The sequence below is a fragment of the Mucilaginibacter sp. P2_A5 genome (genome assembly GCF_056404995.1).
Genome location: NZ_JBFUCY010000002.1, coordinates 57,672 through 115,342, shown reverse-complemented (window position 1 = coordinate 115,342; position 57,671 = coordinate 57,672). Strand labels below are relative to the sequence as shown.

Annotated in this window: 56 protein-coding genes and 1 pseudogene (2 of these 57 cut by a window edge); 18 read left to right on the top strand and 39 right to left on the bottom strand. The window is 42.9% G+C overall.

The window, feature by feature from the left end; all coding sequences use genetic code 11:
• Positions 1-382, top strand: the 3' end of a protein-coding gene (locus tag AC1DXF_RS02175) for a class I SAM-dependent rRNA methyltransferase (protein ID WP_477445654.1). 806 nt of this gene lie to the left of the window's left edge; 382 of the gene's 1,188 nt are visible here — the last part of the coding sequence; its start codon lies beyond the left edge, outside the window; it ends in the stop codon at positions 380-382.
• An 80-nt stretch (positions 383-462) separates the two neighbouring features.
• On the opposite strand, the gene AC1DXF_RS02170 is transcribed toward AC1DXF_RS02175, so the two are convergent.
• The 4 genes from AC1DXF_RS02170 to AC1DXF_RS02155 all read right to left on the bottom strand — a co-directional run bounded on the left by AC1DXF_RS02170 (position 463) and on the right by AC1DXF_RS02155 (position 3,870).
• Complete coding sequence (locus AC1DXF_RS02170) at positions 463-1,239, bottom strand: TerC family protein (protein ID WP_477445652.1); 777 nt, start codon at positions 1,237-1,239, stop codon at positions 463-465.
• An 84-nt stretch (positions 1,240-1,323) separates the two neighbouring features.
• A complete protein-coding gene (locus tag AC1DXF_RS02165) occupies positions 1,324-2,769 on the bottom strand; it encodes a DUF4097 family beta strand repeat-containing protein (protein ID WP_477445650.1) in 1,446 nt (481 codons plus the stop codon).
• On the bottom strand, positions 2,750-3,313 hold the full coding sequence (locus AC1DXF_RS02160) for a hypothetical protein (protein ID WP_477445648.1): 564 nt from the start codon (positions 3,311-3,313) through the stop codon (positions 2,750-2,752). The genes AC1DXF_RS02165 and AC1DXF_RS02160 overlap by 20 nt, the downstream gene beginning before the upstream one ends.
• Positions 3,310-3,870, bottom strand: coding sequence for an RNA polymerase sigma factor (locus AC1DXF_RS02155; RefSeq protein ID WP_477445646.1), 561 nt, complete (start codon positions 3,868-3,870; stop codon positions 3,310-3,312). The genes AC1DXF_RS02160 and AC1DXF_RS02155 overlap by 4 nt, the downstream gene beginning before the upstream one ends.
• A gap of 656 nt (positions 3,871-4,526) precedes the next feature.
• Between AC1DXF_RS02155 and AC1DXF_RS02150 the strand changes: the two genes are divergently transcribed.
• The gene (locus AC1DXF_RS02150; RefSeq protein WP_477445644.1) at positions 4,527-4,703 is read left to right on the top strand and encodes a hypothetical protein; all 177 of its coding nucleotides are present in this window, start codon (positions 4,527-4,529) and stop codon (positions 4,701-4,703) included.
• A gap of 295 nt (positions 4,704-4,998) precedes the next feature.
• Here AC1DXF_RS02150 and AC1DXF_RS02145 read toward each other — a convergent pair whose 3' ends face one another.
• The gene (locus AC1DXF_RS02145) at positions 4,999-5,490 is read right to left on the bottom strand and encodes a DEAD/DEAH box helicase (protein ID WP_477446070.1); all 492 of its coding nucleotides are present in this window, start codon (positions 5,488-5,490) and stop codon (positions 4,999-5,001) included.
• A 63-nt stretch (positions 5,491-5,553) separates the two neighbouring features.
• Positions 5,554-6,141: pseudogene (locus AC1DXF_RS02140) on the bottom strand (DEAD/DEAH box helicase); the annotation flags it as partial.
• A 942-nt stretch (positions 6,142-7,083) separates the two neighbouring features.
• Between AC1DXF_RS02140 and AC1DXF_RS02135 the strand changes: the two are divergent.
• Entirely contained in the window at positions 7,084-8,661 is a 1,578-nt protein-coding gene (locus AC1DXF_RS02135) for an alpha-amylase family glycosyl hydrolase (RefSeq protein WP_477445642.1), read from the top strand.
• A 252-nt stretch (positions 8,662-8,913) separates the two neighbouring features.
• Entirely contained in the window at positions 8,914-9,375 is a 462-nt protein-coding gene (locus tag AC1DXF_RS02130; RefSeq protein ID WP_477445640.1) for a MaoC family dehydratase, read from the top strand.
• Positions 9,376-9,576: 201 nt separating this feature from the next.
• Here AC1DXF_RS02130 and AC1DXF_RS02125 read toward each other — a convergent pair whose 3' ends face one another.
• The 6 genes from AC1DXF_RS02125 to AC1DXF_RS02100 form a co-directional block, all read right to left on the bottom strand.
• Positions 9,577-10,062, bottom strand: a complete 486-nt coding sequence (locus tag AC1DXF_RS02125) for a cupin domain-containing protein (protein ID WP_477445639.1) — start codon at positions 10,060-10,062, stop codon at positions 9,577-9,579.
• A 22-nt stretch (positions 10,063-10,084) separates the two neighbouring features.
• On the bottom strand, positions 10,085-10,240 hold the full coding sequence (locus AC1DXF_RS02120) for a hypothetical protein (protein ID WP_477445637.1): 156 nt from the start codon (positions 10,238-10,240) through the stop codon (positions 10,085-10,087).
• Between the two features lie 64 nt (positions 10,241-10,304).
• Positions 10,305-12,884 carry a DUF4132 domain-containing protein gene (locus AC1DXF_RS02115; protein WP_477445635.1) on the bottom strand — a complete coding sequence of 860 codons (2,580 nt, stop codon included), beginning with the start codon at positions 12,882-12,884 and terminating at the stop codon, positions 10,305-10,307.
• A 2-nt stretch (positions 12,885-12,886) separates the two neighbouring features.
• Positions 12,887-13,285 carry a hypothetical protein gene (locus AC1DXF_RS02110; RefSeq protein WP_477445633.1) on the bottom strand — a complete coding sequence of 133 codons (399 nt, stop codon included), beginning with the start codon at positions 13,283-13,285 and terminating at the stop codon, positions 12,887-12,889.
• Positions 13,286-13,408: 123 nt separating this feature from the next.
• A complete protein-coding gene (locus tag AC1DXF_RS02105; protein ID WP_477445631.1) occupies positions 13,409-14,119 on the bottom strand; it encodes a LytR/AlgR family response regulator transcription factor in 711 nt (236 codons plus the stop codon).
• Positions 14,116-15,135 carry a sensor histidine kinase gene (locus AC1DXF_RS02100; RefSeq protein ID WP_477445629.1) on the bottom strand — a complete coding sequence of 340 codons (1,020 nt, stop codon included), beginning with the start codon at positions 15,133-15,135 and terminating at the stop codon, positions 14,116-14,118. Before AC1DXF_RS02100 ends, AC1DXF_RS02105 begins: the two co-directional genes overlap by 4 nt.
• A gap of 217 nt (positions 15,136-15,352) precedes the next feature.
• On the opposite strand from AC1DXF_RS02100, the gene AC1DXF_RS02095 reads away from it, so the two are divergent.
• On the top strand, positions 15,353-16,462 hold the full coding sequence (locus tag AC1DXF_RS02095) for a DUF2911 domain-containing protein (protein WP_477445627.1): 1,110 nt from the start codon (positions 15,353-15,355) through the stop codon (positions 16,460-16,462).
• 447 nt (positions 16,463-16,909) lie between these two features.
• Here the strand turns inward: AC1DXF_RS02095 and AC1DXF_RS02090 are convergent, their stop codons facing one another.
• The 4 genes from AC1DXF_RS02090 to AC1DXF_RS02075 all read right to left on the bottom strand — a co-directional run bounded on the left by AC1DXF_RS02090 (position 16,910) and on the right by AC1DXF_RS02075 (position 21,163).
• Complete coding sequence (locus AC1DXF_RS02090) at positions 16,910-17,143, bottom strand: hypothetical protein (protein ID WP_477445625.1); 234 nt, start codon at positions 17,141-17,143, stop codon at positions 16,910-16,912.
• 279 nt (positions 17,144-17,422) lie between these two features.
• Positions 17,423-18,175, bottom strand: coding sequence for a hypothetical protein (locus AC1DXF_RS02085; protein WP_477445623.1), 753 nt, complete (start codon positions 18,173-18,175; stop codon positions 17,423-17,425).
• 461 nt (positions 18,176-18,636) lie between these two features.
• Entirely contained in the window at positions 18,637-19,350 is a 714-nt protein-coding gene (locus tag AC1DXF_RS02080) for a DUF4397 domain-containing protein (protein WP_477445621.1), read from the bottom strand.
• A 154-nt stretch (positions 19,351-19,504) separates the two neighbouring features.
• Positions 19,505-21,163: a glutamine--tRNA ligase/YqeY domain fusion protein gene (locus AC1DXF_RS02075; protein WP_477445619.1), complete on the bottom strand. Its 1,659-nt coding sequence runs from the start codon at positions 21,161-21,163 to the stop codon at positions 19,505-19,507.
• A 242-nt stretch (positions 21,164-21,405) separates the two neighbouring features.
• Between AC1DXF_RS02075 and AC1DXF_RS02070 the strand changes: the two genes are divergently transcribed.
• Complete coding sequence (locus AC1DXF_RS02070; protein WP_477445617.1) at positions 21,406-21,765, top strand: TM2 domain-containing protein; 360 nt, start codon at positions 21,406-21,408, stop codon at positions 21,763-21,765.
• A 67-nt stretch (positions 21,766-21,832) separates the two neighbouring features.
• Here AC1DXF_RS02070 and AC1DXF_RS02065 read toward each other — a convergent pair whose 3' ends face one another.
• Positions 21,833-23,659, bottom strand: a complete 1,827-nt coding sequence (locus tag AC1DXF_RS02065; protein ID WP_477445615.1) for an IPT/TIG domain-containing protein — start codon at positions 23,657-23,659, stop codon at positions 21,833-21,835.
• Between the two features lie 138 nt (positions 23,660-23,797).
• On the opposite strand from AC1DXF_RS02065, the gene AC1DXF_RS02060 reads away from it, so the two are divergent.
• The 4 genes from AC1DXF_RS02060 (at position 23,798) to AC1DXF_RS02045 (ending at position 26,606) form a co-directional block, all read left to right on the top strand.
• Positions 23,798-24,895, top strand: a complete 1,098-nt coding sequence (locus AC1DXF_RS02060) for a Nif3-like dinuclear metal center hexameric protein (protein ID WP_477445613.1) — start codon at positions 23,798-23,800, stop codon at positions 24,893-24,895.
• The gene (locus tag AC1DXF_RS02055; RefSeq protein ID WP_477445611.1) at positions 24,895-25,638 is read left to right on the top strand and encodes a zinc ribbon domain-containing protein; all 744 of its coding nucleotides are present in this window, start codon (positions 24,895-24,897) and stop codon (positions 25,636-25,638) included. The genes AC1DXF_RS02060 and AC1DXF_RS02055 overlap by 1 nt, the downstream gene beginning before the upstream one ends.
• A 115-nt stretch (positions 25,639-25,753) precedes the next feature.
• On the top strand, positions 25,754-26,227 hold the full coding sequence (locus AC1DXF_RS02050) for a hypothetical protein (RefSeq protein ID WP_477445609.1): 474 nt from the start codon (positions 25,754-25,756) through the stop codon (positions 26,225-26,227).
• 4 nt (positions 26,228-26,231) lie between these two features.
• Positions 26,232-26,606 carry a ribosomal maturation YjgA family protein gene (locus AC1DXF_RS02045; RefSeq protein WP_477445607.1) on the top strand — a complete coding sequence of 125 codons (375 nt, stop codon included), beginning with the start codon at positions 26,232-26,234 and terminating at the stop codon, positions 26,604-26,606.
• 1 nt (position 26,607) lies between these two features.
• Here the strand turns inward: AC1DXF_RS02045 and AC1DXF_RS02040 are convergent, their stop codons facing one another.
• The 9 genes from AC1DXF_RS02040 to rsfS all read right to left on the bottom strand — a co-directional run bounded on the left by AC1DXF_RS02040 (position 26,608) and on the right by rsfS (position 34,614).
• Positions 26,608-27,678 carry a PA0069 family radical SAM protein gene (locus AC1DXF_RS02040; protein ID WP_477445605.1) on the bottom strand — a complete coding sequence of 357 codons (1,071 nt, stop codon included), beginning with the start codon at positions 27,676-27,678 and terminating at the stop codon, positions 26,608-26,610.
• Between the two features lie 29 nt (positions 27,679-27,707).
• Positions 27,708-28,352 carry a response regulator gene (locus AC1DXF_RS02035; protein WP_477445603.1) on the bottom strand — a complete coding sequence of 215 codons (645 nt, stop codon included), beginning with the start codon at positions 28,350-28,352 and terminating at the stop codon, positions 27,708-27,710.
• Positions 28,318-29,148: a sensor histidine kinase gene (locus tag AC1DXF_RS02030; RefSeq protein WP_477445601.1), complete on the bottom strand. Its 831-nt coding sequence runs from the start codon at positions 29,146-29,148 to the stop codon at positions 28,318-28,320. Before AC1DXF_RS02030 ends, AC1DXF_RS02035 begins: the two co-directional genes overlap by 35 nt.
• Positions 29,149-29,282: 134 nt before the next feature.
• Positions 29,283-29,555 carry a hypothetical protein gene (locus tag AC1DXF_RS02025; RefSeq protein WP_477445599.1) on the bottom strand — a complete coding sequence of 91 codons (273 nt, stop codon included), beginning with the start codon at positions 29,553-29,555 and terminating at the stop codon, positions 29,283-29,285.
• 422 nt (positions 29,556-29,977) lie between these two features.
• Entirely contained in the window at positions 29,978-30,457 is a 480-nt protein-coding gene (locus AC1DXF_RS02020) for a hypothetical protein (protein WP_477445597.1), read from the bottom strand.
• Positions 30,458-30,763: 306 nt separating this feature from the next.
• The gene (locus tag AC1DXF_RS02015; RefSeq protein ID WP_477445595.1) at positions 30,764-31,117 is read right to left on the bottom strand and encodes a hypothetical protein; all 354 of its coding nucleotides are present in this window, start codon (positions 31,115-31,117) and stop codon (positions 30,764-30,766) included.
• 230 nt (positions 31,118-31,347) lie between these two features.
• On the bottom strand, positions 31,348-31,998 hold the full coding sequence (locus AC1DXF_RS02010) for a LutC/YkgG family protein (protein ID WP_477445593.1): 651 nt from the start codon (positions 31,996-31,998) through the stop codon (positions 31,348-31,350).
• Between the two features lie 55 nt (positions 31,999-32,053).
• Positions 32,054-34,150 (bottom strand): ATP-dependent zinc metalloprotease FtsH, encoded by a 2,097-nt coding sequence (gene ftsH, locus AC1DXF_RS02005; protein WP_477445591.1) that lies wholly within the window; start codon positions 34,148-34,150, stop codon positions 32,054-32,056.
• An 89-nt stretch (positions 34,151-34,239) separates the two neighbouring features.
• A complete protein-coding gene (gene rsfS / locus AC1DXF_RS02000; RefSeq protein WP_477445589.1) occupies positions 34,240-34,614 on the bottom strand; it encodes a ribosome silencing factor in 375 nt (124 codons plus the stop codon).
• A gap of 47 nt (positions 34,615-34,661) precedes the next feature.
• Between rsfS and AC1DXF_RS01995 the strand changes: the two genes are divergently transcribed.
• From AC1DXF_RS01995 to pfkA, 4 genes are all read left to right on the top strand, one after another.
• A complete protein-coding gene (locus AC1DXF_RS01995; RefSeq protein ID WP_477445587.1) occupies positions 34,662-35,435 on the top strand; it encodes a biotin--[acetyl-CoA-carboxylase] ligase in 774 nt (257 codons plus the stop codon).
• Positions 35,436-35,438: 3 nt separating this feature from the next.
• Entirely contained in the window at positions 35,439-35,891 is a 453-nt protein-coding gene (locus tag AC1DXF_RS01990; protein ID WP_477445585.1) for a protein-disulfide reductase DsbD domain-containing protein, read from the top strand.
• A 22-nt stretch (positions 35,892-35,913) separates the two neighbouring features.
• A complete protein-coding gene (locus AC1DXF_RS01985; protein WP_477445583.1) occupies positions 35,914-37,659 on the top strand; it encodes a protein-disulfide reductase DsbD family protein in 1,746 nt (581 codons plus the stop codon).
• A 146-nt stretch (positions 37,660-37,805) separates the two neighbouring features.
• A complete protein-coding gene (gene pfkA, locus AC1DXF_RS01980; RefSeq protein WP_090652205.1) occupies positions 37,806-38,783 on the top strand; it encodes a 6-phosphofructokinase in 978 nt (325 codons plus the stop codon).
• A 125-nt stretch (positions 38,784-38,908) separates the two neighbouring features.
• Here the strand turns inward: pfkA and ku are convergent, their stop codons facing one another.
• A complete protein-coding gene (ku, locus tag AC1DXF_RS01975; RefSeq protein WP_477445581.1) occupies positions 38,909-39,676 on the bottom strand; it encodes a non-homologous end joining protein Ku in 768 nt (255 codons plus the stop codon).
• 141 nt (positions 39,677-39,817) lie between these two features.
• On the bottom strand, positions 39,818-42,445 hold the full coding sequence (cphA, locus tag AC1DXF_RS01970) for a cyanophycin synthetase (protein WP_477445579.1): 2,628 nt from the start codon (positions 42,443-42,445) through the stop codon (positions 39,818-39,820).
• Between the two features lie 273 nt (positions 42,446-42,718).
• On the opposite strand from cphA, the gene AC1DXF_RS01965 reads away from it, so the two are divergent.
• Together AC1DXF_RS01965 and AC1DXF_RS01960 are read left to right on the top strand one after the other, a co-directional pair.
• Positions 42,719-43,639, top strand: coding sequence for a cyanophycinase (locus tag AC1DXF_RS01965; protein ID WP_477445577.1), 921 nt, complete (start codon positions 42,719-42,721; stop codon positions 43,637-43,639).
• A 113-nt stretch (positions 43,640-43,752) separates the two neighbouring features.
• Positions 43,753-44,595: an isoaspartyl peptidase/L-asparaginase gene (locus AC1DXF_RS01960; RefSeq protein WP_477445575.1), complete on the top strand. Its 843-nt coding sequence runs from the start codon at positions 43,753-43,755 to the stop codon at positions 44,593-44,595.
• A gap of 12 nt (positions 44,596-44,607) precedes the next feature.
• Here the strand turns inward: AC1DXF_RS01960 and AC1DXF_RS01955 are convergent, their stop codons facing one another.
• Positions 44,608-44,964 carry a bleomycin resistance protein gene (locus tag AC1DXF_RS01955; protein ID WP_477445573.1) on the bottom strand — a complete coding sequence of 119 codons (357 nt, stop codon included), beginning with the start codon at positions 44,962-44,964 and terminating at the stop codon, positions 44,608-44,610.
• Positions 44,965-44,983: 19 nt separating this feature from the next.
• A complete protein-coding gene (locus AC1DXF_RS01950; RefSeq protein ID WP_477445571.1) occupies positions 44,984-45,532 on the bottom strand; it encodes an RNA ligase 1 family protein in 549 nt (182 codons plus the stop codon).
• A 241-nt stretch (positions 45,533-45,773) separates the two neighbouring features.
• Between AC1DXF_RS01950 and AC1DXF_RS01945 the strand changes: the two genes are divergently transcribed.
• Positions 45,774-47,342: a M28 family metallopeptidase gene (locus AC1DXF_RS01945; RefSeq protein ID WP_477445569.1), complete on the top strand. Its 1,569-nt coding sequence runs from the start codon at positions 45,774-45,776 to the stop codon at positions 47,340-47,342.
• Positions 47,343-47,491: 149 nt separating this feature from the next.
• Here the strand turns inward: AC1DXF_RS01945 and AC1DXF_RS01940 are convergent, their stop codons facing one another.
• The 7 genes from AC1DXF_RS01940 to AC1DXF_RS01910 form a co-directional block, all read right to left on the bottom strand.
• On the bottom strand, positions 47,492-47,731 hold the full coding sequence (locus AC1DXF_RS01940) for a hypothetical protein (protein ID WP_477445567.1): 240 nt from the start codon (positions 47,729-47,731) through the stop codon (positions 47,492-47,494).
• Positions 47,732-49,179: 1,448 nt separating this feature from the next.
• Positions 49,180-49,419, bottom strand: a complete 240-nt coding sequence (locus tag AC1DXF_RS01935) for a hypothetical protein (RefSeq protein WP_477445565.1) — start codon at positions 49,417-49,419, stop codon at positions 49,180-49,182.
• A gap of 36 nt (positions 49,420-49,455) precedes the next feature.
• Positions 49,456-49,755 (bottom strand): hypothetical protein, encoded by a 300-nt coding sequence (locus AC1DXF_RS01930; protein ID WP_477445563.1) that lies wholly within the window; start codon positions 49,753-49,755, stop codon positions 49,456-49,458.
• Positions 49,756-49,832: 77 nt separating this feature from the next.
• Positions 49,833-50,195 carry a hypothetical protein gene (locus AC1DXF_RS01925; protein WP_477445561.1) on the bottom strand — a complete coding sequence of 121 codons (363 nt, stop codon included), beginning with the start codon at positions 50,193-50,195 and terminating at the stop codon, positions 49,833-49,835.
• A 62-nt stretch (positions 50,196-50,257) separates the two neighbouring features.
• Positions 50,258-53,404 (bottom strand): DEAD/DEAH box helicase, encoded by a 3,147-nt coding sequence (locus tag AC1DXF_RS01920; protein ID WP_477445559.1) that lies wholly within the window; start codon positions 53,402-53,404, stop codon positions 50,258-50,260.
• Position 53,405: 1 nt separating this feature from the next.
• Complete coding sequence (locus AC1DXF_RS01915; RefSeq protein ID WP_477445557.1) at positions 53,406-53,789, bottom strand: (deoxy)nucleoside triphosphate pyrophosphohydrolase; 384 nt, start codon at positions 53,787-53,789, stop codon at positions 53,406-53,408.
• 58 nt (positions 53,790-53,847) lie between these two features.
• Positions 53,848-55,671, bottom strand: coding sequence for an AAA family ATPase (locus tag AC1DXF_RS01910; protein WP_477445555.1), 1,824 nt, complete (start codon positions 55,669-55,671; stop codon positions 53,848-53,850).
• Positions 55,672-56,041: 370 nt separating this feature from the next.
• On the opposite strand from AC1DXF_RS01910, the gene AC1DXF_RS01905 reads away from it, so the two are divergent.
• Positions 56,042-56,515, top strand: a complete 474-nt coding sequence (locus AC1DXF_RS01905) for a hypothetical protein (RefSeq protein ID WP_477445553.1) — start codon at positions 56,042-56,044, stop codon at positions 56,513-56,515.
• On the opposite strand, the gene AC1DXF_RS01900 is transcribed toward AC1DXF_RS01905, so the two are convergent.
• Both AC1DXF_RS01900 and AC1DXF_RS01895 read right to left on the bottom strand, forming a co-directional pair.
• The gene (locus tag AC1DXF_RS01900) at positions 56,505-56,663 is read right to left on the bottom strand and encodes a hypothetical protein (RefSeq protein ID WP_477445551.1); all 159 of its coding nucleotides are present in this window, start codon (positions 56,661-56,663) and stop codon (positions 56,505-56,507) included. The genes AC1DXF_RS01905 and AC1DXF_RS01900 overlap by 11 nt on opposite strands.
• Before the next feature lie 315 nt (positions 56,664-56,978).
• Positions 56,979-57,671: the final stretch of a UDP-N-acetylmuramoyl-tripeptide--D-alanyl-D-alanine ligase gene (locus AC1DXF_RS01895; protein WP_477445549.1), read on the bottom strand. 816 nt of this gene lie beyond the right edge of the window; the window shows 693 of its 1,509 coding nt (coding positions 817-1,509); its start codon lies beyond the right edge, outside the window; it ends in the stop codon at positions 56,979-56,981.

Sequence of the window (57,671 nt, the reverse complement as noted above, 5' to 3'; positions counted from 1 at the left end):
AGATAAACATACCGCCATTAAATCCGACGTTAATACCCAACTCCGTAAATTCAGGGACGATGGTGAAAAGTTTGACCTTATCGTGCTCGATCCACCTAAATACGCGCCATCGCGCTCAGCCCTAACAAGAGCTTCCCGCGCTTACAAAGACCTGAACCGGTTGGGTATGCTTTTGCTGAACAAAGGTGGCCTGCTTGCCACTTACTCCTGCTCGGGCGCTATGGATATGGAAACTTTTAAACAGGTAATAGCCTGGGCGGCTTTAGATGCCGGTAAGCAGGTGCAATTTATATACCAGTTCCATCAGCCGGAAGACCATCCGGTAAGGGCTTCTTTCCCTGAAGGAGAGTATTTGAAGGGGTTGTTGTGCAGGGTGTTTTGAAGGAGAATCAAGAGTTAAGAGTCAGGAATCAAGACAGAAGAAAAAACTCGTTTTGCTGTGCCCCGAAGATGATCATATATCTATTTCTTGATTCTTGCCTCTTGTTTCTTGACTCTATTCCCTTTCATTTTTAAATTCAACAACTCTACCAAAACCGAAAACGCCATGGCGAAGTAGATGTATCCTTTGGGAATGTGCTGCTCAAAGGCCTCGGCCAATAGCGATACGCCTATCAGCAGTAAAAAAGATAGCGCCAGCATTTTAACCGTGGGGTGTTTGTTTACAAAGCCCGATACGCTGTTTGATGCCCACATCATAATGCCTACGGCAATGATAACCGCCAGGATCATGATCTCGACATGGCTGGCCATACCTACGGCGGTTATTACAGAATCTAAAGAGAAAACAATATCCAGCAACATGATCTGGATAATGGTAGCCACAAAGCCCTGCGGTTTTACTGTCTCGCTGTTTTCGTCTTCGCCTTCAATTTTATGGTGAATTTCGGCGGTGCTTTTATAAATCAGGAACAGGCCGCCGATGATCAGGATCAGGTCGCGGCCGGATATGGCCAGTTTTTCTGCCCATCCAGGGTCGGTAATATTAAATAGGTGGCTCAGGTTAAACAGGGGCGCCGTAAGTGTCATCACCCAGCTGATGGATAGCAACAACAGGATCCGGGTAATCATGGCCATGCCTAAACCAACCCGGCGGCCTTTGCTTTGCTGTTTTGCGGGCAGTTTATCTGATAAAATGGAGATGAACACAATGTTATCGATACCCAAAACAATCTCTAAAACGGTAAGTGTAAGCAGCGAGATCCACGTTTCGGCCTGGGCAAATATTGATAAATCCATAGGTGCGCAATGTGATTAAGCTCAAAAATAACAAAACCCCTGCTTTTTAGGGCAAGGGCTTGTGTAAAAGGATGAATTTATCGCTTAATCAAAGTTTACACTTCCGAAGGTTGAATTGATGGTGATGGTTTTATCCGAACCGCCTTTGCCAAAATGGCCTTTATAGTTTTTGGTGGGGTTAAAACCACGTTCACCATCGGCAGGGCTTTTGCTGGTAAGGCTTACATCGTGGTTGCCATAATTAAAGCTGCCGTAGCGCACGGTTACGTCAAAATCGGCGCTTTGGCTGTCGCCCAGGCCAAGTTTTATACTGGAGTATGACGACCGTACAGAAAGATCTTTCAGGTTTTTGTCTACATCTTCAATACTAATACCGCCGCCAAACTTAACATTGATGTTACCCGATGTTTTGATGCGGCCAATTTTTGCCGAGCTGTAGCTCAGGTTAGCATTAAGCTTATCGCAATCGCCCAGGCTCAGGCTGCCGTAAGCTACGTCAAGGTTGCTGCCACTTAGGTTTCCAATGGTGGCATTCCCGTATTTTACCCTGATCTGGTTACCGGTGTTGCTTAGTGCTTTGGCTACCAGGCTGCCGTAGGAATTGCTGATGATAAGTTTCCCGCCAAGATCGGGCAGGTCAGTAGCACCATATTTATTGTTGATGGTGAGCGGGTTTTTTGCAGGCATATAAACTGTATAGTTTATTTCCATTGACCGTACCGAATTACCACTTCTGAACAGGCCACCCCATGAGCTGTTGTTGTCATTATTGGAATTTATTGAGGTTTTAAAGTAAACCCCGTTGCCATCCTTACTATCCTGGATATTTACGTTATCCAGCATTTTTTGCGCTTTATCGGCATCATTGGTGGTCACTTTTATCTGTACATCAACCTTTACCTCGTTTTTAGCCCAGGTGTTTACCGTTATTTTGCCAAATTTATTGTCGATATTAATCACATCGTTGGCATCAACACTGTAGCTTTTGCTGTAGTTTTTTGTTTTTACAACCTCGTCGCCGGTTTGCACTTTGTTATCGTCGTCGCCATCAACGTTGAAATTAAAGTTGAAATTTTTGTCAAAATCTTTAAAGCCATAGGCTATCATCGGGGCTATATGGGTATCAAATTTATAAGCGAAGTTTAGCATGCTGTCGTTAAACTTATAGGCAAAACCTTTTAAGCTATCAAACTTGAAAGTTTTATCATACCCCTTAAAGCTTTTGCTAAAATGCTTCATGTTCTGCTTCATGGTTTTGTTGAACTTTTGCCTGTTAAGCGAGTTCATTTTTGCCTGCAGATCGTGCATTTTTGCCTGCAGATCTTTCATTTTTTGCTGATAATCCTTCGAATCCATATCCGAATCATCGTCGCTGTCGTCATCATCAGCCGATTGGGCTACTTTAGGTGCTACGGCCGGTTTTGCAGGTTTAGCTGGTTTTGTGGGTTTTTGTTGCGCAAAGCCAATGTTGCCTATGGCCAATAAAACCATCAGCGTAAACAGGAAAGGTTTAAATATTTTTGATTTCATCTTGTTGATCTTTATTAGTCTCGTTATACTGCTCTATTACATTTAATTGCTGACTAAGCACATCGGTTTGTATTTGCAAGTTCCGGATCATTGCACGTAAAACACGTTCCTGGTTAGGGCTTGTGGCTAAATCGCTATTTAGTTTTTTATAGGTCGAATCCATTTTGGCAATCTCGGCAGTAAACTCTTTAAACAACTGCGGATCACCTTTTGATGCTGTTTTAAGCTGGGTAAGCTGCGTTTTAACCATTGACGCATAATGCACCTGTTGTTTGGCATACTCGGGGTTAATGGCGGCCAGGTCAACGGTTTTTGGGCCTTTTTGGCTTTGGATATAAGCCGCGAAACCTATCCCCATTACCACGATGATAGAGGCCGCCATTTTTAGCACGAAAGTGAGTGAGAAAGTTTTGGCTTCGCGCTTTTTTGGCGCATCCAGCGTATCTAAACGCGCCTCTATTTTACTCCACAGATCTGCCGATGGCTCAATCTCGTCAAATTCCTCGTGATTATTTTTCATGAAATCTTCAAATCGCTTGCTCATGACACTTTTCCTCTTCCTTTTAAAATTTCCATTAATTTTCTTTTAGCTCTCAAAAACTGCGTTCTTGATGTGTTTTCAGATATATTCAATATTTGTCCTATTTCTTCATGATCGTAACCTTCCAGCAGGTAAAGGGATAATACAAGCCGGTAACCATCCGGTAATTGTTTCATAGCCTCTTTAACCAGCGCTACCTGGTATTGCACGTCGTCTTCATCCTCAGGCTCTTCATCGGCGATATTTTCCAGGTGATCGCCCTCTATTTCAATAAGCTCCAGCTTCCGTTTACGCAGCAGATTTATTGACCTGTTTACCACTATTTGTTTGAGCCAAAGCCCAAAGGTAGTTTCCTGCCTAAAATCCTTCAGCTTGTTAAAAGCATCAAGGAAAGCTTCCTGCAAAACATCCTCGGCCTCGCCAATATTGCCCACTATCCTAAAGGCGACGTTCAACATCGCTTTGGCATACAGGCGATAGAGCTCATAGGAAGCTTTCTTGCTCCCTTGCTTGCACTCCAGCACCAGTGTGTAATGTTTATCTACAAATATTGCTTCCAATTGCGTTAAGCTTCAGGTTAATAGACGCAAGCTATTTTACAACGTTGCACGGCGGCATAAATAATTTGTTGTTGTGCCAATTAACTACCTTAAGGCCTTCGCCGTTTTAGACGTGAAGATAATTTTATCATCGGTTGCAGTTTATCCGGACTTGTATTGGGCAAAATATGGAATTTAATTTGAAACGGAATCCTGTCATCAAATCTAAAGTCCGGAAAATCTAATGACAAGTGTACCAAACCCCGACACGAATGCCTCTTAGCAGATCGTAAAGTTTTTATACAAGATTATGCAGGATAGGATTGTAGATAAAGAATTAACAACAGGTTTCGCCCCCCTAAAGGTTTATTTATATATTAGTTTCATATTAAGCGCAACATGATTATACCAGAAATTATTCCCATAAACAGAATGGAAGATTACCACACCCACTACCTGGGGCAGGTTGATGACGGAAGACTTTTTGGGCATATGAAACATTTGTACTTTCTCAGCCGCGTGGTTCGTTTAACGATAATGACTGGCGCAAATACCGACATGAGTATGTAATTGTACATACCTTTGACGCAAAGGGCAACCACCTGGCTACCAAACATTGGTTTGCTGGTTCCACAGCCGAGTGCGATTGTGACCAGATAGCTCAAAAACTCGATACCATGGTTAATGAGCTTGGGAGGGTTGAATTTAAAGATATCTGTGTAAAACCATTTAAGACTGTAATTGAAAACATTGAATTTGGCCTTGTTGTGAATGAGGAAAACGAAAGCATTGATCTTGAGCCAAGTTCGACCATTTCTTTTCAGGAACCATGGGATGGCGAATATTACACGTAGTTAAAAATTAAATACATTTAACTTAATTGCCTTGCAATAGGGATAGGAGCGAATACCGGCCAATGTGGCTAAGGCTTGTGCAGTATAAGCGGAGAGCCCGGGCCGAAGGCATTGCCCTAATTTATCTTTTAGACGCAAAAACACAATCCTATCAATAAATTCATGAAAAAAATTTATGATTGGTACTCCAAATCCCTAAATGAATACCTGCGTAGCCGATTGTAAGGCTTTTATACAGGATCACAGGGATAGGATGTTAAACAAAAAGTTAAACTGATATCGGCCAAATTAAACCCTAACTAAATAAAAACGCTATATCTTCCTTGTTCAGTTTCTTCACAAATCCGCTGTCTTCATTGATGAGGTCATCGGCCAGGGTTTTCTTTTTTTGCTGTAGCAATAGTATTTTTTCCTCTACAGTGTCCTTACAGATCATTTTGTAGGCGAAAATTTTACGGGTTTGGCCAATGCGATGTGTGCGGTCGATAGCTTGCTGCTCAGTTGCCGGGTTCCACCACGGGTCAACTAAATAAACATAATCTGCAGCAGTAAGGTTAAGCCCTACACCGCCTGCCTTTAGCGAGATCAGGAACACCTTAATACTTTCATCCTCCTGGAAACGCTTTACCTCGTCTTTGCGCTTAGCGCCAGGGGTACTGCCATCCAGGTAACAATAAGGCAAGCCGGCCGCTTTAAGCTCTTTACTTATTAAATTCAGCATCTCGGTAAATTGCGAAAACACCAGTAGTTTATGGCCACCGGAATTTTCCTGGATCTCGCGCATCAGTTCTTCTGTTTTTACAGATTCATTATCCGGGTATGTTTCATCTTTTAATAAGGTCGGGTGATCGCAGATCTGGCGGAGCCGGAGCGGGCCTTCCAATACATATATGCCGGATTTGCCCATGCCTTCTTCATCAATTTTTTTGAGCAGCATGTTGCGGTAATAGTTCTTATACTCGTCGTACATAGCCCGTTGCGCTTTGCTCATGCTGCACCATAATATGGTTTCGGTTTTATCGGGCAAATCGGGTGCTACCTGCTCTTTGGTACGCCTCAGCATAAACGGATAAACCATACGGCGTAGTTGCTCGGCCTTTTGCTTATCGGCAAACTTATCTATAGGGCCTGCAAATTCACGTTTAAAGAACTCGCGGTTGCCTAAAAACCCGGGATTGATAAAATTAAACTGCGCAAATAAATCGTGCGTGTTGTTTTGCACAGGCGTACCGCTAAGTATTAATTTATTTTTGGCGCTCAGTATCTGCAGCGATTTGGTAACCTGTGCATCAGGGTTTTTAATGGCCTGGCTTTCGTCTAAGATGATATAGTGCCAGTTAAATTTCGATAGGTGTTCTACATCTATCCTTACCACGCCGTAGGTAGTTAAAACGATATCAAACTGCTCAAAGTGGCTATCGTCAAAGCTGCGCAGGTTGCCGTAATAAGTATGATATTTTAAAGTATTTCTGTGTCATGGTTGCATTCAACGACGTCGGATTTGGTTAAGTTGGTTATTTTTTCGCGCAAAGACGAATGACGCTAAGGGAAATAAGTCAATCCCTTTGCTTCTTACCGTTTTGTGAGGATTTACAAACATTCGCTTGAACGAAATCTACCACCCACCCGGCCTGGCTTTATTTATTGATTATAAGGATGTTATGAAATATAAATTTTCAAACCCCTCTTTCCGGCGAAGCCGAAGAGAGGGTGGCGGGCGCAGCCTCGCCGGGTGAGTCTTCGCCGCCACGCGATACGCATCGCCGCGCCTTCATTAAGAGCATAAAGCATTTATAAATCAAATTTAAACAGCTTTTAAGATATTTGAAAACGATCTCTCTGGTTGAATGTACGGTGGAAACCGGATTGACAAACAATCATAAAACCCCAAATACGAAGTAATGATGATATTGGCTTAATTCAAAATTCCCCCTAAAATAAAAGTCCCCTTGCACTCGCTGCTTGGGGACTTTAAACCTAAACCTTATCACTATTTGCAGGCAAGAACGCCCGCAAAGCATATTAACGTTTAAATTTTCAAAAATGGTATACGTACCCCGGTCTAATTGACATAAAAATGATAATTCTTAGCAGTTTAATTTTTAATAAATTAATTCTCAGTGGGTTACGTTTTTGCACATTTTATCAGCGCCAACTTTACAGGCGGTTATGGGTTACTACCGGGTAATTTCGACAAAAGGCGCGGGTCAAGCATGTATAAACCGGCTAATAATGGCCTATATTAGCCAACCAAAATATATAAACCCGCCGCCACGACCATAAATGCAATTTTTTAAGATAAGATGTGCTATTTTATATGCTATTTATTCATTGTATATTGGTACATGTTTCTGTTGTTTTACATGCCAGTTATAACACCATGAAAATAAAAATATTCGTCGCTTTTGCGGGCTTGCTGTGTCTCGCCTTATCCTCATTTGCGTCTCCGGGCAAACAAAAGGGCGATGACGACGAGATCATCTATCATATTTTTGAGCGCAGCTTTTTCGACAGCAATGGCGATAATCATGGCGACCTGAACGGCATCCGCCAAAAGCTGGATTATTTACAGGAGTTGGGGGTAACATCCATTTTATGCACACCGCTTTATGAATCCATTTATTATCACAATTACTTCGCTATCGATTTTAAAAAGATCGACCCCAGGTATGGCACACTTCAGGATTATTTGGCTTTGATAAAAGAACTGCACAAACGGGGCATGAAGTTTTATATGGATATGGAAACCCAGTATGTTACCGAAGATTCTGAATGGTGGAAGGAGGCCTTTGGTAACCCGAAATCGCCATATTCCGATTATATTTTGTGGGATGACAAAGAGAATAAAAAGCCATCGACTATAGTATACAACCTCACCGAACTAAAGGGCTATGATGGGGTAACTCATAAAATTACCACGGCCAATTTAAATAGCCAAAAATCAAAGGAATACAATTACCAGCTTTTTAGCTACTGGATGGACCCGAATAAGGATGGCAGGTTTGACGACGGCGTTGATGGTTTCCGTTTAGATCATATGATGGATAACCTGGATAACAAAGGAACATTGCCCCATTTGTTCGATACCTTCTGGAACCCGCTGTTAACCAAACTGCGGGCTATTAATCCTCAAATAAAAATTGTGGCCGAGCAGGCCAACTGGTTTGGTTTAGGATTGGATTACCTGCAAAAAGGAGGGGTCGACCGCGTGTTTGGCTTACGGCTGGCTTTTGCCATCCGCCTGTTCAGGAAAGATTTATTGATGGCCAACGTCGATTCGACCCTGGCCATGCTGCCGCCAGGCAAAGAACAGGTGGTTTTTGTTGAGAACCATGACGTACCGCGCTTTGCATCCGAAGTAAAAGGCAACCTGGCCAAGCTAAAAGTGGGCTGCGCCCTTAACCTGCTGATGGGCGGCGTGCCAGCCATTTATTACGGGCAGGAGTTGGGCATGACCGGCAGCAGCGCCAAATTTGGCGCTACCGATGCCAACGAAATTCCCGAACGGCAAGCCTTTGAATGGTATGCATCAGGCCAGGGCAAGGGAATGGCCTATTGGTATAAACAAACCGGCCCTTATAAAGACCAGTTTAACGATGATAAACCTAACGATGGCATATCGTTGGAAGAAGAACGGAAAGATCCCAACTCATTGTTTAATTACTACAAAGCGATGATCAGCCTGCGTAAATCAAACATGGCAATTACCAAAGGCAGCTATAAAACATTGATTAATAATAACGACCAGGTTTTTTCGTTCATCAGGCAGTTTGGAGATAAGGCGGTAATTGTGGTAGTTAATTTATCTGATAAAGAGCAGGCCGCAACCGTAGACGCGCCTTATGCCGAAGGTAAAAAGACAGGGGAATTTATAGGGAAAGATATTGCCAAAGCTATTGATGGAAAGATGCCTGTAACCCTCCCGGCATATGGTATTTCGGCCTGGACAGTGGAGTAGTGTTCAAATCCCCAAAAACGCTAAGTCGTTCATAGTCAATGTAAATGGTGTTCCGTCGCTCAAAAATGAAAATCGCTAAAGTGCTGACTGTCAGCACAAATAGTGTTCCAGGGCGCTCCGCATGTTCCAGTGTTCCGGTGGAACGCTAATAACGTTGTTTTTAAAAACGATTGCCCTTACAGGAGATATGAAAACCAGGATTGTTAAATTTTTGTAACTTCGCCAACTTTTAATCCAATAAACTGACCATCAATGTTAACCATCAATAACTTCGCGGAATTTGAAGCGCAAATAGGGAACGAGCTTGGCGTTTCGTCATGGTACAAAATTACCCAGGAACAAATCAACAAATTTGCCGATGCTACATTAGACCACCAATGGATCCACACCGATCCGGAAAGGGCCAAAACCGAAAGCCAGTTTGGTACAACTATAGCCCATGGCTACCTTACCTTATCGCTTGTGCCTTATTTATGGAAGGAAATTGTGAAGGTTGAAAACCTGAAGATGGAGATTAACTACGGCATTGAAAACTTCCGCTTTGGGCAGGCCGTACTGGTTGATTCGGAAGTGCGGTTAAAAGTAAAGCTTGGCGGCCTGTTAAACCTGCGCGGCCCCATTAAAGCCACCATGATAACCACGCTGGAAATTAAAGATCAAAAGAAACCGGCCTTTACCGGCGAGATAGTTTTTGTTTACCACTTTAACGCATAAATTAAGTTGATTTGTGTGGCAGCGTTTAAGTCATCCAAATAAATAGATTACCACCCTGCTTGGTAAAATCTGGCGAACTTCTGAACGGAAAATGACATTCAAAAATAAAAAGTGTCATGGGTAGGAACGAAGCATCTATTCGCGAACTTTTCTATCGATCATGCATTGCTGATACATCCTTCGTGTCTCACCCTGTCACCTCTAACGGCAAAGCCTAGCTATCAGGGCCGCATACTGTGGATAGCCCTGGCATAGCGCGTCCTTTTCGCCCATTTCAAATTCGCTAAAATCAAATCCCGGTGCAACGGCGCAACTTGCCAGGCAAAACCCATGTTTGGATGGGATTTCGGCCGCGAACCATAAACCGGCCGGGATCACTACAGATAGGTTGCCGGTTTCAAGGTCAGAAAGTTCGATGCTTTGGAGTAGCCCCGCGTTGTCAGGTACATGGATCTGTAATGGCGATCCCTTATGAAAATACCAGATCTCGTCGGACTTTAGCCTGTGGAAACCCGAATAATCATTTCCCTCCAACAGGTAATAAATAGACGTGATGGCCTGTTTTAACTTGGAGTTGTTTGTAGCAGTTACACCAATTTTCGAACGAAAAACTTCTTTATAAAAACCGCCCTCGGGATGGGGTTGCAGGTTTAGTTTATTGATCCAGTATGCGGCGTTATTTTCCATAGTACTACCTATTGTTTTGGCACTAAATATCAGAAAAAACCGCCATATCTTCCAGTGTTCCAAAACCGCCATGCATCACCAGCAATACCCGCTTACCGCTGGTGCCTGCCACTTCGTAGCATATCCGGGCGTCGCCAATAGCAAGGTATTGGCCTGATTGATGATCAAATGCTTTCATGTATTTTTTAACAACAGTTTTTAAGGATGGTTTGTAATGATAAACGTGAAGCCTTGATAACTTCTTACCGGTGTTCAATTTGACGGGTAATGGTATCGTCTTTAATTTTATCATCATCGGCCAGTAAAAAAGCTTTGCTGATAATAACCGAAAGGCCATTATCGCCCTCGAAGGGTAAAAATACATTTTCGGTTATGTTTTTTTGAGTACGGTCCGGCACTATACACAGGTACTGATCATTAGGTTCCATCAAAATATTGGTACTGCCCAGGTGTATTTTATACGTTCTTTTCTTCCCGGTAACCACCAGGAATTTGTCTTTAATTTCGGCTACTTTAGCTATTTTTAAGCGTGGTAACAGGCGCGTTAAAATCTCCTTCCGGTTTTTGGCCACCTCGGTCAAATCGCCAAAGGAGTAAGCCTGCCAATAATCTCGATAGGCGGGTAAACCGCCATTATCGCGCCAGTTAGGGTCATTGCCTACGCTGGCGACACCAACAAACAGGTCGACATCGCGCATCACCTCAGAAAATATCACAACAGGAATGTCAATTAAAACAACAGGTTCGCTTGTTTGGGTTGATGTAAATCTTACCTGGTCTGTGGCTACGTAATTAAAAATTCCCATGCCACTCACCGCATTTTCGCCATCAACAGCGTTGGTCCAATATTCGGCTACAAGGTTAAAAGCAGGTAATTTGATACTTGCGGTTCCATTGGCACCATTATCAAACTGGCCTTGTATGGTATATTGCCAGCCGCGCACGCTTGCCAGCGAGCTAAATTGATGTTGCTTAAGTAAATGGCCTGCCATGCGGTTGCTGTAGGTGCGCGTATTAATTTCGGCATCGGTAAGCAGGTAAATTTCCCTAAAAGCTTGTTTAATTGGCTGCTGAATTTGTTTCTCCATCAAAAAAGCCCGCCACGCCCTCACGTTATTAACGGTTGATGTTGCAGGGTGCCATAGCATCACGCTTTTTACATCTGCCACATCCAGTACTTGTTGCTGCTGGTTTATCCAGTTTCCGTCAATCCAATAAGCGTCAGTCAGGCCAGCGGTGGTTTCAAACGTCCAGATCAGTTTGCGGCATAAATAGGCCACAAGGCCATGGTTAAAGTAATAGGTTTCAAAATGCGCCCATGACATTTTGCGGCCCTGTTTAAAACTTCCGTCGAGCCTGTCGCGCTGGATGCTTAAATTAGTTTCAACCTGTTTGGCTGTAAGCTTTAATTCCTTTAACTCCTCCGCGTGTTTTTCTTTAACAGCCGATGGCTCAGTTTTCTGGATGGTACCGTCGGTCTTTTGCCAGCTGATATTTACTTTACCAACCTTTTCTATTTTTAATATGGCCTTAAATCCGCCTATGTCAAACGTTCGCTGGTCATTGGCCAATTCAAAATCATCAACGGCCAGGTCTTCTATATCGCCCACCGGGATGCCCCTTTCTTCGGCGGCTTGCTGCAGGTATTTTTCAATTAGGCTTAAAGTGCTGTTCAGTTTTATGCGGATCTTAAGCCGCGATAGGTGCCCTATTCCCTCCAGTCCCTCTGTTTTATACAAGGCAAACAAACACGCGTTGCCAATGGATGTAGATGTTTGCCCGTGGCCCGGAATTTTACGGTAGGCCCTGTTGGCCAGCAGCGCTATGCGGTTAATTAGCTGGGTGTCATTTAAACGGGCGCAAATCCATACCAGGCCCTTAAAGCATTCGGTGGCAGGCGCCGATATCCATTCATACGTGATATAGTTATAGGGCTGCACGCGTATTTCCCGCTCTTTAAGATTGATTAAATGATCCAGCCAGGGCATAAATGTTTGTTTAAACTTATCCAAACCAAGCTGGTCAATAATGGCTTTGCCCTCATCAATATATTTTTTGGATGGTTTGGCACCACCAGCTCTTTTACCCATTGCAAAAAGCTGGTACCACAGCGCTTTTTCATTGGTGGGTAATAAAGCGACAGCCCTGTTTACTATGGCTGGAAAATCATCGTCGCCAGGGAAAAGAACCGGCTGTGCCGTTTCGCTGTTTTCGGGCGGGGATAATATTAGGTTAATTTGTTCTTTAAGCTTTGAGGCTTCTATCTCTGTACAAAAGTCTTTTTCTTTATCCAGTTTGCGAAGCAATACCATGAGCACTGTATGTAGTTTTTTGGGTAAAGGCCCTCCCTCGAATTTTTTTTGAAGCTGGTTTAATATGCTCTTTAACGGAACTTTTACGAAGCCATTCTTTTTGCTGTATAAGATAGCGGTGTTGATCATGAGCTCAAAGTCATCATCGTCCATATCAATCCTGGTTTTAAACAAGTGGCCTAAAAACGCGCGGCAGATATCTAACTTTTGATACTTGCTATCGCCCATCGAGTAGCTGGAGTGGTTGTTGTAAAAGCTATGTATCTTTTTAACCATGTAAATGATAAAAGAAACTTTTTGCTTGCCGGTAAGTTGCAGAACGTTATTGTTAAAAGTTGCCGATTCTGTTGCTTTAAAACTCCACCACCATTTGCTTTCGCCAAATTCATCCCAGGTGGCATCAATAAGGTGGTCAAAAAGCTTCCGGTCGGGTTTATCTTCCACCGGCGCGGGGTTTGCCGAAGGCTTATCTTTAGCCAAAAGCTGTTTCAGGAAATCGGCTATGCCCATGATCAGCCTCCTACAAGTGGTGTTAGTTTTACAAAGCTAACCGTACTGTCTTTAGTAACTATCACCTCCTCATCCAGCAATTCGGCCTGTTTGTTATCAATCAGTACAAAAAAGCCGTTTTTTTGAAAAGCATCAAGCGCGGTATAAAGCTGTTTCTCGGCATCTACTTTTTTTGCCGGTTTTACCTTGAACCCGTTTAAAGCAATTTCGGCATCATTAGGCTGAACCAGGCCTTTAAAAACCAGGGGCATGCGTTTATTGTAATCTTCAACCTCGGCATAAACCCGGGCCTCAATAATATCTTTAACGGTTAACCGCTCTGCAGATACGGCTATGCTTATCTCGTTCAGGATCTTTCCGCCAAAAGTTTCGTCGGTTATTTTAAGGCTTATGGTGCTCATTTCGGGTTGTTTTTTAAACAATTGAATTTATGCGTTTCGATTTGGAATCCAATGATATATTTTAATTATTTGATGAATTAAGTAGAAGCTAAAAGCAGAATGTGCAAAGCCTAAAGGCGCACTTTAAAATATCCGCTGCTGTATCACCCCCATAAAGGCATCTTTAAATTTCTCGCTGATGGGGATTTGTTTGCCGGCTATGTAAATGTGGTTGTCCATTATTTTGTTAAGCTGGCGGGTGTTTACAATATAGGAGTTGTGCACGCGTACAAATGGCGGCGAAAGCTGCTCGTCGATATCTTTTATGCGGCGGTATATAAGCAGCTGTTCGGTACTGGTTACCAGGCGCACGTACTCCTTTTGCCCTTCAAAATATTGAATATCATCCAGTAAAATCTTGCGCAGTTCCTTGCCCGATTTTACAAAAAAGTATTCGTTGCCTACTGCCGGCATCATTTTTTCGTTGGTTTGTGTTTTTGTAAAATAAGCTTCAATTTTTAATTGGGCGGCCAAAAAACGTTCAAGCGTTATGGGCTTCAATAAATAGTCGATGGTTTGGAAGGTATAACTTTCGGCAGCGTACTGCGAGTAGGCGGTGGTAAAAACAATTTTGGTATCTTTTGATAGCAGGCCGGCCAGCTCCATACCGGTAAGTTGAGGCATGTTGATATCCAGGAAAATAAAATCGGCCTTTTGTTCCTTTAAAAAGGCCATGGCTTCCAGTGCATCGTAGCATTTGGCCAGCAGCGCCCATTTGGTATACTGGCCAACCATCATTTCCAGCAGCTTAACCGCGTTTGGTTCATCGTCGATAATTATGCAGCTTAAATTCATGCTAATGGAATTTTTAAAAAGGCTGTAAACATTTCTTCGCTATCGCTAATGGTCAGCTCAAACTTATCGCCATAAAGCAGCGCAAGCCGTTTACGCAAATTTTGGATCCCGAAGCCGCCTGCGGCATCCGCTGATTTTTGATTAAAAATACGGTTTTTGGTTTCAAACGTCAGGTAACGGTTCTGTTGCACCAGCGCCAGTTCAATTTTATTGTCGATACTGGCTTTATCAATGCCGTGCTTAAAAATATTCTCAACAAAGGTCATGAGTAGCATAGGCGGTATTTGCAGGTGCGGGCTGCAATCCTGTATAAAATTGATGTCTATTTCGTGCCTGATCCTGATTTTTTCCAGCGCGATGTAATTCTCCAAAAACTGGATCTCGGTATTGACGGATACTTCGTCTTTTGGGCTTTCATCCACAAAATAGCGCATAATGTTGGATAGCTGCTCTACCAGTTTGGCGGTGCGTGGCGAATCGACATAAGCCTCGTAATAAATATTATTGAGGGTATTGAACAGGAAATGCGGCTGCACCTGCGATTTAAGCAGGTTTAACTCGGCCTGGCTTTTTTGCACCAGTATTTTTTCTGATTGTTGCTTAATTTCGAAATAAGCCAGCGCTATCCTGAAAATAAAGCTGAGCAGATAGGTCATGAACCCGGCCACCACAAAATTAAGTATCATGCTAAAAGTCATTTTTTCGGGGCGGCTGGCAAAAAACGTATTGTACGAGTACATGATTAAATAGCCACGCGCCACGCCGCCGATAACCAGTAACAGCACCACATAAATTACATACTGTACCCGGCGGCCTTTTTCATAAAAACGGGGGTACAAAAATTTAATGTTGCCGTAAATAACCAGCAGGTAAAAAGCCATGCTGATGATAGTAAAAACGCTGGCATGTTTAAAGCCATCAACCGGCAGTATCGAAAAAAAGATGATAAAAAACACCGCTATCCATATCACCCATTGCAGGCGTGTAAGCGTGGGCATGTTTTTAATGAAATTCATTTTTAAATGTACAAAGCTTTTTGCTTCGGGCAGATGGTTTTCAACCAAAAGGGCCGATTATTCAACCGTTATAAGCTTGGCCGGTATTACTGCCATTGAGATTATTGGCACAAGCATTAAAAATAATGCGGCAAGGGTTGAAATCATTTCCCCTTGTTGTTAATAAAACCAAGCTTTATTCATTCAATTTTTCAACCACACCTTTAAAGCTTTTACAATGAAAAAATTACTGATTGCCGCCCTGGTGGCGGTTATTTCCCAGCTCGGTTTTGCCAGGCTTGCCCAGGCGCAGCTTACATCAACACCAAGCGGTGGTAATAAAAAAGCGTCTGTTACCGAAATGATAGGCATTACCGATGTAACCATTAACTACAGCCGCCCACATGTGAACAAGCGAGACGGACATATTTGGGGCGAACTTGTTTACAACGGTTATGCCGACCTGGGTTTTGGCACATCAAAAGCGGCGCCATGGCGGGCCGGGGCCAACGAAAATACCACCATCGAATTTTCTACCGATGTAAAAGTTGAAGGCCAGCCCTTGGCCGCCGGTAAGTATGGCTTTTTTATTGCCTACGGCGCTGACGAAAGCACCTTGATTTTTTCAAAAAACGCCACTTCGTGGGGCAGCTTTTTTTATAACCCTGCCGAGGATGCCTTGCGCGTAAAAGTGAAACCAGTGCCTGCAGCCAATAGTGAAGAATGGCTTAAATATGAATTTACCGGCCAAACCGCTACCAGTGCCGTAGTACAATTGCAATGGGAAAAAATGATTATTCCGTTTAAAATTGATGTAGACCTGCCTGCTACTCAACTTGCCATATTCAGGAAAGAGCTACGCACCGATAAGGGATTTAGCTGGCAAAGCTGGGAACAGGCAGCTGCATTTTGCGCTCAAAACAAAACCAACCTGGAAGAAGGCCTGCTATGGGCCGATACCGCAACCAGCGTAAACTTTGGCGGTAACCAGGTTTTCCAGGCCTGGAAAACAAAAGCCAGCATTCTTGAAGCTTTAGGCCGTGGCGCCGAGGCCACAGCTACCGTTAAAAAAGCATTGCCCTACGCCAATATGAACGAGCTTTACTTTTATGGTAAAAGCCTGATAGCCGAGAAAAAAGGCGAAGAGGCCCTGGAAGTATTTAAGCTGGATTACCAAAAACACCCCGACGATTTTTTAACCAATACCGGCATGGCCCGCGGATACATGGCCGTTGGCGATAACAAAAAGGCCCTGCCCTATGCCCTTAAAGCCCAAAAACAGGTAGTTGGCAAAATAAATAAAGATACTATTGATAAAATGGTAGCAACTTTGCAGGCGGCGAAGTAGGTTGTCAGAATCAGAATTTTCAGGATTTGAGAATTGGCAGAATGTATTGTAAATGGTATTCCTGAATTTGCGGAAATGTTTTTACTCAGCCGATTCCTAAATCTGAACAGGTAAAGTCCCCTTATATAAAATGCGAAAGCCCGGATGATATTGCCGGGTTTTCTGGCTTATAATTTTGTCTGTGGTCAGCCTGTTATCACCGCACCACTTTCGGTTGACTTACGGAAGCCCATGTGTTATATTGAGTTTGCAATTAAACTACAACTTTGGCTGGTGCGGTGATAACACCGACCAGAAGCTAAAACGCCATGCTAAGTAATAAATATGCAAATCCCGGATTTTCGTTTCATCCGGGATTTTGTATTTTTAAACGGAGTAAAAGAGTAATACAAGAGCATTGCGGTTAACAACAAGCATTGTTGATTGTCCTAAAGGCATGGCGTATACTTAGCATATGGGCGCACAAGCCAGGAGGCTTGCGGCAGCGGGGCAGCCGGGGGAAAAAATCGCTTGCGGTAGCATGGTGCTTTGGCTGGTGCGGTGATAACACCGACCAGAAGCTAAATAGTTGATATCTGCCAGCGTTTTCAGGTTTCCATCCATGGCATAGCCAATGTTCACCTGGGCTCCATATTTGTCTTTTACCTTGCGCCATTTAAAGAGATTTCTGATTATCCTCATAATTTATCTGTTCTTGACTTCGTAATTGATCATTTGAAAATGAATTGTGATTGACCGATTATATATAAAATTACATTTTTTTTGTTTTTTTTCAGCCTGTCATCGATGTTATCCTGTGCTTCCGATGTGATTCAGCGTGTGATCGGATGTCATCACCGCACCACTTTCGGTTGGCTCACGTAAGCCCCTGTATTATATTGAGTTTGCAACTGAAGCATATTTAAACTACAAACTTTGGCGGGCGCCGTGATAATGCCAGCCAGAAGCTTACATTACCCTTTATGGATGTTTCATTATCAGTTCATGGAAGTTGAGCCATTTGCGCCAGGCCCATTGTATTTGTTGCGCTTTTTTGGTAGCGCTGTCTTCCACGTTCTCAAACAACTGTACAAAAACCACGTCGTTGGCCAATTCTTTTATTATAAAGGCGCCCTTAAAGCTCAACAATCTTTCTTTTGGCACCAAATGATAAAACTCTTCCCCAAACCACATTTTCCAGCACGCCAACAATTCGGTACTGCTTATCATGTCGCTTCTGCCGGGGTTACCTGATGTATCAAATACTTTTTTCCCAAAATCGTCTCTTGTATAAGGCAGGCCTTTTGAAAGAGATAGCGGTATCCTGTTTACTAAATAATGAGTTTCAGATACTTCAGATTGTTGTGTTTCGTATTTATGATCATAAAGGTAAGCGCATGAAAAACCCTTTCTTGCAATTATATTCTCTACTTCGTCATTTGAAGGGTTAAAAACATCCTTGTGCTGAGCAATAGAAAAATGTTGGTACGGCTTTTTCACGGCTTGTACATGGGTTGTCATAAATGAATTTTCATCAAATGAAATAAAAAAAAACGTTTCACTTGAGCTGAGGCCTTCAATTACTTTTTTGTGTGTTTTTTCGTCCCAATCCGTCACATTTTGTTTACAGGCAAACCTTTCCGGCCTATAGTGTAAGTATTTATTTATCATCCTGATATGAAATTTCCCGTCCAGCGAAAACTCCTTAAAATTCAGGGACAATTCTATGAGCATTTTATTTTTGTCTGTTTGACTATGGCGCCTAAATTGAATAGGGTGCTTGTATAACATTAACCACCTATATACCAAGTCTTCCTTTAGTTTATACCAATATGCTTTCAAATTATTCATTAGTGAAAAATCCTTAAAATTCAGCAATAATCCTACTGTCATTTTATTTTAATGATTAGGGTATTTTTTTAGCCTGATAACACCAACCAGAAACTAAAAAATGGTATTCCTGAGTTTATGGGCATGTTTTTATCCTGCTAATTCTCAAATTCTGATTCAGATAAATGAGTATCGCCTCCTTATATAAAAACGCGAAGCCCGGATGAAAACTAACATCCAGGCTTTGGCATGATGTGGGTATAGGTTAGGAACAAGTTTTGAGCGTTGAGTTCTAAGTCGAATTATATTTTTTTTGACTTAGGACCCAAGACTTTTTGGCTAAAGACATATCTGTTAACATGCTATTAATAATAATATACATTCTCCTGCGCATGAGCGGTCAGCTTTTTTGAATCGGTAGCTGCCGAGAGGCCCTGCACCCATATGGTGTTGAGCGTTTTGTTTTTGATTTGTACATCGGTTAGGGTATACAACACCGTAGCTGTACCGGCCTTATGGATTTCGAAGGTGTAGGTATTGCCGCCGGTAACGGTAACAAAAGGGCTGTATTGTTTGTAGCTTTTTGCCGAAGCCAGGGTAGCGCCCGCTTTAACGACCAGGTCAAGCGCCTGGTTATCGGGGCTCAGGTTAACAAAGCGTACGCCAGCCTTACCTTCGGCAGGCATACCTACCGAATCGGGAATGACAAGGATGCCGGGTGTGCTTACCACGTTGGCCAGAAATACCGAGTAAAGTTTATCGGCCTTGAAAGTCGCGGTATCGCTGATAATTTTTTGATTGCTGGCCCCTACGTAAAATGTAATGGTGCGCTTGCCGGTGTAGGCGTTAATATAATCGAGGCTCTCGCCGCTCTTGATGAAAAAATTATTGGCCCGGTTTTGGTCAAGAAAAAAATCAACCGGTTGGGCATCGGGCGAAGCGTTGATTGCCGAAACCAAAGCTACTTTAGGCGCGATGTATTGGTGGTTATCGTCGTCTTTAAGACAAGATGTTAAAGAAACCGCAAGCAAACATATCATCCCGATCATGCCTGCCCTTTGTGTAAAAATTTGCTTCATAGTAATGGTTAGTAAATATATATAAAACCATTACGGATGTTTTTTTGCAAACGCTACAACAGGGTGTACATTTGAAATGTAAGATTGAGGTAAAAGCGAAAAGTACGCCCTCCCTTTAACCTTTCGCCTTTAACCTTTCACCTCAACCTTTTTCCTATTTCTTCACCCATCCATCCTTCAAGGTTACTGTTCTGTTAAAGATCAGCTTATCGTTGGTTGAATATTTATCCAGCGTAAAATATCCTTTGCGCATGAACTGTACCGGAGTGCCGGGGATGGCATTGGCCAGGTCGGGTTCGATGTAGGCGGTTGGGATAATATGCAGGCTGTTTGGGTTGATGTAATCCTTAAAGTCGCCCTCTTCGCTTTGTGGGTCTTCTACCTGGAAAAGGCGGTCGTACAGCCTTACTTCGGCGGTTTTGGCGTGTGGTATGCTCACCCAGTGGATAGTGCCCTTTACGTTGATGCCACTGGTATCGTTACCCGATTTCGATTCGGGCAGGTAGCTGCAATGAATTTCGGTTACGTTGCCATCGGCATCCTTCACAAAGTCGTCGCAACGGATGATGTAGGCGTTTTTAAGCCTCACCATAAGCCCAACACCCAGGCGGAAGAATTTTTTAGGCGGCACTTCCATAAAGTCCTCACGCTCTATCCAAAGTTCGCGGCTAAACGGAAACTCGCGGCTGCCGTCGCCATCTTCGGCTTCGGGATTGTTTTCGCCGTGCATGGTCTCCACCTCACCTTCGGGATAGTTGGTTAGGATGCATTTTATAGGGTCGAGCACGGCCATGCGGCGCCATGCGGTTTTGTTAAGGTCTTCGCGGATACAAAATTCCAACAGGCCAACATCTATCATGTTCTCGCGTTTGGCTACACCAATACGTTCGCAAAACTCGCGGATGCTGGCAGGTGTGTATCCCCTGCGGCGCAAGCCGCTGATAGTAGGCATGCGCGGGTCGTCCCAGCCGTCAACATGATTTTCAACCACCAGTTGCAGCAGCTTGCGCTTGCTCATAACGGTATAGTTGAGGTTAAGGCGGGCAAATTCGTATTGTTTAGACGGGAAGATCCCCAATTGCTCAATAAACCAATCGTACAGCGCGCGGTGTGGTATAAACTCCAGGGTGCAGATAGAATGCGTAATCTTTTCAATCGCATCTGATTGGCCGTGGGCAAAATCATACATCGGATATATACACCAGGCATCGCCGGTACGATGATGGTGGGCATGTTTAATGCGGTACATCAATGGGTCGCGCAGGTGCATGTTGGGTGCAGCCAGGTCAACCTTGGCACGCAGTACTTTAGCGCCATCGGGGTATTTGCCGGCTTTCATATCGGCAAACAACTCTAAATTTTCCTCAACAGAGCGGCTGCGGTACTGGTTGGGTACGCCGGGCTCGGTAGGGGTGCCTTTTTGTATGGCAATTTCTTCGGCGGTGCTATCGTCAACATAAGCCAGGTTGGCTTTAATAAGCGTTACCGCAAACTCATATAGCTGGTCGAAATAATCGGAAGCGTACAGTTCTTCCGCCCATTCAAAGCCGAGCCATTTAACATCTTCTTTAATACTGTCCACGTATTCCACATCCTCTTTAACGGGGTTGGTATCATCAAAACGCAGGTTGGTTTTGCCGTTGTATTTTTGGGCCAATCCAAAGTTTAGGCAAATAGATTTGGCGTGGCCAATATGCAGGTAACCATTGGGCTCGGGCGGGAAACGGGTTAGTACGCGACCGCCGTGCTTGCCGCTGGCTATATCTTCTTCAACAATTTCTTCTATAAAGTTCAGTGATCTTTCTTCGCTCATGAGGGCAAAAATAATAAAAAAAAGCCCCCTCCGTCCCCTAAAGGGGGAACTTAAATAAAATACGAATGGAAGGAAATATCGAATAATGAATTTAGAATATCCAATGCCGTTTTTTTCCTTATTTATTCGACATTGAATATTCAGTGTTCGATATTAAATCAGCCCCAGATTAGAACAGCCCATTGTTTTTAGCAGAAAAATATTAAATTTGGAAAACCACTAACATCAAACCGACACAAAACATGAACATGCAGGGCAACTACATGACCTTTCAGGATATGACTCCCGAAGAAATGGCCTTTTTACAGCAAGCTACCGCCAATCTTACAGAAAGTCAGGTAAAATATTTTTATATGGTTTACTCCAGTAAAAGAAAGAATGCACAGGAAATACTCATATTTACGCTGCTTGGTTTTATAGTGGTTGCAGGAGTACAGCGTTTTGCTTTGGGACAAATAGGAATGGGTTTGCTTTACCTTTTTACCGGTGGATTTTGCCTGATAGGAACAATTGTAGACCTGGTGAACAATAAATCGCTTGTATTAAAGTATAATAAAGAAATGGCTTATGATAGCCACCGGATGGCGTTGATGACGCTGTAACCCTTTCTATACTAAATACTGTTGCCAGTATTTTTCAATTGATGTTACTCCTTGAAAAATTCAGCCCTCAAAGTATTGTTATCGTGACTTTTCGTATCCTGCTTGAAGCTTTATCCGCGATATAAATGTACTTGCCCGAAGCATCCACAGCTATAGCGTATGGATCAAAAAAGGTAGCAAAATCACCGCTTCCGTCAACTTCGAAATTTGGCGATGACCTGGAGTTGCGCGTAAGTGTTGATACAACACCCTCTTTGGTAATAATTCGGATTCGCCAGCTGCCGGCGTCGATAACGTAAACATTACCAGCAGCATCTACCGCAACTCCCTCAGGCCCATCAAAAGACGCATTTTTTGCATTGCCATTATCTGAGCCTTCTGTACCATTACCTGCAAATGTACTTACTAAACCTTGAGGAGTAATTTTCCGTACTACGTTATTGATGGCATCACCTACGTACACATTCCCTGTACGGTCGGTCGCAAGGCCATTGATTCCATTAAATGACGCGCTTATGCCCAATCCATCTTTATACCCTGGTGAGTCACCACCTGCAAATGCTGCTGCTTTTTTATCGGGCGTTATTTTTAGAATCAAGGTTGGCGGAGATCCGGGTACCGCTTCGGCCGGTGCAGAAAAATAAACATTTCCCTTAATATCGACCGTTACACCAACAGGCGAATATACTCCTGTGTATATTGTAGATACGGTTGCATCAGGCGTTATTTTCCTTATACTTTTGTTAAATGAATCTGCAACATAAATGTTTCCGTAGGTATCAGCAGCAATATTTTGGGGCGAAAAAAATGCGGCGGCGGCTCCTTTGCCATCGCGGAAAGATCGGGAGCCACCAGCAAATGTGCTGAGCAATCCATCGACATTTATTACCTTTATATTGTCTTGCTCTGTGTTGCTTACAAAAACATTTCCTAAACTATCGATAGCGATACCGCGAGGAGCCTTCAAAAAAGCGGTAGGATTACCCATTGCATCTACACCTGCTATAGTAGTTACAAATGCTTGCCTGGATAATAAGTAACTAAACATTGGCCCTTTCACCGTTACTCCGTTAACTACTATCTTTACCAATCCTGAACCTGCAGATCGGGGTACGGCAAACAAAATCTCGTTATCAGTGACGCTTAGCACATCTGCATATTTTTCGTTAACGTATACTTTTACAGCACGGATGTCAGTCCCAAAGTTAACTCCGACAATTTTTATTCCAGAATTATAGGCCCCGCTATATTCACTCAGCTTTGTTATAACAGGCACACCGCGTATGGTAAACGATGGCCCGATGGCGGTAACACCATTTACAATGACAGTAAGGTTACCAGTGGTTGCACCTACCGGCACGGTTACCGTTAAGCTGGTTGATATTGCAGTGCTCACAATACTTGCTTTACCATTAAAATAAACGTGGTTATTTCCTGGTATTGCACTAAACCCCGTGCCAGTAATAACTACCGATGCCCCGACTGACCCTTCGTTGATACTTAAAGTAGCTATAGTTAAAATCGCTTTAGGCAATATATATTTAAATATCGGGCCGGTTGCTGTAAATCCATTAACAATTACTGAAATCGGCCCCGTGCCGGCATCTTGAGGAACTTTTGCAACAAGCTTGGTTGCTGTGGCACTTATTATTTCGGCCGGGTGATTATTGAACTTAACTATATTATCGGCTATCTTGTTTTGGAAGTTTTCGCCTGTGATGGTTATTGGAGTATTATAAGTGCCCGAATCGATATTAACGGCTTTTATTACCGGGTTGGTAATTTGGGGGATATCTGGATCCGAAGTCTTTTTGGAGCATGATGTAATTCCGATACTTATAAAAACTCCAACCAAAAGATAAATAGCGGTTATATTAGAAAAGCACTTTGTCATTAATTATAGTTATAGCGGGATATTTTTCTAAAATAGATAAATAAATTCATATCGCCCCAAAATAGGTGTTAGCAATCTAACTTTTGAAAATAGACCCTTTAACCAAGATTATTTTAATAAATTAGCATATCAATTTATATGAAACTATCCGCTCTAACCACCTATCTTGAAAGCCTTGCGCCGCTGGTTTACCAGGAAGATTATGACAACGCTGGCCTTATTGTAGGCAACCCCGATCAGGAAATATCCCAGGCGCTGCTTTCATTAGATTGCACCGAAGCCGTTGTTGATGAAGCCATTGCCACCGGCTGCCAGGTAATTATATCCCATCATCCCATAGTTTTCAGGGGGCTAAAAAAATTCAACAGCAAAACTTATGTGGAGCGCGTGGTAGAAAAAGCTATTCGCAAGGGCATAGCCCTGTACGCCATTCATACCAACCTTGATAATGTGATGCATGGGGTTAACAGTCGTATCTGCGATACTCTTGGCCTTAAAAACTGCCGGATACTGTTGCCCAAGCATAACCTGATCAAGAAGCTGGTTACTTTTGTACCCCACAGCCATGCCGATGCCGTGCGCGAGGCTTTGTTTGCAGCCGGGGCCGGTAATATTGGCAACTATAGTGAGGTAAGCTTTAATGCCGAAGGGACCGGAACATTTAAAGGGAACGAACTAACCGTACCTCATGTAGGCGAACCGGGCAAGCGTCACCGCGAAAGCGAAGTTTGTATTCAAACCGTTTATCCCGCCAACCTGGAAAGTAAAATAATAATGGCGCTGATATTGGCCCACCCGTACGAAGAAGTTGCTTATGACCTGTATAGCTTAACCAATCAAAACCAGCAGGTGGGATCGGGCATGATTGGCGAATTGGAAGTGCCGGTTAACCAGGAATCGTTCCTGTTTCATGTAAAAGATAAAATGCGCACGCATGTGATAAGACATACCGCTTTTACTCATAAACCTATCAAAAAAGTGGCTGTTTGCGGAGGCTCGGGGGGCTTTTTGCTGAAGCATGCCATAGCCGCCGGGGCCGACATTTTCATCACCTCCGACTACAAGTATCACGAGTTTTTTGACGCCGAAGGAAAGATAGTGATTGCCGATATCGGACACTTTGAGAGTGAACAATTTACGGTGCAATTATTGTATGAAATAATTAGAAAAAAATTCCCTATCTTTGCCGTCCGTTTAACAGAAGTAAATACAAACCCCGTCAAATATTTTATTTAATGGAACAAACCGTAGAACAGAAGCTTAAAGCTTTATACGAACTCCAAACCATCCACACCAAAATTGACAGAATACGCCAGGTACGTGGCGAACTGCCAATGGAAGTTGCCGATCTGGAAGATGATGTTGCAGGCCTTGAAACCCGCATACAGAAAATCAAATATGAGCTGGATGATGTAGAGGATGAGATTGTAACCCGCAAAAACCTGATCAAAGATGCTCAGGCCAATATCAAAAAATACGAAGGGCAGCTTAACGAAGTTAAGAACAACCGCGAGTATGACGCCATATCAAAAGAAATTGAGATACAGGGATTAGACATACAGGTGAGCGAAAAGAAAATAAGGGAATACGGCTTTGAGATAGCATCAAAAACCCAGGTTTATGAAAAAGCCCTTGCTGATCTTGAAGCGCGTAAAAACGACTTAGAGGCCAAAAAAGACGAATTAGGCGTTATTACTGCTGAAACAGAAAAAGAAGAAAACGATCTGGTAGCCCAGGCCGAAAAAGCTATTCCAACCATCGACGAACGTTTATTAACGGCTTATACCCGTTTGCGTCAAAATGCAAAAAATGGCTTAGCTGTAGTAACCATTCAGCGCGATTCATGCTCTGGTTGTTTTAACCAGATCCCGCCTCAACGCCAGTCTGATATCCGTCAGCGCAAAAAGATCATCGTTTGCGAGCATTGCGGCCGTATCCTGGTTGATGAGCAAATGGCTTTAGAAGCCGAAACTGTATAAGCAACCACTTATAAAATTAATATAAAAGGCATCTTCAGGATGCCTTTTTTGTTGGCGGTTTTCTCTGCTATTAAATCATCGGCTTGCTATCTTTACGGTATTAGTAAATTTCAATATGACTATCCCTCTTACCTTTCGATCTGTTCTTGCAGTAAGTTTTTTCCTAAGCTTTATGTTTGTGGTGCTGATGTGGCGAAACGCTAAGAAGAAGGAAGATTATGACCACCTTAGGGGTAAAATAACATATCTTAATCAAAAGCTTGGCAACCTTCCTTATAGAGATGTTGGCTTGTACCGTTATCTTACAATAGATAATTACCAATATCCCTTTGAAATTTATACAGATGAGCAAAGTGCCCGGGTGGATAGTTTGAAAACGGGAGATATGGTCGATGTGTATTTTTATCAAACAGGTGATACAGAAAAGATTCATTTAAATAGATTTCTGCAATTTATCGACAAGGATGATAAACCTTATTTTAAACGGGGAAACCTAATAATTGGCCTTGGCATTGCTTCTATAGCCATGCTAATAGCGCTCTGCGTAGCGTGTTATGTTTTTTATAAACGGGGAAAAATGGCTTATTGAAATTATGCGAAGATCAAGACTCCTTTATTTTACACTCATCATAGCTACCATAATTACAGGCCTGCTTTCCCGCCATTTTAAAAGCGTGCCGCTGTTTATTGGCGATATTCTTTGGGCTACAATGGTCTACTTTATCATTCGCTTCTTGTTTATTAACAGGCCTGAGAGGGTCGTAGTTATAGCCGGTTTATTGTTTTGCTTCGCGATAGAGTTTAGCCAGCTTTATAAAGCACCGTGGATTAACGATTTAAGGCACACGCTATTGGGCGGGCTTGTTTTAGGCCAGGGCTTTCTATGGAGCGATTTATTGTGTTATATTGCAGGTGTAGGGATAGGCGGTGCTTTAGACTTTTACGTGCTAAAAAAAGATCCAAAGTAGTTCAAAACATGCTCGTTTGCTTCCCTTTCATCGGTACAAACAAGCTATAATCATACTCCGGCATTTCCCGTCCATCCAAAAAACGGTTACAGGCCATTCTGAACATCTGGTGGATAGATTCGGCTACCTTTCCCTCGCCGCTCATGCGCCTGCCAAAGTCGCTGTCGTTCAGATTGCCGTCGTGGCATGAGCGGATCATGTTCAAAACCTTTTCTGCCCGGTTAGGGAAGGCCTTATGGATCCAGTCGCTAAATATTTCGGCGATACTGCCATTAAGCCTCACTATAGTAAACCCGGCTGCCAATGCTCCCCTATCGGCAGCGGCCTTAATAATATTTGGCACCTCGTTACTGTTTAAGCCCGGGATAATTGGCGCGGCCATTACCCGCACCGGGATACCCTTTTCTGACAGTTTTTGAACCACGGCCAGCCGTCCTGTAGCGGTTACCGTTCTTGGCTCCAGTTTTTGGCGCAGCTGCTCATTAAGGGAGGTGATAGATACGTTTACATGTACCAGGTTCATGGCCGCCAGTTCGGTTAAAATATCAAGGTCGCGCAGTACCAGGTTGTTTTTGGTGATGATGGCTACCGGGTTTTTATATTTCAGGAAAACCTCCAGCAACCGCCTTGTAATTTGCAAATCACGTTCAATAGGTTGGTAACAATCGGTATTGCCCGATAGCAGGATGCATACCGGCTTGTAATTTTTTTTGTTAAAATATTGCTCAAGCAGCTCAGGGGCATTACGTTTTACAATAATCTTGCGTTCAAAATCAAGGCCGGCGCTAAAGCCGTAGTATTCGTGTGTATTGCGCGCATAGCAGTAAATACAACCATGTTCGCAGCCCTGGTAAGGGTTTATCGAATACATGTGGCTTAAATCGGGGCTATTTGATTCGCTTACAATCTTTTTTGGGGTTTCTTCAAAAAGCTGTGTGGCACTATTTTCAAGCAGTGGCTCGTCAAGCCCCTCAATATGTTCGGCTACATATTTGTTTTTTAAAAATTTGTTGTGGGTATTAACCTGTGCCCCTCTGCCCTTAAAAAAATCGGGGTTATCCTCATGCGCCATAAGGCAAATTTGCTAATTAATTTAGCAAATTACAAATCTATCAGCTTGTTTTTTATGCTGTATAAAACCAACCCTACGCGGCTTTTTATCTGGAGCTTTTCAAAAAGGTGATCACGAAAACTATCAACAGTACGCACGCTGATATTCATCGTATCTGCAATTTCCTTGTAGGTAAGCTCGGTGCTTGTAAGGCGCAGGAATTCAATTTCCCGGGGGTTTAGCTGTACCTGTGCTTCCTTATCGATATTAAAATTATTTAACAGGTGCCGGGTAACAAAATCGGGATAAAAAAGCTCGCCTTCGCTTACTTTGCTCAGCGCACGTTCAAATTCATCCGGCTCGGCATCTTTCAGCAGGTAGCCTTTTACGCCGGCCCTCACCATTAATAACACCTTCTCGGCATCTTCAAACATGGATAAGATAATAATGCGAACAGACGGATGATACCTGCGAAGCCATTGCGCGGTAGATATGCCATCCATTACGGGCATATTAATATCAAGCAAAATAATATCGGGGACAAGGCCGGTAGCAATACTTTCCATTAATTCCTGACCGTGCGCGGCTTCAAAAAGCACATTATAGCCGCCAAAGCTATCAATTAGCGCCGCAATACCGCTCCTAAAAAGGCGGTGATCATCAACGAGGGCTATTTGAATGGGTTTCGTTAGCATAATTTTCTTCAACCAGGGGATCGAGCGACAGCTTAATAGTACAGCCTTTTTTGAGCGAGCTGCTTATAACAGCCTCTGCGCCAATTAAACCCGCCCTATTTTTCATGTTACGCAATCCCGATCCGCTCTTATCAGTCAGCAATTCGGGTTGGAAACCAGCGCCATCATCTTCGATGGTCAAATTAAACATTTGTGCATTATAATACAAGCCGATTTTAATGTTTGCTGCATCCGCGTGTTTCAATACATTATTTAGCGCTTCCTGGAATATCCTGAACAATACCAGTTCGCGCTGTTCGCCAAGTGTATACATTTCGCCCTCAACGGTTAGGTCCATGTTAATAAGGCCGCTTTTATTTATCCTTGCCGCTTCCAGTTCAAGCGTTTTTACCAGGCCCAATGAACTGATATGTTCAAAGCTTAAGCTTTTTGAAAGGTTGCGTAAATCGGTAATAGTTTGTGCTATAAGCTCGCGGCTGTCGGTTAACTTTATCTTTTGTTCGCCGGTAAGTTTATTGGCCAGCAGGCCCATGTTAAGCTTCACAAACGATAATACCTGTGTAATGTTATCATGCATTTCGCGGCTTACGTAGTTCAGCGTTTCTTCCTGAATCTCGATGCGGGTTTTTAGCAGCTCCTGTTTAAATGACGATTTCAACTCGGCTTTTTCCATCGCGTTTTTATTTTGTTTTTTTTGAAACATCAATAAAAAACCGACCATGAAAAAACCAAGCAACAGCAATAACGCTGTACCGGCTATAATTATAAGGATAACTTCTTCGTCTTTGAAAAGCATAAAAAGGCAGTAGTTAAAGGAGGATTGAGCAATAGTCTTTAATTTCCCGACTGCTCAATTGCAAGGATAAGAAAATAGCGGCTATTTTCATACTATATATAGCTCAAAAGTCCTACGAAAAAGACTTACGACATTTACGGGTTAGTTTTCATTTCTGGCCGTTGTAAAGATAGCTTGGTTGCTTTAGAAGAACAGAAAAAGGCATATAATAACAAAGTATAAAGCATCAAATTAGCCAGGCCAAGTATAACGCGGGTTAATACAAGAAATGAGTAATTGTTTTTGTACGCCATGAGGCTAAAACATGAATAATAAAATGTTTTTGCAAGAAAATAAAAAAGCAAACCTGTAGCGACTAAAAAAGCAGGATGCCGTAAAAGAACAATTTGCCCCTCTGCTTTGTCCAATAGTTTATAATAATAAATTCCGATTAACGAGAGAACAAATAGTGACTGAATCACCATAGCCAAGGTATTTAACTTCCAAAATCCTTGGATAAAAAGATTATCTATGATCGTTATTACTATAACAATGCATGCGTATTTATACACGGTGCTTTTATAACGTCGGTTTTTTTCGAGCGAAGTAAAAAAATAGGTGTAAATTATAAACTCAAATAGCTCCTCGAAGTTTGCCAGCCACGCGTTGGTATGATTAATTCTTGTCCAACCAAGCATGTCAGCAGATTCATACAGCACCCCAACTGATAAACAAATTAGAAAAATTCTCAAGGTTTTATCTATTTGTCTATAGGTATATATACAATACAAAAAAGCTACAACGAGCGATACGCAATAAACATTATATAACATATAGTATTATATACACGTTAAATCTTATTTGTTGAAATTTCTTTGCCAAAAGCCCTCTTGTTCTTAGATGAACAAATGAAAGCGTATATTAAAATAGAATTTAATAACAGATTTGACAACCCAGGAATTGTGCCAGCAAGGATATAAAAATGGTAATTGTTTTTATATATCATATAACTAAAGCCTACATAAAACATCACTTTTGCGCAAAAATAAAACAGCCAGCCGGTTATTGCTAAAAATGGAGGGGATTTGATAAGCTCCAGGCCCTCTTGGGCATCTTCCAATAAATTACGATAATAAATGAAAATTAACGCCAAAACAAACAAGGCCTGAATTACGATTGCTATGGTGTCCCGCTCCCAAAATCCCTGGATGAAAAAAATATCTGCTAATGAAAACAGTACGATAATAACAGTCAGTATATAAACTGTTTTTTTATAGGATGGCCTTCTATCAAACGAGGTTAAAAAATAAATTATAATTGGAAATTCCATAAACCCTACCAGATTATTGCACCAGGAGTTGCTGTGCTTAATCATTAGCAGGTCAAAAAAATTAGCAAGTTCATAAATATTTATAAATACAAAATAAGGCAGGTACCATTTAAAATTGTAGTCAAGTTGCTTATAACAGTACATGCAAACTGCCAATGTTATCGGCAGCGATACTAAATATAAATAATATAATAACATTCAATACTTTCGGGTCTTTTAAACAGAAAACAAGAAACACCATGCAGATAAGCACTCTGCTAAAATTAGCATAAATATTGAATGTTAAAATGTAAACACATTAATTTATTAGATGCAATCCGGAGGGCATGGCTTTCCTGCATTTACCAGATCAAATCCATCTGCTAGGGTTACACCTTCCGAAAGGGCATCGGTATGCACGTCGTCGTTGTTTACGGTACCGGCAAAAACCAAAGTAGTTTGGCCCGGTGCAGTAGGGTGCGTCTCATCATAACTGGCCAAATGAACCCGCACGCCGGTAGCATGAGCCGGAAGCTTATTTACAAAATCTTTAAATGCGTCGATATCAAACCAAACAGATTTGGTATCATTAATACCATGTGTTTTGTCGATAACGTTTTTACGGGTGGCATGGTAGTGGTCTACCATTTTTTTTGCTTCGGTTAAATCAATTTTCTTCATGTCAATAAGGGGGTTTTAATTAGGGTTATACGTGTTTATAACTGCGTTGAGTTATTAGAAACAAGTATAATTTATTTTAATTATAATTCAGCAGTCGGCGATATTTTAATAATATTTTTTTAACCTTTTACGGTAACTCCGCAGCTAAAACGCGCAGAGCGTTAGCTAATGCTCAACAACAAATGCAGCAGTAGCAAGCCAGGATATGATTCAAAAAAATATCTGAAATTTTATGCCTCGTGCGAGTCGTCCAATAAAAAAACGAAAAGCTCTTTGGGGCCGTGGGCGCCAAGTACCAGGGTTTTCTCGATATCGGCTGTACGGCTGGGGCCGGTTACATTGGTGATCATGGATGGCAGGCGGTTGCCGTATTTATTTTTTAGCAATTTAAAACCATCTTTAATATCCATCACCATTTGTGATGTATAAGCCAGCACAATGTGCACCGGCGGATAGATGCTTAAACGCCGGCCGGCCATATTGCAATTGGACAACAAAATACTGCCATTACGGGCTATTAAAGCTTCACACAGGGTAAAGCCAACCTCGGCCAGTTCAAAGTCTTTATCGGTTTCGTAAAAGGGGTATTCAAAGCGGGCAAGTACTTCCTGCAGGGCTGGTTCCCAGCAGTATATTTTGTGCCAGTTGCGTTCTTCGGCAAGGGTAAGCAGGGTTTCTATAAATTGTACTTCGTCTTCGCAAAAAATAAACTGGCCGTTAACGGCGGTAAATTGCTCGGCAAAAACAACTTCGGGTATTTCATCATCAGTTGAATAAAGTGGCAGGTCTTCCAGTTGGGGATATGGGTTGTCCCTTTTCTCCAGCAGCGCCTTGCGGATCTTTTTCAGCAGTTTTTCTTTTGATGTGGTAATATCCCTCATAGTATAAAAAGGAAAGCCACCAGCTAAGCTGATGGCTTTTTTATAATGTATTTAATTAAAACTTCGGATCCGGCTCATCCATCCTTGATAACTCAGGATTGATCACACTCTCAGGTATCGCGTTGTTATCCGGCACTAAGGTAGGCTCGCCGTTTACAAACTTATCGTAAGCTGTGCGGTGCTCAAAAGGGCGTTTACCTAAAAGCTCTTCCAGGTCGGCCTGGAACAATACTTCTTTCTCCAATAACTTTTTCGCAACTTTTTCTAATCCATCGCGGTGCTTAATCAGCAACTCTTTTGTTTTGGCGTAAACATCCTCAACCAGGCTTCTTACTTCCGAGTCGATCAGGTTTGCGGTAACATCAGAGTATGGTTTGCTAAACTGGTTTTCACCTTGCGGATCGTAAAATGATATGTTACCAACTTTGCCATTCATACCATATATTTTTACCATGCCGTAAGCCAGGCGGGTAATGCGCTCCAGGTCGCTTAAAGCACCCGTGGTAATTTTACCAAAAGTAATATCTTCAGCAACACGGCCACCCATTGATAATATCATATCATCAATCAGTTCTTCTTTAGCAACCAGGAACCTTTCGTTTGGCAGGTACTGGGCATATCCTAAAGCGGCAACACCACGTGGCACAATGGAAACTTTAACCAACGGATCGGTATGCTCTAAAAACCATCCGGCTATAGCATGGCCGGCTTCGTGGTAAGCTACTACGCGTTTTTCTTCGGGCGAAATCAGCGTGTTCTTTTTCTCTAAACCACCAATTACACGGTCAACCGCATCCTGAAAATCAGACATGTCAACCGCTTCTTTATTTTTACGGGCGGCTATAAGGGCTGCTTCGTTACAAACGTTGGCAATTTCGGCGCCTGCAAAACCAGGGGTTTGTGCCGATAATTTTTTGGCATCAACATCGTCTGATAATTTGAGGGGCTTTAAGTGAACTTTGAAAATCTGCTCACGGCCATTCAAATCCGGTTTATCAATAGATACCTGCCTGTCAAAACGTCCGGGGCGTAACAAGGCCGAATCCAATACATCAGGGCGGTTGGTTGCGGCAAGGATAATGATACCCGAATCGGTACCAAAGCCATCCATCTCTACCAATAACTGGTTCAGTGTATTCTCTCGCTCGTCATTACCACCAACAATATTGTTTTTACCACGGGCACGGCCAATGGCATCAATCTCGTCAATAAATATGATACATGGCGCTTTATCTTTTGCCTGGCGGAACAAGTCGCGTACACGTGATGCTCCTACCCCAACAAACATCTCCACAAAATCAGATCCTGAAAGGGAGAAAAACGGAACATGGGCTTCGCCGGCAACGGCTTTTGCCAATAAGGTTTTACCTGTACCCGGCGAACCTACCAATAGTGCCCCCTTAGGTATTTTACCACCCAGGTTGGTGTACTTTTTGGGGTTTTTCAGGAAATCAACAATTTCCATTACCTCTTGCTTGGCTTCTTCTAAGCCGGCAACATCATTAAATGTAACGGTTACCTGCGCTTCTTTATCAAACAAGGTAGCTTTTGATTTACCGATGTTGAATATCTGGCCACCCGGGCCACCGCCCGAGCCTCCGCTCATACGGCGCATGATAAATATCCATACAGCGGCAAACAAAATTACCATAATAACGCCCTGTACCAGCCAGTTTGATAAGAAGCTTTCGCGGCCCTGTTGTAGTTCAAGCGAAACATCACCTATGGCCGGGTCGGCTGCTTGTGCCACAGCAATGGATTTTTTCAGGCTTTCGAACGAGTCATCCGTAAAAGTATATTGCGGGCCGCTTCCTGTTGCAAACATGTGCTGCTCTTTACCAAGATCGGCGTACTCGGGCTTGGTTTTCAGGCTTTCGGATTTAATATAAACTTCGGCTATAATTAAATCGCCGCTTTTGTAGGCAATTATTTTTTCAACATCATGCTGCTTAAGCATTTTTGTTTCAAATTGCTGGTAGGTTATCCGTTTACCGCTATCATTGCTTAACAAGGTTGTTGCAAGCAGGAACGCCAAAACAATAATGCCATAAATCCACATAATATTAAACTTAGGTGGCTTAGGCGGCGTTTTTTTATTCAGGATCTTCCTGATCGGTTTCGGACTTTCTGATTTATTATCTTTATCTTTCATCTCTTTGTTACGAGCTCAAACTTACAATCTATAATTTAAAAAACAAGGTATTACCATGACGCTGCTGCATGCCTTTGTGTGACTATAGTTTAAGCGCTTTTATAATATTTAATCTCGGCGTCACCCCACAACTCCTCTACCCCATAATATTCACGCTTGTCTGTACGGAAAACATGGATCACAACATCCACATAATCAAGTAGTATCCATTCGCCGTACTCCAAACCTTCTTTGCGCCAGGGCTCGGTTTGGGTTGCTTTAAAAATTTCATCTTCAATGCTGTTGGCTATCGCTTTTACCTGCGTGGATGAATCGGCATGGCAAATTACAAAGTAATCTGTTACCGAACTATTTAGGTTACGAAGGTCTAACCTTACAATTTCATTGCCCTTTTTTTCCTGGATACCATGTATCGCAAGTTCAGAAATATAGGTTGACTGCCCTACCTTTTTATTTTTTACCATCAAAAAGAATTAGTTTTGAACGTTTTTTGGTTAAAAATTATTACACTTTGCAAAATAACATATTTTCGGGATTATTTGTTGGTCAAAATTTAGTAACAATTAAAGAAGTTGACTCAACCAATAATCATCTTAAAACATTACTGTCAAATTCCAAGCCATTGCCCGAAGGTACGGTCATTATGGCAGAAAGCCAATATGCCGGCCGGGGCCAGCAACAGAACAAATGGCATAGCGAGCCCGGCAAAAACCTAACTTTCAGTATTTTGCTAACGCCCTCATTTTTACCTGTTTTACAGCAGTTTGATCTTACACGGGCGATAAGTTTGGGCGTTATTGAGGCCCTTAAACCCCTGCTGGGCGACAAGCTAAAAATAAAATGGCCAAACGACATTTATTATGACGATAACAAACTTGGCGGTATTTTGATTGAAACACACCTGCAGGGCGACAGGATAAAAGATGCCATTATTGGCATAGGCCTTAATGTAAACCAGCAGCATTTTGATGCAGGGGCCGGTAACGCTATATCTGTAAAGCAGATATTACAAAAGGATTATGATTTACGAGCTTTATTATTAGAAATTTGCGGGCATATTGAAGGATACTATCTTAAGCTGAAAGCCGGTAAGTTTTTGTTTGTAAGGAACGCCTATTTAAACCGGTTATACTGGTTAAACGAGACGAGGGATTTCCGGTCAAACGGGGAGACATTTAAAGGAACTATTACCGGCGTAAAAGATGAAGGTTTACTGATGGTTGAAAATACTAATTTCGGCAGCCGTGAGTTTAGCTTAAAACAAATTGAATTTTTAAATAAATAATAAATGAAAAAGTTATTGTTATTGATGGTGGCGTTGGTTATTTGCGTTGGCGCCTATGCACAAATTGAAACACCTGTACGTTGGGCATACGCGGCAAAAAAACTGAACAGCAAAGAGGCCGTGGTATATTTAAAAGCAACCATACAACCCGGCTGGCATATTTACTCGCTTAATGTTGCCGATGGCGGCCCGATTGCTACTTCGTTTGTGTTTTCAAAATCGAAAGATTATGCCCCGGTAGGCAAAACTACCGAACCTACTCCAATATCGAAGTTTGAGCAGGCGTTTAAAATGAATGTTACTTATTTTGAAAAAGAAGTTGTTTTTTCGCAAAAGATCAGCTTAAAATCGGCAGCGGCAACGGCGGTTACAGGAAAACTTACTTATGAAACATGTAACGATAAAAAATGCCTGCCACCAGAAGATGTTGACTTTACCATTCCTTTAGGCAAATAATAATTCCCGATAGGAATACCCCATGAAAATATTCAAAAATATCAATTGGCTGCCAACATCAGTTGCGGTAGTAACTTTGCTTATTATTTTTGGCTTAAACGCGCCCAAACCGGTTTATGCCGCGCAAAAAGAAGCAAAGGATACAACAACTGCGGCACCTGCCGATTTACAGTTTACCGATATCCCTACCGCGGCTGATAGCATCGCTATAAGGAAAAAGGCGGCGGAAGCGCAGAAGGCCGCAAATTCGGCAGCCGCTGCAACCAGGCAGGCCGTAAAAGTTGCCGATCATGCTTCAAAATCAGCTTTAAAAGCAGTTCCGGAATCAATCTGGGCCATATTTATAGCCGGCTTTTTGCAAGGCCTGTTAGCAGTGCTTATGCCTTGTATTTATCCGTTACTCCCTTTAACCGTAAGCTTTTTTACCAAAAAAAGCGGCAGCCGCAAAAAGGGGATAACCCAATCTTTTATTTATGGGTTGTCTATTATTGTTATTTACGTTACCCTTGGGGTTCTAATCTCTATCATCTTTGGGCCCGAAGCACTTAATAATTTAGCTACCAATGGTATATTCAACTTGTTTTTCTTCCTGTTGCTGGTAGTTTTCGGTGTTTCGTTCCTTGGTGCTTTTGAAATAACCCTGCCAAGTTCGCTGGCTAATAAATTAGATGCCAATTCAGACAAAGGGGGCTTATCCGGAATATTTTTTATGGCGGCAACTTTAGTGGTTGTATCTTTTTCCTGCACAGGGCCGCTCATTGGCAATTTGCTGGTAATATCTGCCACAAGCGGCGATAGGGTTGCACCGGCTATGGGAATGTTTGGCTTTTCGCTGGCGCTGGCCTTACCGTTTACCATATTTGCGCTGTTCCCGTCTGCGCTGAAGAGTTTACCAAAATCGGGCGGCTGGCTTAACAGCATTAAGGTGGTACTTGGGCTCTTAGAATTGGGTTTCGCGCTTAAATTTTTATCTAATGTAGATTTGGCTTACCACTGGAACTGGTTTGACAGGGAGGTATTCCTATCAATCTGGATAACTTTGGGAATAATTGGCTTTTTGTACCTAATCGGAAAAATCAAGTTTTCTCATGATAGCGATTTGCCTTACCTATCTGTACCTCGTACATTTATTGCCATTATTGTTTTTGCATTTACAATTTATATGATTCCCGGTCTTTGGGGAGCGCCACTTAAAGTAATAAGCGGATTTTTACCGCCACCGGCCACACAGGATTTTGATCTTACCCGTTCTATGGGCAATGGTCCAGCGGCGCCGGAGCAAAAGGTATCAATAAAAGAGAAGAAATACGAGGCTCTTTTTGCCCGCGGAAAGCACCAGGGCTTAAACGAATGGTATGATTATGAGCAGGCTTTACAGGTATCAAAAGAATTAAAGAAACCTATCTTGGTTGATTTTACCGGCTGGAACTGTGCTAACTGCCGTAAAATGGAAAACGAAGTTTGGCCCGACCCTGAAGTACGCAAACGCATGCAGAATGATTTTGTGTTACTGGAGCTTTATGTAGATGAGAAAACAGACCTTCCGGCTTCAGAAGTATATACCTCTTCTTTCAGCTTTAAAAAGATAACAGGCATAGGTGCAAAAAATGCCGATTACGAAACCACTAAGTTCAACACCAATTCGCAGCCTTACTACGTCATTTTAGATAGCGACGGTAAAGTACTTGTACCACCCAAAGGTGCGGATTTTAGCATTCCTAAATACATTAAATTTTTAGATAGCGGCATCGCGGCGTATAAAAAGTGATAGCACTTAATAAAAAATTAAGTGTAAATTCGCGGCAACTTTTAAAAGTTTGCCGCGTTTTTCATATACCGGCAGCTTTAAAAAGCCACTAATTAAATTATTTGATTTTTTAAGGTAGGGTTTAACAAGCCATATCACGATAAAAAATGACGCAGATTAAAAAAATAGGACTTTATACTTCAGGTGGAGATTCGCCGGGCATGAATGCCGCCATCAGGGCGGTTGTGCGTACGGCCATATATTATGGTATCGAGGTGATGGGCATTCGCCGTGGTTATGAGGGCATGACCAAGGGCGATTTTGTACCCATGAACCGCAAATCGGTATCAAACATTATTCAACGTGGCGGTACTATATTAAAAACCGCACGCTGCGATAACTTCCGCACGCCCGAAGGCCGCCAGCAGGCATATGACCATCTAAAAAAAAATAACATTGATGCCCTTGTAGGTATTGGTGGCGATGGGACATTTACCGGGGCCAAGGTTTTTGGCGCCGAATATGATATGCCTATCATTGGCCTGCCGGGTACTATTGATAACGATTTAATGGGTACCGATTTTACCATTGGTTATGATACAGCCATCAATACGGTTGTTGAGGCCGTGGATAAAATTCGTGACACGGCCGAATCACATGACCGCCTATTCATTGTTGAGGTAATGGGCCGCGATTCGGGCCTGATAGCCTTACGTACGGGCATTGCGGCCGGTGCCGAAGCCATACTTATTCCCGAACATAAAGGCGGCATGGAAGGCTTGTTTAACCGCCTTGAACATGGCCGTAAAGACAAAACATCGCGCATTGTGATTGTTGCCGAAGGTGAAGAAGCCGGCGGTGCATTTGAGGTTGGGCGCCTGGTACAGGAGCGTTTCCCTAATTATGATACCCGTATATCTATATTGGGCCACATCCAACGTGGTGGCGCCCCAAGCTGTATGGATAGGGTATTGGCCAGCCGGGTAGGTGCAGCCGCTGTTGAAGCTTTAAGAGACGGCCACCGCAACGAGATGATAGGCATCATCCACAACGAAATTGCCTATACGCCGTTTGAGCACGCCATAAAACATCATGTAGAGATTAATCCCAACCTGTTGAAGCTGGTTGAGATTTTATCAATGTAATTTCTCTGCCGAAAAGGACATATTATATAGAGATGCAGCATTTGTGTCTCTATATATCTAAAAACTGCAAAATCCGGCCATTATAACACCAAGGGGCAATCTGCTTTATATATCCCGCGTATTTGTTAAGCTTTCTTTTTCAAACTACTCATCAATTGATCATACAGGTCATCGCTGGCCGTTTCACGTGGCTTGAGCTTTTTAACCGTAGCCCGCTTCCCTTTTGATTTGGCTTTGATGATCTTCAGCAATTCGTCGTTGTATTCATCTTTAAATTTAGATACGTCAAAATCCTCGGCATATTGATTAATGAGGGCGAGGCCAACATCAAGCTCTTTTTTGCTTATGGCAACATTGGCGGCTATGTTCAGGTCTTCGGCACTGCGGATTTCCTGTGCAAAGCGGATGCGGGTAACCACCAGTACATGTTCTACCGGGTGCACAATGCACAGGCTCTCGGTACTGCGCAGCACAAAACGCGCCAGCCCTGCTTTTTTTGATTGGATGAGTGCTTGCAGCAACAGGGCGTAAGCTTTATTGTTTTTGGTATCCGGCTCGGTATAGTAGGATGTTTCGTAAAACATGGGGTTTACATCGGCAATATCCACAAAGCTTTCAATCTCGATGATCTTACTTTTTTCGGGGGCGGCATCCTCAAAATCCTGGTCCTCTACAATCACATAATCGTCATTGGCCAGTTTGTAGCCCTTCACAATTTTATCGTAGGGTACTTCCTTATGCGTTTTCTCGTTTACCCGCTGATACCTGATGCGCGAATGATCGCGGCTATCCAGCATATCCAAATCAAGTGAACTTGTTTGCACTGCCGAGTACAGCTTAACCGGGATGCTAACCAATCCAAAACCAATTGAACCTTTCCAGATAGATCTCATAACCAAAGCGTTTACCTGTATAACTTAAAACGCAGGCAAAATGTTTGGACGGCAAGTCCTGCTTCTCCGCCCAAACATTCTGACAATATGCCTTTAAATTAACACCGAATGAAAGGCCTTTCTCTTTTCAGAGGACGAAGGCTATGCATTAAACAGCCCGTTCCGTTCCTGTTCCTGGTAGTTTTGAACTGTCTCAATGGCATTGTCAACAACATCGCTAAGGGCAGTAATAAAGCTACCTGGTTTGGCCATGCTCATAGCGTGTTTAATGGCGTCAATTTCTTTTGATACTACTTCGCAAGGCTTATTGGGGTCAACTGAGTAAATGCCTTCTTTAAGCAGAGTTAATATATTTTCTTCGGTACGGCCGCGCAGGTGCTTTTCTTGCCGCAGGATGATGTAATCAAACATTTCGGCTGCAATTTTGCCAACCTCGCGGATGTCATCGTCGCGCCTGTCGCCCGTACCAGCAATGATGCCGATTTTCAATGGCGAATCGATATGCCTTAAAAATTCCTTGATGCCGTTAAAGCCATCAGGATTATGGGCAAAATCAATCATGAAGCGGAAGTCCTTGAAATCAAAAATATTCATGCGGCCAGGCGTTTGTGCTGCCGATGGAATAAAGGTTTCAAGCGACATTTTGATATCCTCGGTTTTGAAGCCCCACAGGAAGGTGGCCAGCGTGGCTGCCAGCACATTCTCAATCATAAACGGCACGGTGCCACCAAACGTTAACGGGATAAGGATAGTACGCTGTACCCGGATTTTCCAATCGCCTTTTTGGATGGTGATAAAGCCATTCTCGCAAATGGCAGCTATCCCGCCCTTGCGGCAATGCGCCTTGATGATCGGGTTGTTTTCGTTGCGGCTAAAATAGGCTATGTTACAATCGGCTTTGTTGCCTAGGCGCACACAATACTCATTGTCGGCATTTAATACACCCCAGCCGTCTTTTTTTACCGAGTTTAACACGGTGCCTTTTACTCTTGCAAGGTCATCCAGCGTATGAATATCGGCCAGGCCAAGGTGATCTGCCTGGATGTTAGTAATTACACCAATATCGCAAAAACCAAACCCCAGCCCAGATCGCAGGATGCCGCCGCGGGCGGTTTCCAATACGGCAAAATCAACAGTAGGGTCTTTCAGGATAAACTCCGAACTTACCGGCCCGGTGGTATCACCTTTAAGCATCATGGTGTTTTGCACATAAATACCATCAGATGTGGTAAAGCCCACCCGGTGCCCGTTGTTTCTTACAATATGAGCTATCAGGCGGGTAGTGGTGGTTTTGCCGTTGGTGCCGGTGATAGCAATAATAGGAATGCGTGCCGACTTGCCCGGAGGATAAAGCATATCCAATACATGACCGGCTACGTTGCGTGGCAGGCCTTCACTTGGCGCAATGTGCATCCTGAAGCCAGGTGCCGCATTAACCTCCAATATTACACCTCCATTTTCGGTAAGGGGCTCATGCAGGTTTTCGGCCATAATATCAATGCCGCAAATATCAAGGCCGATTATTTTAGAGATACGTTCGCAGATGAAAACGTTTTGGGGGTGCACATGGTCGGTAACATCCACAGATGTGCCGCCGGTGCTTAAGTTAGCAGTCGATTTTACGAATACTTTTTCGCCTTTAGCAGGTATTGTATCAACAGTATAGCCCTTTTTTTCAAGCAGGTCGAGGGTGTCGCGGTCAATAGAGATCAGTGTCAATACATTCTCGTGCCCGTAGCCTCGGCGCGGATCGGTATTTTCCTTGTCAATCAATTGTTGTATGGTTGATACGCCATCGCCCGTTACATGGGCAGGGTCGCGCAGGGCGGCGGCAACCATTTTATTATCAATTACCAGTACACGGAAATCATAACCGGTAATAAAGCGTTCCACAATAACCCTTCGCGATATTTTGGCGGCATGCTCATAGGCTGCAATAGCTTCTTCTTCTGTACGGATATTGATAGAAATACCCCTGCCATGGTTGCCATCCAGCGGCTTAAACACCAATGGGAAACCAACCTTACGAATAACCTCGGCTACCCCGGCAACAGATGAAATAGTCATGCCTTTGGCAACAGGGATGGCTTGCTCCTGTAACATGCGCTTGGTTTCATCTTTATTGCTGGCAATATCAACAGCAATGCTGCTGGTTTTCTCGGTCATGGTGGCGCGGAAACGCACCTGGTTTTTACCGTAGCCCAACTGTACTAACGATTGATTGTTAAGCCTGATCCAGGGAATATCCCTTGCTATCGCCTCTTCTACAATTGATCCGGTGCTTGGCCCCAAACGGGTATTCTCGCGGATTTCGCGCATCTGCTGGATATCAACCTCCAGGTCATAGTCTTCGCCTTTTATCAAAGCCTCGGCAATCCGTACGGCCGATTCTGCCGCAAATGCGCCCACTTTCTCTTCAATATAAGCAAAAACAACATTGTAAACGCCTTTGGTTTTGGTTTCGCGGGTGCGGCCAAAGCCGGTGTCCATGCCGGCAAGGGTTTGTATTTCAAGGGCTATGTGCTCAATAACGTGCCCCATCCAGGTGCCGGCAATAACCCGTTGAAAAAATCCACCCGGTACCCCGGGAGAGCAGCGGTGTGCATATAACGAGGGAAGTAGTTTTTCTAAACGTTCATAAAAACCATCAATTTCATTAGTTGGCTTATGTTCCATCTCCTGCAGATCGAGCCGCATCTGTATTAACTTTTTGCGGTTTATGCTCCAGATGTTCGGGCCGCGCAACACTTGTATATTCTCAATCTTCATAGGCTTGTTACAAAATTCTTTAAGGGCTTAATTTCTTTAAAACTATAAAACTTAATAGTGTAAATAAAACTTTTAAGGCTAAAAAGGCATTATTTGTTTATAACAGACTGAGTTTTTGGTTCATTTTATCGTAATTTGTGATATTCTTAGTTGATTGTGTCGGATTAAGCTGATTGAGTAAGTGGTTTTGCTTTCGTTTTGGTGCAAACCAACCTAATCAACCTAATCAACCTAATCCAACCTGGTCAACTTAATCAACTTAATAAAAGAAGCATGATTGTCCCGAAAGGAAAACTAATTATTATAGGCGGCGCGGTTGATATGGGTAGTAACGTAACCATACAGGAACACATTTTACAGCCTGATTATATTAAATTTTTTGAACAGGGCATTTTAAAGCGGATCATCACCGAATCGGCAAAGCATCACGGCTCATTAATTGAGGTTATTACCACTGCATCACAGATTCCGGAATTGGTGGGCGAAGAATATGTTAAGGCATTTGGGCAGCTTAATGTTACACATGTTAATGTATTGCACATTAAAAGTCGTGAGGATGCTGCTAAAAAGGAGCATTTAGACCGCATCCGCAAAGCAGACGTGGTTATGTTTAGCGGTGGCGACCAATTGAGGCTTACAGCCATTTTTGGTGGTACCGAGTTTTTACAGATCCTGAAAAAGAGATACCAGTTTGACGACTTTGTAATAGCCGGCACCTCGGCCGGAGCGGCTGCTGCATCAACCCACATGATTTACCGTGGGCAAAGCAATGAGGCGCTTATTAAAGGCGAAGTACAGATAACCGCGGGATTGGGTTTTGTAGATTCTGTTATTGTTGATACACACTTTGTACAACGCGGGCGCATAGGCCGGTTGATGTACGCTGTTGCAACTAACCCCGGTATTTTGGGTATTGGCCTGGGCGAAGATGCAGGCTTGCTGATAACCGAAGGTAGTGTAATGGAGGCTATCGGCTCGGGGCTGATTATTTTGGTAGATGGCAGGAATATTGTGGCTACCAATATTTATGATGTAGAAATAGGCTCGCCCGTTTCTATCGAGAATTTGAAAGTACATGTTATGTCTATCTTTGATAAATACGACCTGGCACAACATCGTTTACTGATAAAAAAGACTGTTAAGGTTGAAGAAGGCGTGTTTATTCACGCGCCTGATAATGACCTTTTGCAATAAAAGCCTCACCCAACCCTCTCCAAAGGAGAGGGCTTTAAACAGGGTTATTTTAAATAAACCTATCCCAAAGCGTTTATAATACACCAATTTTTGAATCATCTAAATTATTCAAAATGAAGATCATTATCCATGGCGGTTTTTTCAGTGAATCGCAAACTAACCAGGAAATAAAACAGGCCAAGCAACAGGCTTTGAAAGATATTGTGCAGGCTGGTCATAAATACCTGTTAAGCCATACCGCTCTGGAAACGGTTGTTTATACTGTTAGGCTTTTGGAAGATTGCGACCTGTTTAATGCCGGCACCGGCTCACAGATTCAAAGTGATGGCAAGATCCGCTTAAGCGCATCGTTAATGGATGGAAAAACACAGAAGTTTTCGGGCGTTATTAATATCGAAGATGTAAAAAATCCTATTTGTATTGCCGAAAAGCTAATGGCTTATGACGACCGTGTTTTGAGCGGCAAAGGCGCCAAAGATTTTGCAACTGATAATGGCGTAGCCTATTACAATCCCGAAACACCACAGCGCAGGCACGAATACGAAAAAAAGCTAAGTGACTCTATCCGGTTAGGTACTGTTGGTTGTGTGGCGCTCGACCTTTATGGCAACCTGGCCGCCGCGACATCAACGGGTGGTAAAGGCTTTGAAATGCCTGGCCGGGTGAGTGATTCGGCAACTACAGCAGGCAATTATGCCAATAGTTTCGCGGCTGTATCCTGCACAGGCGTTGGCGAAGACATTGTAAGCGGCTCGGTAGCCTCAAAAATTGTTACCCGGGTTACTGATGGTTTGCCAATTTCGGTTGCTACCGAGAAAAGCTTAGATGAAATGAAACCGTACGATGGTTTTGCCGGCATTATCGGTATCTCGGCCGACGGCCATATTTACCATGCCGATACCCATCCGTATATGGTATGGGCGTTGCATGACGATGAGGTGGAGGTTTTTGATTAATAGTCCGGCTAATTACGCTTCGCCCGAGGTATCTTCTCCAAAGTGGATGATATTGCCATTATTATCCAATATGCTGAACTGCCGCCTTTTCCAGGGCATGTTTTTAAGTTTGCCGTTGGGATGTACCACTCCCTTGGGTGTGTATTCGGCATATAGCTTGTCAACCTCAGTTACATTGATATAGCAGCCGGTGTTTTTAGGAATTTCGGGATCATCAGTAGGCCAAAGGTGGATGGTAATATCATCGCGGCTAAGAATAACATATCCGTCCCAATTAGCGCCCAGTGTGAAACCCAGTTTTTCGGTATAAAATTGAATGGTTTCCGCGGCATTAAGTGAGGCTAATATGGGTATGGCTTTTTGTAACATGGTAATGGTTGTTATTAGTTCATCGTTTTATACCAAAATCTGATTTGCGTATCTTACACATCCTTCCGGTACCGTCATTTGCATGAAAAACAATTCCTTCGATATTAGTTTCCAGTAACATCGACCGGATTTCTTCAAAGGAGACATTCACTGCTATCTCATTTTTACCATGTGGAATTAACAAATGATCTTCAAGTTTTTCTGGATTACCCTGGATTTTTGGCCCACACAATTCATAGGTGCCATCGGTTTTTTCTTCAAGCTTATCAAATGCTTCAAGATGATATCGGTCAGACGGATCATCAATGCTGCATTTTACCCAATGCGGATGATGTCCGGTTATTTCATCGGGCTCCTGGCAGGCAATTGCATTTGCCGGTATGTCCCGCCCTTTTTTTACATCGTAGCGTTTATAAAGCTCCCCGTTTATGATCGCGCAGGCTGTCCCGTCATATTTACGGGTTGCTATGCCGCTATGGATAGCCCATTCATTTTCGGGATTAATCTCATTAATAACCCTACCTAAATTATTAGGGTCTTTTTTATATAAGGTGGAAATTTTCTTCACAGGTGTAAGTTTTAGTATTTATTTAAACAGGGAATTAGGTGTGCTATATCAATAGCAATAATTGATTTAGCGGCGCGTGAGCGGCTGCGAGAGAAAAGAGATAGCGATTGATTTAAAATCGTTCATGAATCAAATATACAGCAAAAGTTTATATATGTAACAACTTTGTTAAAGCACATTTTCGGTTTTGTGTAGATTAATAAATAGGTTTGTTATTAACTGATCTTATTAATTATTAACTATGAAAGTAAAACTACTTTTTTCATGCCTGCTCGCTACAGGCTTAAGTGCCCAGCTATCTGCACAGGAGGCCGTTGACCCTGCGATGGTTCAAAAAATTCGCGAGGAAGGCCTTAACCATTCTAAAGTAATGGAAACGGCCTTTTACTTAACAGATGTGTCTGGCCCGCGCCTGTCGGGTTCGCCGGGTTTAAAAAGGGCCCAGAACTGGGCTGTTGAACAACTGAAAGCCTGGGGCATAGCCAACGCCAAATTAGAATCATGGGGTAAATTTGGTAAAGGCTGGGAAGTTCAAAAAAACTATGCCGCCATTACAGTTCCCTATTATCATGCAATTATAGCTATCCCCAAGGCCTGGACACCCGGCACCGGCGGATTAATTAAAGGCGACATAATGGTTATAAAGGTAGATTCGGCTGCCGACCTGGAGAAATATAAAGGCAAGCTGGCTGGTAAAATTGTGATGTTTGATACCAAACCACTTACCGAACGTACATTTAAATCAGATGCGGCCCGTTATACCGATGACGAGCTTGATAAAATGGGAAAAGCCACCATGGAGCCTGCCCGCCAGCGTGCGGCATTTGATCCAAATTCGCCACAGTTTGCTGCCATGCGTAAACAGCGGGCGTTCAGGGCTTCATTAGGGATGTTTTTACAAGCCGAAAAGGTTGCCCTGGTGTTAAGTCAGGGCCGTGGTACCGATGGTACCGTGTTTACCACCAACGGCGCTTCATACGCCGATACAGCAAAAGCCGTAGCCCCCGAACTGGAAACCAGCAGCGAAGATTACCAGCGGATACTGCGCCTGGTTAATGCAGGCAAACTGGTTCAGTTAGAGGCGGATATTAAAACCCAGTTTTTTACCGATGACCTGCAGGGTTACGATGTAGTTGGCGAAATACCAGGTACCGACAAAAAGTTAAAAGACCAGGTAGTAATGATAGGTGGCCACCTTGATTCATGGCATGCGGGTACCGGCGCTACAGACAATGCCGCCGGCAGCGCCGTAATGCTGGAAGCCATGCGGATACTAAAAGCCATTGGCTTTAAACCAAAACGCACCATCCGCATAGCCTTGTGGAGTTCGGAGGAGCAGGGGTTATTTGGCTCGCGGGGTTATGTGCTAAACCACTTTGGCGATGCTAAAACCATGGAACTGAAGCCAGAGCAGGCCAAACTATCGGCCTACTACAACCTTGATAACGGCACAGGTAAAATACGCGGTATTTACCTACAGGGCGATTCGGCCGCCGGGCCCATATTTAAAGCGTACCTGGAGCCGTTTAAAGACCTGGGCGCCACTACGGTTACCGTAAGCAATACGGGCGGTACCGATCACCAGTCATTTGATGCTGTTGGCATTCCTGGCTTCCAGTTTATACAGGATACTATTGACTATGGCTCGCGTACCCACCACAGCAACCAGGATACTTACGACCGCCTGATTGAGGACGACTTGAAACAAGCCGCTACCATTATAGCATCGTTTGTGTACAACACCAGCCAGCGCCAGGAAATGATACCACGCAAAGAACTACCTAAGCCGCAACCCGCAAGAGGGTTTTAGCAGGCAGATATTTTAAAGCACCCCGCCCGTACAGGTATTTTGGGCATGGGGCGCCACAATATGTAAAGCAGGCCCGGCAGCGAGAAAATTGCTGCCGGGCCTGCTTTTTTTTCATGCACCTGCCAGGTACTGTATAACCTGGCGAAGGGTTAACTCAGGTTGGTTACCTTTTCTACAACTGTATCTTTCAGGTCGGTAATGGTTTTGGCGCCTGCGGGTACCTTTTCTTTAACGGTTCGCCAGCTTTTATCCAGGTTGTCGGTTATTTTGCCACGCAGATCAGCGGTGTCATCGGCAAGCAGCAGGTAGGCAATGGCGCCCGCGGCGGCAACCCCAATAAATACGGGGACCAACACGTTGGTTTTTTGGGTTTTGAATGGGTTTTTCATAGCATTTTATCCGGTATGGTGTACTGTTGGCAACAATACGCAGCTATGAAAGTTTTATCTTTTTTAATTTATAAGCAAAACGTTTTTCCGGATTTTTACAGGCCGGGTATAAAAGGGAGTAATTGTTTTGTTGGCTAATTAACCCAAACGATAGCCGACAGCACTGGAAATTAAAAAACAACCCGGTTAAAATTCCGTCCGTCCGCAAAGGTATGCCGCTACCCAAACGGACAAACCCGGACACATTCGTACCCTCGGGTTTCCTCAATGTTATTAAGTTAAGGTCGATTTTCGTCTCCTCGGGGTCTCCTTGAAAAGGGACCCCGAGGGTGTTGTAAAACGATGGCATTTAGGTTTCCGATGAGCCACGAACCCTCAGGTTCCTCTACGAGAGAAGCTGAGGATACGGCAATTATATTACCACCATCAATTTACCGGCATTGGCAATATGATCGCTCCCCGCAACCCCGTTTTTTATGCACCATCGGTGCTACCCGTTTGTAGCAACAACATACCCCACGTTTTTTGCCCCGTAGCGGGCTACCCTTCCAACATGCGGGTAACCTGCAGGGCGGCGCGGGTAGCACCTACGGCGCACAAATCTTTTTTTGTTATCGGGGGCTACAAACGGGTAGCACCTACGGCGCAGGCTGCGAATGGAAGGGCATAACACTTGGCCAACGTTGCCCGACAGCCCCAACAAGGGCCGATTTAATATCGAACACCGAATATCCAATATCGAATAATGTAGGAAAAACTTCGGTGTTGGATATTCGAAATTCAGTGTTCGATATTATTTTTCAATCTGTCTCCTCGGGGTCTCCTTGAAAAGGGACCCCGAGGGTGTTGTAAAACGATGGCATTAGGTTTCCGACGAGCCACGACCCTCAGATTCCTCGACGAGAGAAGCTGAAGATACGGCAATTATATTACCACCATCAATTTACCGGCATTGGCAATATGATCGCTCCCCGCAACCCCGTTTTTTATGCACCATCGGTGCTACCCGTTTGTAGCAACAACATACCCCACGTTTTTTGCCCCGTAGCGGGCTACCCTTCCAACATGCGGGCAACCTGCAGGGCGGCGCGGGTAGCACCTACGGCGCACAAATCATTTTTGTTATGGGGGCTACAAACGGGTAGCGCCTACGGCGCAGGCTGCAAACGAAGGGCATAACGTTTGACCAACGGTGCCCGACCGCCCCAACAAGGGCCGATTTAATATCGAACACCGAATATCCAATTTCGAATAATGAAGGAAAAACTTCGGTGTCGGATATTCGAAATTCAGTATTCAATATTATTTTTCAATCTGTCCCCTCGGGGTCTCCTTGAAAAGGGACCTTGAGGGTGTTGTAAAACGATGGCATTTAGGTTTCCGATGAGCTACGGACCTCAGGTTCCTCTACGAGAGAAGCTGAAGATACGGCAATTATATCACCACCATCAATTTACAGGTATCGGCAATATGATCGCCCCGCAACCCCGTTTTTTATGCACCATCGGTGCTACCCGTTTGTAGCAACAACGTACCCCCACGTTTTTTGCCCCGTAGCGGGCTACCCTTTCCGACATGCGGGCAACCTGCAGGGCGGCGCGGGTAGCACCTACGGCGCACAAATCTTTTTCTGTTATCGGGGCTACAAACGGGTAGCGCCTATGGCGCAGGCTGCGAATGAGGGGCATAACATTTGACCAACGGCGCCCGACCGCCCAACAACCTTACCCCAGCAAAGCCATAAAACCGGCCAGCGAGATAGGCATATCCGGCGACCGGCTGGTGCAGGCCACATTTTCGAACTCGTGCCAGGTGGGGTCAATGGTGGTATCGAACGTTGGGGGGCGCAAATCGGGTAGGTGCCAGTGGTGGTGGTAAAACCAGGTTTGGTCAATCAGTTTAGATTGGATGAGGGTGGCGAGTTCCTGAACCCCCACATTGCCCGGGTTGGCAAACACTACCGAACCATATTTTTTATAGTTGCCGCCATCGCGGTACAGGTAGTTAAATTGGATGTTGGCCATGCGGCAATTTAGGCCGATGACTTGGATTGGGCAATCGGAAATAAGTGAACTTAGGGAAATTATAGATCCGAGAAAAGTTATAGGTCAATTGGTCCCATATAAACCATTTTACCAGTTAAATACAAAAGATAACATCCGTTAATGCGCTTAACTTTCCCCGTTGCACAAGCTTCATGGCCGATCATGAAAGAGTAATCCATGCCCTTTCTTTTGAGGGTGTTATCAACTACAACAATAAATTTTTTTGAATTAGCGGCTCCTAAATAAAAGAGGTGTCTTTTTAAACTAAAAGAGGTTACCTTAAATACAGTATCGCAAACAGTGATGGTTTGGTTTACATGATTTAATGCATCTTTAGCGACATACTTAATTTGTGCCTTAACGTTTTGACACAAAAACAATAAAATAATGGTCGAGAACCGTAGGATAGCTATTTTCATAATTAAAACTATTGCCTTTTTTAAGTCCTAAAAAACATCGTAATTAACACCCACCGCTTAATCTACCCAATCGCCAGCTTCCCGCTTTCTTTCCAAATATAGGCTGGCATAGGCTCGTGCAATTGCCATTCAATGTTCATGGGTTTGGCGCCGCTCGATTTGATGTAGGCGGCTTCACCTAAGAAAACGTAGGGCATTGTAAAACCAAATTCATCGTCGTTTTGCTCCCGCACAAATAGCAAAATTCTTTTCTGCTGCGCATTGTGGTTGATGTACGATAAACCCTTGGCCGATTCGGGTGTGGTTGCATTTTGCGATTGCCAATGAAACAGCGTTTCGTTGATGGCATAATCATCATACAGGGTAGATGGCGAATATTCTTTCTCCGACTTTTTAAGGGTGACAAACAGCGATTCGATATTCAACTCTTTATTGGCTGCAACACCCTCCCTATTTGATGATGCTTTATCAAACTGATGCAAGCCCGTTGCTACCAATATCTCGCTTCGGTTGTACCTGCTATGCACTTTAAGCGGCAACGGAAAATTCAGGTCGATATCTTTTTCAATAAAGTCGACTTTTGAGATCAAGTAATTAATCACCTCTAATAGCTCTGATACCAACACCGGGTTTTTGGCAATCTGGTTAACGCTTTCCGCTAATGAATTAAAACCCAATTGCGGACCGGCCTTTTGCCAAACATCGTAATGGAACATTAACAACATTAAATCCTGCTCTGGCGATAAATGGCTTACGTTAAATCCACTTTCAATTAATTCGCGCAGAAACTTGAGGTAGCTAATGGAGTTGCACCTCAACAAGCGTTTAATGCAGCCCGTAATTTCGGTTTCATTCGGTTCGATGAAATTTGGCAATACACCTGCCTCTACACAGAGCCGTTTCCAGTTATCTTTTTTGTAAATGAGTTGTAACTCGATGTGTTGAAACTCAATGAAGTTTTTTAGCGAAAGCGATAGTGTGGATTGATGTTTAAAGTTTTGAATCTTGATAATCAATTGCCGGCGGTTAAATCCGATGGCAGCCCTGATATTCTTTAGGATTACTTCTTTGGCTTTTTTCTCCAATACAATGGAGCAGCCCAAAGGTAAATGCGGAAATTCATCTTCAATCTCCTTGATTATCGACGTTTGGGTTTTACCAACCAAGGCCCTGAATTTATGCTCAAAGTCGTACTCTGGCCGGGCGTTGCCTACAAAGTCTAAAACGGTTAAACAATCTTTATTGTTGGCAAGGCGTAAGCCACGGCCTAACTGTTGCAGAAATATAGTTAAACTTTCGGTTGGCCGTAAAAACAATACGGTGTCGATTTCGGGAATATCGACGCCCTCGTTAAAAATATCGCGTACAAAAAGGTAGTTGATCTCTTTATTCCGGAGCCGCTCCCTAATGGTTTCCCTGTTTGCCGAGTTTTCGCTTGTCAGGTAATCCGCTTTAAGTCCCTCCATGTTAAACTTCTCGGCCATATAGCGCGCATGTTCCATGCTTACGCAAAAGCCCAAGGCCCTTACATCGTGCACGTCGGTAAGGTATTTATCACAGTTGGCCAAAATGTCGCCCACCCTGCGGTCGCTTTCGGTATAAAGTTTGGTTAGCTCATTAATTTCATACCGTCCATTTTTCCAAGAGAGTTTTGACAGGTCAACAGTATCCGACAATGCAAAATATTGAAATGGCGATAACAGTTTCCTGTTGAGTGCCTCGGGCAATCGTATTTCGGCAGCAATTACGCCGCAAAAATCTTTCAAAATATCTTCCCCGTCGCCACGTTCGGGCGTGGCCGTTAGCCCCAATAAAACCTGCGGTTCAAACTGCGCCAAAATGGGGCGATAGCTTGATGCCGCTATGTGATGTACCTCGTCAATGATAATAAAATCATAAAAGCCGGGTGATAGCGCCAGTTTACTGATCTGGTTGGCCAGGGTTTGTACCGATGCAAATACAAACTCATAATTGCTTGGCTCTTGCCCATCCACCCATAACTCGCCAAAGTTGGCATTTTTTAATATGTGCTGAAATGTGTTTTGGGCTTGCTCCAAAATCTCTTTACGATGTGCTACAAATAACAGCCTTGCCCTTGGATTATTGTTTTTAAAGTTGCGATAATCAAAAGCCGATATTACCGTTTTACCCGTACCTGTAGCCGCTACCACTAAGTTTTTATAACGGTTGTGTACAATCCGTTCCGATTGTAATTTCTCTAAAATCTCGTCCTGATAAGGAAAAGGTTTTAAATCAAAAAAGCTGGTGATGCTTTGTTTATCGTACGATTTTTGTTGTTTTAGCGCAGCGCTTAATTTCTGTTTGTCCCGGCCAAACCCATATGGCTCAAAATCCTTATCAACCCAGTAGGTTTCAAACGTCTTTTTAAACTTATCAATAATGTGGTTAATCTCTTTGGAGGTCACTTTCAAATTCCACTCTAAGCCATTGGTTAAGGCCGAACGAGAAATGTTGGATGAACCAATATAGCCAGTAGTAAAGCCCGTATTTCTGACAAATAAATACGCTTTGGCATGCAACCGTTCATGGTCCGAATTATAGGATACCTTAATCTCGGTGTTTTTTAGGTTTGATAAAAACTCAATCGCTTTTACATCGGTAGCACCCATATAGGATGTGGTGATAATGCGCAACTTTTTACCGCTATTGGTAAACTCTTCCAATTCCTCCTTAAATATGCGGATGCCCGAATATTTGATAAAAGATACCAGCCAGCAAATTTCGTCCGACGAAAGAATCTCTTTTTTAATCTCACTTTCTAAGGAAATACCTACGTTATTGCCCGTAAATAATTCGCTTTGGCTTAGCCGTGTGTAAGGTGTAATTTCCTTTATCCTGTTATTAAAATCGGCAAAAGGCGAATCGAGTTTAGAGAAAACCGCATCCAATATTTTGCCCTCGTTATCAATCAAGTTATCAGAAAGGCTAACACCGGGCAATTCTGTTATTAATAGCTGGATGATTTTATTGGAGAGTTCAATTTGTTTGAGCGTTTTATGCTCGTCCTTAATTTCATTTAAGGCGAATTTAATGGTCTCGGATAAATACAAACTTAAATACCTTGCCGCTTCTTCTTTATCCAGTTGGGTACTTTTAACAAAAAAGGCTTCGTTACTCAACAGGTTTAGCTTGTTGGCAATCAGTTTATTAATCAATTGCTCGTATAAGCCTAATTCAACTGCTGGCATTTTAAAGGTTTAAGTAATATTTTACAATGGGCACATCGGCATCGGCCCAATCCAAAGCTAATAATTCATTTTTATGCAGCCACCTATATTGCGCATGTTCTTTTAATAATATTTCGCCACTGGTATGCTCGCAAATAAAAGGGATCAATTCGATGGTTATTTTAGGGTAGGTATGTGTGTTGGATGGCAAGGCTTTTATAATGCTGATTTCAATATTTAATTCTTCCCTAATTTCTCTAATCAAGCAATCTTCGGCAGTTTCTCCCAATTCAATTTTACCGCCCGGGAACTCCCATTTTAAAGGCAGGCTCATTGCTTGGCTGCGTTGGGCGGCCAAGATTTGGTTTTGGTGGTTGATTATGAGGGCGCATGTTACTTGGAGCACAATTTCCGGGTTTTATATATAACGGGACGGTATTGGGGCAGATGGCATATTATTATCATTAAACATTATGTTTTTCAATGAATTGATATATGCGAGTTACTAACTCTTTAGCGTCGACGGTTAAATCTTCCTCTTTATGAATGAATTTTATCGCAGTTTTAGCAAAATTCAACTTGTCTTTAATTGTTCCGGATTCATCTTCATATTTCTTTTTCGCATTTATTGTATGTGTGTCAATGAATGTACCTATCTTTTTATCCTGGTATACGTTATCATTGGAAAACGTTGATTTAAAGCTAACCTCCTTATTTTGTCTTTCGAATTCAAGAATAGTTTGCTTTAATACGTTCGAAGACAAGGAGTTTTCTATTTCTCGTGATTTTAAACAATAGTATCGGTCACCTAATTTCGCTGCCAATTGTTTTTGCCTAAGTGATTTTGCATTTGGCTTAAGTTCGAAATCAACCCCATCTTTGTCACTTATGAGAAATAGTTTACCACAAAGTCGTTCAACCTCTATATTTGGATGGTTCGAATCGGTGTCTTCTAAGAAGGACCAGTGTGTGATGTTATTCCCCCCATATTCTACAAATGAATAATGAAGGTCTTCTTTATATTTTATTTTTTGTGCTGATTGATACGCTTCCAAATACTTTCTTATATATATCCTATCCGTAATTCCTTCAACCCAAATAGTGCAGTTAGATAAAAATACCGATGAGTTTCTGACGCCTATGCTTTCTAAAATATTTGAATTTTTGTTTTCAACATTCTCGATTGTAAAAATAGGATTGTTGGTCTCTGTGTATCCTTTTTTAAAAGTGTAAACTGAGATATTCTCTTTATCCAACGTTAAGTCCAATAAATGATTCGAGTGCGTGGTTATAAAGTACTGATAATCTTTAAAGTGCAATAAAGTCTCAACAAAAATGCGTTGAAAACCGGGATGTAAATACTGTTCAGGTTCCTCTATGAAAAAATTAATTTTTTCACCTTGCCTAAAAAATAACGGATAGGTAAGAATTATCAGCGATTGAATTCCGTCTCCTAATTCGTAAATGGGATGTTCTTCGTGCGCACCTATTCTGAAATATACTACGTCTTGCCCAATCCTCGGAATAATATTGATTTCTTCATTGTTGAAAAAAGAAGTCTTTAGAAAATTTTCAAAACGTTTTACTTTTTCTCTGTCCTCTTTTGTGCCAAGAAGCAGTTTTTTAGTGTCTTCGTATAAGCTTAACCCAGTGTAAATTTTGTCTTTTATGTCGCCATCTAATCCCTTATTAGAAAAGTAATCCCTAATGGTACAGTTTAAATAAATATCTTCTTGTTTCTGTGTTCCACTAATGTTTCTTAAACCCCGTAGTGTTGGAATGTAGATGTTTTTGAGTTTAAAGTCATGGCGTTTATAAAGTGAATCAAACTTTTCAATGTAGGTATTACCAATAATAATTAATTGGGCAGATAATACTTCATGATTGTAGCCGACTACTGATATAATGTTATTTCTGTAATTTACTATTTGAGAAAAATAGGATTTAATTTTATCTTCTAAATTTAGGCTTAAGTCGAGATATTCAATTTCTTTTAGGTCCTGCAAAAAATGCTTGGTGTCCTCATCAGAGAGTTTGCCTATTTCAAAGAATTCGGTAAGTGCTTCTTTAAAGCTTTTGATAAGTTCATTGTAGGCGTTTAAATTAAACAACGAAGATTTGTAACGAATATCATGATAGGAAAAGAAAGTTCTTAAAAATCTGCTTTTGCCTGAATTATTTGCTCCAATTAGAATGTTTATTTTCGAAAAGCCAGCAAGTTCGTTGTCGTTGTAAACAGTTGTGTAATGATTTAGTCTGTCTTTACCTAAAAGAATTGCTTCGATCATATCTTTGATGAATATTAGAATTTAAAGTTATTATATTCTTAGACATTAGTCGTTCAAAATAATCTAATACCCTTATTATTAATCTTACAATTTAGGTAAATATTAATAGGTTGAAATGTGTATTGCTGGTTAGCCGGAAACCCCTTAAAGCCTTCTCAATTTCCCCAATCACCCTATAATATTCTTCACTTAGTTCGGGGATATTACGCTTTCCACCTGGTTGTTTAATGAGGTTAATGCGCTGTACAAAGCATCTTTTATAATTTGTTGGTTCATATTATGGTTGTTGATACGCGAGTATAATTATTTTTGATGTTTTATAATGGCCGCAACGTACTTTAGCAATAAGCTTTCGGGCAAACCAATTTCAATGAAAACCATATTAACACTTACATTAACGCTTTTTTGCACGTTTGCTTTTTGCCAGAAAAAAGGGAAGGAGATAGCTTTTCCTCCCCCGGTACTGGATATGCACTATCCCGACTTTATAAGCGCCTGCGAGTTGCCGGGTCATAAAAAGGAGTTGGTTTACACCCGCTTTATTTATAGGGGTACAGATGAGTATTGGAGCCTTGTGCCCGATAAAAAATGTAAAGGAGTAAAAGCCGCATTAGAAATACCCGATAGCGTGGAAATGCGACAGGAATTTACAAGTCAATTTAAAAATGTACACGATAACTATTGGAATACCTATCTGCTTGTGGATGTTATTGGCGTGTATGAAGATGGCGACGCCAGGGGGTATGGCCATTTAGGCAGCAATAAAAGTAAATTCACCGTGATGTATTTTATTGACGTACAAACAGTGAAAAAGAAGAATCAAAAAGGCAAAATCAAGCATTAAGACGACGTTCCGCAGCTTTCGCGTTAGGGATTGAAATGGATACCGGCCCGTGAATAAGGCCTTGCAGGCGTATGAATGTAAAGCCCGGCGACGCTTCTACCAGCGGCGAACGCACTTTTAGTATCAAGTAGTAAGTATCAAGTATCAAGATTTTTGGGATGGGGTGTAGGGGGTATATGCGAACATTGGCTGGAACGCTGGCTAAGACTCACCCGGCGAGGCTGCGCCCGCCACCCTCTCTTCGGCTTTGCCGGAAAGAGGGGCTTGAAAATTTATTATTTGTTTTTATTTCTTTAATGTGTTGATATACAGCGTTCAGGCCCCTCTTTCCACCGCAGGTGAAGAGAGGGTGGCGGGCGTAGCCTCGCCGGGTGAGTCTTCGCCGCCATGCGATATACGCTGTTCCCCCTTTGCGAATTCCAGACTTACGAAGTTTTTGAAACTTCGTAAGTCTCAGAAGGCGTTAAAACAACTCCACCAACCGCTCCAAAGCCATGCCGCGCGATCCTTTGATGAGGATGGTGGAATGGGTGATGGGGCTGGCCTTTAACGCTGCAATGGCATCCTCGGCAGTGGCGTAAAATGTGGCTGCTGACTGCTGACTTTGGACTAATGACTGCTGACTTAAAAAATCTTTCCCGATAAAAATGCGTTCGTCAACCGGGGTATCCAGCGCTTTTTGGATCACGGAGGCATGCTCGGCCGCCGACTCGGGGCCCATCTCGAACATGTCGCCCAGGATGAGTACTTTGCGTGGCGCCTGCAGTTTGCCGATGTTTTCGATGGCTACAAACATGCTGCTGGGGTTGGCATTATAGTAATCGCAAATAAGGGTATTGCTTTCCGTTTTCACAATTTGCGACCGGTTGTTTTTGGGCTGATAGCCTTCAATACCGGCGTTTATTTGCGCGGCAGGGATATTAAAATAGCTGCCTATGGCTATGGCCGCCAAAATATTATGCAGGTTGTAGGCGCCGGTGAGTTGGGTTTTTACGGTGTAGCTTTGGCCGGTTTTATTGTTGGTGTACTCCAACGTGAGCAGGGGCGAGTTTTCTACCAGTTCGCCACTCACCAAATCATCAATGGTATTGGTGCCGTAGTACACCACGTTGCCCAGCTTACGGGCGGCAGCCATATCAAGCAATGTTTGGTCGTC

Excerpts from the sequence above, each read along its gene's own strand:
- AC1DXF_RS01985 (WP_477445583.1), top strand. The coding sequence starts at position 35,914 with ATGAAAATATTCAAAAATATCAATTGGCTGCCAACATCAGTTGCGGTA.
- ku (WP_477445581.1), bottom strand. The coding sequence starts at position 39,676 with ATGAGATCTATCTGGAAAGGTTCAATTGGTTTTGGATTGGTTAGCATC.
- AC1DXF_RS02165 (WP_477445650.1), bottom strand. The coding sequence starts at position 2,769 with ATGAAATCAAAAATATTTAAACCTTTCCTGTTTACGCTGATGGTTTTA.
- AC1DXF_RS02150 (WP_477445644.1), top strand. The coding sequence starts at position 4,527 with ATGGTTAATGAGCTTGGGAGGGTTGAATTTAAAGATATCTGTGTAAAA.
- AC1DXF_RS02050 (WP_477445609.1), top strand. The coding sequence starts at position 25,754 with ATGACTATCCCTCTTACCTTTCGATCTGTTCTTGCAGTAAGTTTTTTC.
- AC1DXF_RS02120 (WP_477445637.1), bottom strand. The coding sequence starts at position 10,240 with ATGAAAGCATTTGATCATCAATCAGGCCAATACCTTGCTATTGGCGAC.
- AC1DXF_RS02085 (WP_477445623.1), bottom strand. The coding sequence starts at position 18,175 with ATGCTCATAGAATTGTCCCTGAATTTTAAGGAGTTTTCGCTGGACGGG.
- AC1DXF_RS02160 (WP_477445648.1), bottom strand. The coding sequence starts at position 3,313 with ATGAGCAAGCGATTTGAAGATTTCATGAAAAATAATCACGAGGAATTT.
- AC1DXF_RS01990 (WP_477445585.1), top strand. The coding sequence starts at position 35,439 with ATGAAAAAGTTATTGTTATTGATGGTGGCGTTGGTTATTTGCGTTGGC.
- AC1DXF_RS02010 (WP_477445593.1), bottom strand. The coding sequence starts at position 31,998 with ATGAGGGATATTACCACATCAAAAGAAAAACTGCTGAAAAAGATCCGC.
- AC1DXF_RS01945 (WP_477445569.1), top strand. The coding sequence starts at position 45,774 with ATGAAAGTAAAACTACTTTTTTCATGCCTGCTCGCTACAGGCTTAAGT.
- AC1DXF_RS01965 (WP_477445577.1), top strand. The coding sequence starts at position 42,719 with ATGATTGTCCCGAAAGGAAAACTAATTATTATAGGCGGCGCGGTTGAT.
- ftsH (WP_477445591.1), bottom strand. The coding sequence starts at position 34,150 with ATGAAAGATAAAGATAATAAATCAGAAAGTCCGAAACCGATCAGGAAG.
- AC1DXF_RS02095 (WP_477445627.1), top strand. The coding sequence starts at position 15,353 with ATGAAAAAATTACTGATTGCCGCCCTGGTGGCGGTTATTTCCCAGCTC.
- AC1DXF_RS01960 (WP_477445575.1), top strand. The coding sequence starts at position 43,753 with ATGAAGATCATTATCCATGGCGGTTTTTTCAGTGAATCGCAAACTAAC.
- rsfS (WP_477445589.1), bottom strand. The coding sequence starts at position 34,614 with ATGGTAAAAAATAAAAAGGTAGGGCAGTCAACCTATATTTCTGAACTT.
- AC1DXF_RS02040 (WP_477445605.1), bottom strand. The coding sequence starts at position 27,678 with ATGGCGCATGAGGATAACCCCGATTTTTTTAAGGGCAGAGGGGCACAG.
- AC1DXF_RS02080 (WP_477445621.1), bottom strand. The coding sequence starts at position 19,350 with ATGAAGCAAATTTTTACACAAAGGGCAGGCATGATCGGGATGATATGT.
- pfkA (WP_090652205.1), top strand. The coding sequence starts at position 37,806 with ATGACGCAGATTAAAAAAATAGGACTTTATACTTCAGGTGGAGATTCG.
- cphA (WP_477445579.1), bottom strand. The coding sequence starts at position 42,445 with ATGAAGATTGAGAATATACAAGTGTTGCGCGGCCCGAACATCTGGAGC.
- AC1DXF_RS02030 (WP_477445601.1), bottom strand. The coding sequence starts at position 29,148 with ATGCTTTTCAAAGACGAAGAAGTTATCCTTATAATTATAGCCGGTACA.
- AC1DXF_RS02065 (WP_477445615.1), bottom strand. The coding sequence starts at position 23,659 with ATGACAAAGTGCTTTTCTAATATAACCGCTATTTATCTTTTGGTTGGA.
- AC1DXF_RS02115 (WP_477445635.1), bottom strand. The coding sequence starts at position 12,884 with ATGGGCATAGCCGATTTCCTGAAACAGCTTTTGGCTAAAGATAAGCCT.
- AC1DXF_RS02015 (WP_477445595.1), bottom strand. The coding sequence starts at position 31,117 with ATGAAGAAAATTGATTTAACCGAAGCAAAAAAAATGGTAGACCACTAC.
- AC1DXF_RS01935 (WP_477445565.1), bottom strand. The coding sequence starts at position 49,419 with ATGCCCCTCATTCGCAGCCTGCGCCATAGGCGCTACCCGTTTGTAGCC.
- AC1DXF_RS01910 (WP_477445555.1), bottom strand. The coding sequence starts at position 55,671 with ATGATCGAAGCAATTCTTTTAGGTAAAGACAGACTAAATCATTACACA.
- AC1DXF_RS01920 (WP_477445559.1), bottom strand. The coding sequence starts at position 53,404 with ATGCCAGCAGTTGAATTAGGCTTATACGAGCAATTGATTAATAAACTG.
- AC1DXF_RS01940 (WP_477445567.1), bottom strand. The coding sequence starts at position 47,731 with ATGAAAAACCCATTCAAAACCCAAAAAACCAACGTGTTGGTCCCCGTA.
- AC1DXF_RS02070 (WP_477445617.1), top strand. The coding sequence starts at position 21,406 with ATGAACATGCAGGGCAACTACATGACCTTTCAGGATATGACTCCCGAA.
- AC1DXF_RS01955 (WP_477445573.1), bottom strand. The coding sequence starts at position 44,964 with ATGTTACAAAAAGCCATACCCATATTAGCCTCACTTAATGCCGCGGAA.
- AC1DXF_RS02125 (WP_477445639.1), bottom strand. The coding sequence starts at position 10,062 with ATGGAAAATAACGCCGCATACTGGATCAATAAACTAAACCTGCAACCC.
- AC1DXF_RS02090 (WP_477445625.1), bottom strand. The coding sequence starts at position 17,143 with ATGAGGATAATCAGAAATCTCTTTAAATGGCGCAAGGTAAAAGACAAA.
- AC1DXF_RS02060 (WP_477445613.1), top strand. The coding sequence starts at position 23,798 with ATGAAACTATCCGCTCTAACCACCTATCTTGAAAGCCTTGCGCCGCTG.
- AC1DXF_RS02110 (WP_477445633.1), bottom strand. The coding sequence starts at position 13,285 with ATGAGCACCATAAGCCTTAAAATAACCGACGAAACTTTTGGCGGAAAG.
- AC1DXF_RS01905 (WP_477445553.1), top strand. The coding sequence starts at position 56,042 with ATGAAAACCATATTAACACTTACATTAACGCTTTTTTGCACGTTTGCT.
- AC1DXF_RS02135 (WP_477445642.1), top strand. The coding sequence starts at position 7,084 with ATGAAAATAAAAATATTCGTCGCTTTTGCGGGCTTGCTGTGTCTCGCC.
- AC1DXF_RS02170 (WP_477445652.1), bottom strand. The coding sequence starts at position 1,239 with ATGGATTTATCAATATTTGCCCAGGCCGAAACGTGGATCTCGCTGCTT.
- AC1DXF_RS02105 (WP_477445631.1), bottom strand. The coding sequence starts at position 14,119 with ATGAATTTAAGCTGCATAATTATCGACGATGAACCAAACGCGGTTAAG.
- AC1DXF_RS02055 (WP_477445611.1), top strand. The coding sequence starts at position 24,895 with ATGGAACAAACCGTAGAACAGAAGCTTAAAGCTTTATACGAACTCCAA.
- AC1DXF_RS02020 (WP_477445597.1), bottom strand. The coding sequence starts at position 30,457 with ATGGAATTTCCAATTATAATTTATTTTTTAACCTCGTTTGATAGAAGG.
- AC1DXF_RS02075 (WP_477445619.1), bottom strand. The coding sequence starts at position 21,163 with ATGAGCGAAGAAAGATCACTGAACTTTATAGAAGAAATTGTTGAAGAA.
- AC1DXF_RS01930 (WP_477445563.1), bottom strand. The coding sequence starts at position 49,755 with ATGGCCAACATCCAATTTAACTACCTGTACCGCGATGGCGGCAACTAT.
- AC1DXF_RS02100 (WP_477445629.1), bottom strand. The coding sequence starts at position 15,135 with ATGAATTTCATTAAAAACATGCCCACGCTTACACGCCTGCAATGGGTG.
- AC1DXF_RS02045 (WP_477445607.1), top strand. The coding sequence starts at position 26,232 with ATGCGAAGATCAAGACTCCTTTATTTTACACTCATCATAGCTACCATA.
- AC1DXF_RS02130 (WP_477445640.1), top strand. The coding sequence starts at position 8,914 with ATGTTAACCATCAATAACTTCGCGGAATTTGAAGCGCAAATAGGGAAC.
- AC1DXF_RS01925 (WP_477445561.1), bottom strand. The coding sequence starts at position 50,195 with ATGAAAATAGCTATCCTACGGTTCTCGACCATTATTTTATTGTTTTTG.
- AC1DXF_RS02035 (WP_477445603.1), bottom strand. The coding sequence starts at position 28,352 with ATGCTAACGAAACCCATTCAAATAGCCCTCGTTGATGATCACCGCCTT.